Genomic DNA, 56556 nt, shown 5'->3' on the forward strand with positions numbered 1-56556 from the left:
GATGTATGATGCTTATTCAACGACCGATAGGTTAGCAGTGTCCGATATCCTCGGAAATCCACACCGCAACCACGTACTGCACGTCCTCAGGTGTCATGGGACACCGATGACATTGGAGACGCTCGCGATGCACGTCGACCGCTCAAACGCAACTGACCCATTTCCCGGTTCGGCCACCGGTGTGGAACCTGTTTCGATGGTGAAACTTCACCACACACATCTTCCAAAACTGGATGACGTCGGTGTAATTAGGTACGACTCGTACGAACAGACCGTGGTCTCTGTGAACGACGAACGACTCGACTCACTCGTCGAGTTGGGACAGCAGATGCTCGAGTCACTTCGATATGACCGACCAAGAACCGACTAGCACACAGCACCTATTTACCCATCCAGAGTGGGTCACGAAGACAGCACATCGAGGATGGCAGCACAAAATCACCCGAGAGAGTTATCTGGCCAGCGGAACGACACACGGGGACGAATGTCCCGTGTCATCTGTGCCGGCCACGTGAACTGGGACGTCACCCTCCGCGTGGACGCTCTTCCCGAACCAGACGGCGAAGCAACTGTCGAGTCCCGGGTCGGTGCTGGCGGCGGCAGTGCCGCGAACGTCGCCAGCGGGTTGGTCGGCTTGGACCTCCCAACCTCGCTCCTCGGGAGCGTCGGCGACGACGAGTACGGGCACGCCGCCATCGCCGAACTCGCATCGAAGGGTGTCGACTGCAGTCACATCGTCAGCGTCGACCACGGTCCGACGACGGTCAAGTACATCGTCGTCGACGCCGACGGCGAAGTGTTCGTTCTCGGGTCTCCGGGCGTGAACGAGGCGTTCGAGGCGTCCGACCTCTCGACCGATGCGCTCGTCGAGGCAGACCACCTTCACTTGACGAGTCAGTCACCGGGGACCGCGGCCGCACTCGCCAGACGAGCACTCGACGCCGAGACGACGGTGAGTTTCGACCCCGGTCGGCGCATCGGTGACCGAGGCTACACCGAGGCACTCCGACTGGTCGACTACGTCTTTCTCAACGACCGTGAGGCCGCGACGGCGCTCGGAGAGGCGGCAGAGTCGCACCCGAACGGGGGCAAAAGACGGAGACACGACGGTCCCGGTGGCAACGGCGGCGTCGTCGGCGACGCACTCGACGACACGACACTGGTCCTCAAACACGGCCCGAAGGGAGCAGAAGTCCGTGATGAGGACGAACGACACGTCCACCCGGGGTACCCCGTCGACGCGGTGGACACGACTGGCGCGGGCGACGCGTTCGCTGCCGGATTCATCGCGGCGCGACTCGACGGCCGGTCTTACGAACGGTCTCTCGCCGTCGCGAACGCGTGTGGTGCACTCACTGCGGCCGAGCCGGGTGCCCGAACACAACTGAGCTGGCGACGACTCGACGACCTCGTGGAACGGTGACGACGCGACTCGGAGATTCAGGGACGCCGTGTCGATGTCGCTGACGCTCGCCCGAAACGACCAGACCAATTTTATCCTCGCCGGTCATTCCTCGGAACGATGCTGGAGCAGATTTCGGCCGTCGTCGCCGCACTCGGGTCGCTTCCGAGTGTCGGCGGCCTCGCCGGACGAGTGGCACTCGGTGCGCTCGTCGGCGTCGCGGCCGCTGTCGTGATGGACATCCCGATGTGGCGCCAAGAAGAGGGCTTCACGCCCGCGTACATCGCTGCATCGGTCCTCCAACGGACTCGCCCGGACGACGTCGATTTCCTCGACGCGAACCTCGTCCACCACGTCGCAGGCGCCATCTCGGGTGCCTTCTACGCGGTGGTCTACCTCGCAATCGACTCACTCCTCCCCGAGGCCCCACTCCTCGGCGTCGACTTCGCGCCACACGTGGTTTCGACGGGGGTAGTGGTGGCGAGTATCTACTTCCTGTTTTCGTACTTCGTCCTCCCACGGGCAGGCCGGAGCATCTACGAAGAACGAGCGACGGCAGTTCGTGGGCAATGGCTTCGCTCGTCGCTGGTCTTCGGCGTGACGCTCTTCGTTCTCGCCCCGGCGCTCTTCGCGGGTATCGCCTGACGGGCGGGTCTTCGATTCAGCTCGTCGATCTACGTGTCGGTGTCCCCCACGAACCGCGGCGTTTTTGCCCGCGACACGAGTGGGTCGAATATGGCGAAACAGCCCCATCTCCTCGTCGAAGAAGGCGACGTAAACGACATCGCACTCATCCCGGGCGACCCAGGGCGCGTCGACCGCATCGCAAAGCAGTGTGAGAACGTCGAAGAAGTCGCAGAGAACCGCGAGTACAAGGTCGTCAACGCGGAGTACGAGGGCGTCCCGCTGACCATCTCCTCGACGGGTATCGGGTGTCCGTCGGCCGCAATCGCGCTCGAGGAACTCTCCCGTGTCGGTGTGGAGACGTTCATCCGCGTCGGCACCATCGGTGCACTCCAAGAGGACATCGAAATCGGCGACATGATCGTCGCGACCGGTGCCGCCAAAGAGGAAGGCACGTCCAAGCGCTACGAGTCTGAAGTCTACCCGGCCGTTCCGGACTACGAGGTGCTCACCTCGCTCGTCGACGCGGCGGAAGCGAACGACGAAGACGTCCACGTCGGCCCAATCGTCTCCGACGACGCGTTCTACAACGAGTCCGACGAGTACGTCGAAGACTGGAACGCGGCCGGTCTCCTCGCCATCGAGATGGAGGCGGCGACCGTGTTCTCCCTCGCCCGCCGCAAGGGCCTCCGCGCTGGTGCCATCTGTACGGTCGACGGCAACCTCGTCGCCGGCACCCAGAAGGGCGCCGACTCCGACGAAGAACTCCCTGAGAAGGCGAAGAACAACGTCGAGCGCGCTATCAGTATCACGCTCGACGCCGTGGTCGACCTCGCGTAAAGCGGCAGTGGACATTCGCCACCTCGCGGCCCGTGTGGTCGCACGCGTCAGCGAACTCCGCACTCGAATTCGGCGGATAGAGCGGCGCGAGGCGGTGGCGTTCGGCCGCTGGATAGAGAATACGAACAATCTCCTTCATCTCACCGTCTTACTCGTCATTCCGCTCCTCATCGCGAGCGTGACGTTCGTCTCGAACGCGGTGAGCACCCTCTCGTTCCTGCTGTTTCCTCCACTCGCGTCCGGTTCGTACACACTCTTTTCCGACCCCGAAGGGCAGTACGCCTCGCCAGTGAAGTTCATCCTCGCGCTCACGGTTGGCGCACTCTGTGGCCTCGTCGCCTACGGATTCACCACGTGGGTCTACGGGCCGACGGGAACCGCAATCGTCCACCCGTCGTCTGCCGCGCTCGCGATTTTCCTCGCTGGCTCTGCGACGTGGGCGCTCGACATCGAAGCACCCTCTGCGTTCTCGACTGCGCTCTTGACGCTCGTCACGGGAGATGTGAACCCAGAGGAGTACGTGGTGAGCATCTTCTTCGCGAGCGTCGTCATCGCGATCGTGTTCAGCGTCTGGCGCCAGCGATTCTACGAGCGACGCGCTGAGTACCTCTACGGAACGGTCAAAGGTGACGACCACGTCCTCGTCCCGATGCGTGGCGAGACAGCGGAGCGAACTGCCTTCTTCGCTGCGCTCCTCGCGGCGGCGCACGAGGCTGGAAAAGTCGTCCTGCTCGACGTTCTCCCGCCGGAGTCGACGGCGGAGACGCAGGCGTCTACAGTCGATGCCGACACAGAGACGAAGTCAGAGACAGAGACGAAGCCGGAGACGCCGGAAGATTCGACCGGCAACCCTGCCGCCGACGCTGCAGTCGAGCGTCTCGAACGGTGTGCGCACAGGATTCGAACCAGAGTGGGCGTTCCCGTCGAAGTCGTCGTGGCGCGAGGCGACCCACTGACGGCAACGGTCGAGGCCGCTGCAAACACTAACTCAGACCTCGTCGTCACGCCGTACGAGGAAGACCGTGGCCTGCTGTCGGACTACGTCCGCGGGCTGTTCGGTGGTGAGTACGACACGGTCGCCTTCCGGTCGAAAGGAGAGTCAGACCGTTGGAAACGGGTTCTGGTGCTCGTCTCTCGGCCGGGCGATGCCGCACACGCGATGATAGACTTCGCGACCCGACTCGCTGGAAAGACCGGGAGTGTGAGCGTCACGACCTGCATCGGTGCAGAGGTCGAGCGTCGGCCGGCAGAGTCAAAACTGGCGAACCTCGTGGAGACGGCAGACGGAAACATCGAGACGCGTGTCGCCCGAACCGAAGTGACGAAGTTTATCGCTTCGAACGCCGCGACGTACGACCTCGTTGTCCTCGGGTCGAGTGGAGAACGCTCTGCAGCCTCGCGATTCATCGCACCGCCGACGTTCGAACGAATCAGAGAAACCGACTGCGACGTCGCCGTCTTCGACCGCGGAAACTAGTCGTCGGAGTTGGCGTCGGTGTCGGCGGCGTTAGTATCGGCGTCTTCGACCATCTCGTCCGGTTGTTCTTCGAGCAGTCGTTCTTCGACCGTTTCGAGGCCGCCGCCACCGATAGCTGACTCGGCGAGGAAGTGACCACCGAGTGCAGCAGGACTGATGACGGTATCCGCGCCGGCGCGGCGGAGTTTCGGTTCGTTCTCGCGCTGTGTCGCCGCCGCGACGATGTGGATGTCGGGGTTGAGCTGTCGGGCTGTTAGGATGGCGAGCGCGTCTTCGGCGTCGTTGTTGGTGGCGACGATAGCCGAGCGGGCGACTTCGACGCGGGCGCGCTTGAGCGACTCTTCGTCGCTTGGGTCGGCCGTGAAGACGTCGTACCCACGGTCGGAGAGTCGTTGTGCCCGTTCTGCGTTGGGCGTGATGATGAGTACGTCTGCGCGGTCTTCGAGTTCTTCGAGAATCGGTTCGGTCAGTTCCCCGTGTCCGAGGACGAGGATGTGGTTGTCGAGGATTTCGAGTTGTGATTCGGTCATGCGTCCAAGTGCTTTGGTGAGTCGTGCTTCGATGGCAGGCGTGAGCAGGACACCGAGTGCCACTGCGAAACTCGCGACGGTGACGAGCAGTGCCGACATCCCGAACAGTTTCGCAACTGCCGTTCGCGGGGTGATGTCGCCGTATCCGACGGTACTGCCGGTCACGAGTGCGAAGTAGAACGCGTCGAACAGCGAGTCGACGCCGTTGAACTGCTCTCTGAGTGCGTACGCCCCCGCCGTTGCGTACGTCTGTGCGCCGGCGATAGCCAAGAGCGCCGACAACTGCGTGACGTTCCAGTCGAGGTCGCGGTCGAACGCCCGGTAGTTCAGCAAACAGAGGACGAGACTGATAATCGAGAAGCCAATCAGCGGAATCGCGCGAGCGGGAGACTGGATGAGTCCCTGCGCGGCGGACACCGGGAGGAGGATGACTGTCGAGTACCACGCCGGCCGGAGACGCCGTCGGAGGCCGTAGACGCTGGCCAGAAGCAGAAATCCGGTCAGCGTGCCGGTGAACCCCGCCGTGATGCGAATCACTTCGGGGATGACCGAGCTGAAAACGCCACCCGCCACGGGCGAACTGATGTTCAATATCCCTGTCACTGCAGACAGGATTGCGACGATGAAGACGGTCGTCACTGTGGTTCGGGCGCCTACCCAGTCGCGTGCCGACACCATGTCGGCGGAACGTCTGCATGGAAGGGGGAAAACCGTTGGGTATCGAGACGGCGACACGGGAGAACTGCGCAGAGCCCACCTTCGTGAGAGAAACTCAGTCACGCCGCCACGCATTTATCTCGGGAGTGAGTGAACCAGCCTATGGCTTCACTCCCTGTCGAAGTAGTCTATGGACTCTACTTCGGCATCCTCACGGGACTCGTCCCGGCCGCCGTCGCGTGGCTCTTCGGGTTCGGGTTCCGCTACGTGACCGGGGTCACGATTCCCGGTCTCGCAGTCGTCGTCCTCAGCGTCGCCATCGCGGGTGCGAGCGGTGGCCTCATGGCTCTCGCGGACCCGACGATTACGCAGTCCGACAATCAGGCCAGACTGACTGTCGCGCTGTTGGTCGTGCTGATGGGCGCACTCTACGCACACAATCGCGGCGACGCGTTCGCGAACGAAATTCCCCGGAAGATGTCGCTTCGAATGCTCACCGAACGGACGCTCTCGACCGACGTGGTCGAACTCGTCGGCGGCCGCGGACAGGTCACTGTGAGCGTCACGCGAGAAGTCGACGACATAGAAGGCTACCCGCCGGTCCCACTCGACATCCGCACTGCGATTCGTGACGGCGAGTGGACGTTCCCTGCGGACATCCCACTCGTCGAACTCGAATCGCGGTTCGCAGACCGACTCCAGACCGAGTTCGACCTCGTCGCAGTCGAAGTCGAAATCGACGAACAGGCCCGTGCGAGCGTTGCTGCTGCTGCACCCGTCGGTGGCCTCTCGAAACGCCTACCCGCCGGGAAGCGAGCCGTCTCTATCGAGGCACTCGTCCCGACCGGTCTCGCACGAGGAGACGACGTCGTCGTCGCCACCGATGGTGGCACTGTCACGGCGAGCGTCGTCGGCGTCGATTCGGTCGCAGAGGTGACAGAGACCGACGATTCGGAGGACGAAGACGCCCCCAAAGCACCGACTCGGGCACCGACAGCGGTCGGTGGCGAAGGCCGCGTGACGGTCGCAGTCGAGCGACCCGACGTTGAAGCACTCCTCCAAAGCGACACGAAGCAGTTCGTCGTCACCTCTCGTGGCGTCCGCCGTGAGTTCGAACTGGTCTCGCTGCTTCGCCGCGTTGGCAAGCGGTTCTCCAGACTCACCGCGGGCGTCGACGGCCCCCTCGACGGGGTGACACTCAGAGCGGCCAGTGTCCGCGACACGTACGGCGTGGCCATCCTCGCTGTTCGACACGGTGGGACGTGGACGATTGCACCTCGCGGCGATCAGGAAGTCTCGGCCGGTGACACACTGTACGCCGTCGGGTCGCGTTCTGACCTCGCCGCGTTCGAGGAGGCGATTGCATGAGCAGACAACGCCGGCACGTGCGGACACACCAGTACGGAGTTCTGGAGGTGGGTGCGTGATGTCGTTCCTCGCCGCCGAACTCGTCGCAGGCGTCGTCGGGCAGGTCTCACTCCCGCCGGCGAGCGACCCACTGGTCAGGACCATCCTCCGCGTCATCGGCCTCATCGTTGGGGCGTTCCTCGCGTCGGGTGTCGCCGCACTCACGTATCGATGGTACACGCGCGAAGTCATCCCTCGGGCGCTCGCACTCCTCTTTGGTACCTCGGTCGTGGCGCTGTACCTGAACACCGTCGGCCTGTTCGGAAACTTCGTCACGGGGAGTGACACGGCGGTCTTCCAACTCGACACAGTGCTGTTCAACACGACGGCGCTGGCGGGTGGCGCACTCGCCTCGCCGGTCGGCCGTCTCGTCGGTGACAGACTCGCGACCGACGTGTTCGCCGTTGCGGGGGCGAAAGAACTCGACGCCGACGTGAGTCGTCTCGTCCGCACCGTCGGGCGGGTGACGACGGTGACGATTCCAGAAGAGATTGGCGACATCGAAGCCTACGACCCAGTCTCCGAGACTATCAAGACCCAGTTGAGCGGGAAGACGCTGCTGTTCCCGCGGCGACTCACAGAAGACCAACTCCGAGAACGCCTCGTCGAACGGGTCAAAGACGACCACGGCGTCGGCCACGTCGACGTGGAGTTCGAAGACGGTGACGTCTCCTACTTCGCACTCGGGAGTCGCGCTGCCGGCCTCGGCCCGACGCTCGCACCGGGGACTGTCGCCGTCGCAATCCGCGCAGACCCCGGACCGGGGGCAGCCGCCGGCGACCCAGTGCAAGTGTGGGCCGTTCCGAACGCGTCGGACGACACCGAGTCTGACGCGACGACCGCGACCACGAACGGGGAAGAAACCCGTATCGAGAGTGATGGCAGTGGCTCTGTGCCGACCCGCGTTGCGTTCGGCGAACTGCGCGGCGTCGCCGACGACGTCGCCACCGTCGCTCTCGACGAAGAAGACGCGAGCAAACTCACCGGTGCCGACGAATACCGGGTCGTCACCCTTCCAGCAGACCCTCGCGTCGACCGTGAGTTCGCGTCACTGCTTCGGAGCGCCGACGAGACGATGGCAGTCACGACGGTGCAACCCGACGCCGCGCTCGACGGGGGACGCGTCGCCGACGTGGACACGACTGTCGTCGCCATCCGCCCGGCGAACAACCCCATCGACGCCATCCCTGCGCGAACCCGAGAACTGCGTGCTGGGGATACGCTCTACGTCATCGGCCGTCCAGAGGTGCTCCGGAAGGTCGAACGGCGTGCGGCGACGGACGATAATCTGACCGATGGTGGCGAGGACGAGGATGGAGACACAGACACCGATGGCGGCGATTCCGTCGGTGCAGAGTCGGCGACACAGTCGGGGGCGCAATCCTCATGAGCACCGAGAGAAGAGACGATAGCATGGAGTGGAAGTTGTTCGCAGACCTTGCGGAGGTTGCTGGTGCACGCACCGTCCGCGTCGACGTACGAGGGGAGGCGACTGTCGGTGACGCACTCGACGCACTCGTCGGGTCGCATCCGTCACTCGAATCGCGCGTGTTCGCCGACGATGGCGAGTTGTACGACCACATCAACGTCCTGCGAAACGGTGAGAACGCGGCGCTCGACGACGCCGCCGAAGTTGGCGACGAACTCGCGCTCTTCCCACCTGTCAGCGGTGGGTGACTCCCGAATCGAAGCGCTGTTTCACGTCATCGCGTCGGAGCGAATCTCTGGATTTTCACGGACGAACGCGACTAACTCGGAGACGTAGGACTCGAACGCCGGCGGTTCGATACCGGTTCCCGAGAGGTGTTTTCGCGCGTTTCCACCGACGTAGCGAGTCGGGTGCGTGAAGTACGGAAGCGTCTCGGGTTCGATATCGACGACGTCTCTGAGTGTCTCCCACCGGTGTAGTGCTGACTGTGTCACCCCAACTGGTGTCGGTACGGGGACACCGACGCGGTCTGTGGCGTCCAGGAGCATCCGGACGAACTCGCGAATCGTCGGTGGATTCGGGTCGCACAACTGGTAGGTGACGTTCTTCGAACGGTCGAGTTGCGAGAGGTAGTCGATGGCGTCGACGACGTAGTCCCGCGGGACGACGTTCAACTCGCTCGCGTCGGGGTCACCGAGCCGGGGAACGACTGCGACTCGTGGTTGCCGGAGCAATAACTGAATCAAGTAGTAGGGGCCGTCGTACTTCTGGGTCTCTCCGGTTCGACTGTCGCCGACGACGATAGCCGGCCGATAGACGGTCGCCGGAACCTCGTCCATTCGGTCGCGGACGAGGACTTCGGCGTGGAACTTCGTCTCTTCGTAGTGGTTGTTGAACGACTGTCCCACGTCGAGGTCGGATTCGGTGAAGACGCCGTCGTACCGGCCGCTGACGTAACACGTGCTGACGTAATGGAGTCGGTCGACACCCGCGGATTCGGCGAAGTCGAGGACGTGTCGCGTTCCGTCGACGTTGACCGCCTGTCCGACGTCGGGCGAGACGGCGAGGTCGTAGACGGCGGCGAGGTGGAACACCTCCGTCACGCGCGATTCGAGGTCGGTGCGCGTCGTCTCCGAGAGTCCGAGCGCGGGGTCGGTGATGTCGCCTTCGACGAGTGTGAGTGTCTCGTTCCACTCCGGGCCGAGGAGGTCAGCGGCGCGTGACACTGCCGCATCACGATAGCGTGGTTGGACGAGACAGACGAGTTCGTCGGTCCGGTCGGCGAGGCGTTCGACCAGTGCGCTCCCCAGAAACCCGGGAAAACCGGTGAGGAAGACGGTCATGGAAGCGCCTCTGAGATGCGTTTCCAGACGCGGAGGCCGAGTGTCGCGCCCTCGGCCCAGACCTGTTTTCCGCGCTTCGGCGGCGAGAGGAGCCCCAGTCGTTGGGTCGCAACCGTCTGTGACTCCGTGTACTTGAGCAGACCGTGACGGCCGTGGCGACGGCCGATACCGGACGCTTTCATCCCTCCCATCGGCGCGTCGATGGACGCCCACGCTGCGGCGTAGGCTTCGTTGACATTGACGGTCCCCACCTCGAGTCGTGCGGCGACCTGTTCGCCACGTTGGGTTCGTTCCGTCCAGACGCTCGCGTTCAACCCGTACGCGGAGTCGTTCGCGCGCTCGATAGCCTCGGAGACGCTCTCGACCTCGTACAGCGAGACGACCGGGCCGAACGTCTCTTCGTCGGCGAGCGTCATCTCCGGCGTCACGTCGGTCACGATTGTCGGTTCGTAGAAGTACGGGCCGAGGTCTGGCCGGGCGCGCCCCCCTGTGAGGACTGTCGCGCCCTTCTCGACGGCATCTTCGACGTGGGACTCGACTTTCTCCAGCAACTCACGGTCGAGAAGCGAGCCGACGTCGTGGTCGTAATCGTACCCTGCATCGAGCGTCAGTCCGCGCGTCTCTCGAACGAGTGCGTCGCGGAAGTCGTCGGCGACTGCCTCGTGGACGTAGATTCGTTCGAGAGAGATGCACAGTTGCCCTGCGTTGGCGAAACATCCCCGGACTGCTCCGCGAGCGGCTTTCTCTACGTCGGCGTCGTCGAGGACCAACAGAGGGTTCTTTCCGCCCAGTTCGAGCGAGCACGCCGTGAGGTGACGACCTGCGGTTTCGGCGACGATGCGACCAACGTCCGTACTCCCAGTGAAACTCACGTAGTCGACGCCTTCGATGAGCGGGTCACCGAGTGTCGGCCCCTCACCCGTCACGACCTGAAAGACGTCCTCTGGAAGGCCGCACTCGCGGAGGAGTTCGAGCGCCCAGAGTGCCGTAAACGGTGTTCCCTCGTCAGGTTTGAGGACGATTGCGTTCCCTGCGAGTAAGGCCGGAATGGACTCCGAGACAGACAGTGAGAGCGGGTAGTTCCACGGCGAGATGATGCCGACGACGCCGACGGGGTGGTGATGTTCGACGGCCTTCGTCAGCAGTGGTATCGCACCCGTTCGTTGTTTCGACGTGAGTGCTCTGTCGGCGTGGTTCGCGTAGTATCTGGCCGTCGCGGCAGCGTCGAGCACCTCTTCGAGCGCGTCTGCGCGTGCTTTGCCCGTCTCGGTTTGGATCACGTCGAGCAGCGACTCGCGACGGTCGAGGAGGGCGTCGTGAAATCGGCTGAAGACGGCGACTCGGTCTTCGATTGGCCACGTGGCCCACTCGGTGCCCGCCGTCCGCGCATCGGAAACTGCCGCTCGAACGTCGTCGGGCGTACACAGTGGGACTTCGCCGACGACACTGTCGTCGTACGGGGCACGAACGGGAAGATCAGGACGGTCGTCGAGAGGAGAGACGAGTCGGGCGAGTTCGTCCAGTCGGGTTGCGGAGACCGGAGCGGAGGGGGCGTTCGTCATACTACCCATACCAGCGAGGCGACTATAGTAGTGATTACACGTCGGGAGAAACTGAGAAGAACGAAAACGAGCGTTCGAGAGTTACTCTTCGGGGCGCGGGAGTGCCGTAAAGAGCGTCTGGACGATAGAGAACGGGTCGTAGACGGACTGGTGGCACTGACAGTAGACACCGTCTTCTGCGTTGAACTTCGCGGCGTCAGCGGCCTGCTTGTATCCGGGGACACAGCAGAAGTGCGTACACTTGTTGAGCCACGCGATGACACCCTGGTCCGTCGCAGCGGCGAGGAAGTCGTTGTCCTGTGCTGCTTCCTCGATACGGCTCGAGCGGAGCACCTGAATCGGCATGGTATCTTCGGTGTCCTCTGAACGCCACGTCCCGGTTGCGGGCTTGCCGAGGCCGGCGCGTCCGATGCCGTTACCCCACGACTCGTAGTCGTCGAAGTCGTTGACGTTCAGTCTGTCACCGTCACTGTAGACTTCCTGCTGCCACTCGTATCCGCCGGAGTCGGAGCGGAAGTAGTTGTCAGACTCGAAGTCCGGTGCCATGCCCTCGTAGGACTGCACACCGCAGTACTGGAACCATGCCTGAGAGTACGTGACACCGGTTCCCTTGTAGTCGTCCGTCTGTGCAACCTGGGCTTCGACACCGCCCTGGGTAATCGTCTGTATTTCCGGCCAGACGCCTTTGATGAAGCCCTCGCCGTCGATTTCGATTGGAATGACCGGCATTCCGCGCGGCGCGGGACCGCCGGTGTTCTCGATGGCGTACGCCTGTGTTGGACCGCCACCTGCGCCCGGTGAGGTGGTTGCGGAGTTGATTGCGGCCGCGCCAGTCGTTCCCACGCCAGCGAGCGCCGCTCCCCCGACGACGCCCTTGACGAACCGACGACGACCCGAATCGGCGGGGTACTTGTCGCTATCGCTCATACCCTGAAGTTCGACCCGTCCAGTAAAAGCGTGACGAATCCACCGTGTTAGTACACCCCACGAAATCACCGCCCTCAGTAGTGTGGGATACTAATAACGCGGATTTTGGCGTTTGGAGTGAAATTCACCAGTCGTTTACAAACATTCGTTTAGAACGTCATTTCGGGCAATTTTTCGACCGTACTCGTGGACTTTTACAATGAGTACTCATATTCGAGTAGGAGATGCGATTGCACACCAGAGACGTCAGACAGGACGTCCGCGAGCTTGGGGCGTTGCTCGGGGACGTTCTGGAGGCACAGACCTCTACGGCGTCGTTCGAGACGGTCGAGGAGCTTCGACAGGCGGCCATCGCCTATCGAAAAGGTGAGTCGGGGTCCCGCGAGAAACTCTACGACGTCGTGGGTGACCTCGACCCGGAACGTGAGAGTATCGTCGCACGCGCGTTCACGACCTACTTCGAACTCATCAACCTCGCCGAAGAGCGAGAACGGGTTCGAGTCATCCGCGAGGCGTCACAGGAAGGTACCCTCGCCGATGGTATCCTCGCCACACTCGATTCCCTCCACGAGGACGACGTCGACGAAGAACTTCTCGAACAGGTACTCGAAGACATCCTCATCGAACCGACGTTCACGGCGCACCCGACGGAGGCCCGCCGAAAGACGGTCAAGGCCAAACTCCGCTCGATTGCGAACCGGTTGGAGACCCTCGACGAACGCCGTCTCACCGACCTCGAAAACGACCAGGAGTGGCGCCACGTCGTCGCCGAGGTAACGAGTCTCTGGCAGACCTCGCAGGTCCGGAACCGACGCCCGGAACCGACCGACGAGGCTCGAAACGTCCAGTGGTACCTCGAAAACATCCTCTTCGACGTCGTCGGCGAAGTGTACGAAGAACTCGAAGAAGAGTTCCACAACGAGTATCCAGACCTCGACGTCCCGAAACTGTTCGAATTCCGCTCGTGGGCAGGGTCTGACCGCGACGGCAACCCGTTCGTCACGCCCGAGGTCACAGAAGAGACGCTCGCCCGCCAGCGCAGCGTCGCTCTCGAGAAGTACAGTAGCGCGCTCAAACGTCTCTCCGGTGTGCTGAGTCAGGACGCGACACGAATCGACCCCGGGTACGAACTCGAACGGTCGCTGAAAGCCGACCGAGAACTGCTCCCCGTCGTGGCCGAAGAAGCGGACGAACGGTATCCGGACGAGCCGTATCGACAGAAACTGAAACTGATGCGCGAGCGTCTCCGCCGCATCGAAGACGTCCGCCCCAACGGGTACAGCCACGCGGCCGAACTGATGTCCGACCTCGAAGTCATCGACACCAGCCTCCGTGGAGCCGGTGCCGGACAGGTCGCCGACGTGTACGTCGAACCGTTGATGCGACAGGTCGACACCTTCGGCTTCACACTCGCCAGTCTGGACCTCCGCGACCACCAGAAAAACCACACCAAGGCGGTTCACGAGGCACTCGCACACGAGGGCATCGACTACTACAGTCGGTCGGAAGACGAGCGCGTCGAACTCCTCACCGATGCGATTCTCCAGAACGAGCCGATTATCGACCTCGAAGACCCCGGAGAACTCTCTGAGACGGCGGAACGCGTCCTCCAACTGTTCCGCAAACTCGGCGAGTGGCAGCGTGAGTACGGCGTCGCCGCCATCGACACCTACTGTATCTCGATGACCGAAGAGCCGTCGCACGCCCTCGAAGTGCTCTTCCTCGCCGACCAAGCGGGCGTCGTCTCACTCCCAGACCACTGTGGTATCGACGTGGTTCCGTTGTTAGAGACCGAGTCGGCACTGAACGGTGCGCGCCGTATCATGGGCACGCTGTTCGAAAACGAGGCGTACGAACAGGCGCTCGCCGCACGGAACAACGTCCAGGAGATTATGCTGGGCTACTCCGACTCCAACAAAGAAAACGGATTCCTCGCAGCCAACTGGGACCTCTACAAGAACCAACGCCGTCTCGCGGACATTTGCGACGACTTCGACGTGACGATGCGGTTGTTCCACGGCCGCGGTGGGTCTATCTCCCGCGGTGGCGGCCCGATGAACGAGGCGATGCTGGCGCTTCCGAACGAGACCATCACCGGGCAGATCAAGTTCACCGAACAGGGCGAGGCAATCGCCGAGAAGTACGCCAATCCGCGCATCGCCGAGCGCAACCTCGAACAGATGCTCAACGCCCAGATTCGCGCCCGCCTGAACGCAATTCGTGAACCCGAAGAAGACGTGCCCGACCGATGGGTCGACGCCATGGACACGATGGCCGCCGCCGCCCGCGACGAGTACCGCGACCTCCTCGAATCAGAGGGCTTCGTCTCCTACTTCGAGCAGGCGACACCCATCACCGTCATCGAGGAACTCAACCTCGGGTCTCGCCCGGCCTCTCGGAGCGGTGAGCGTACTGTCGAAGACCTCCGCGCCATCCCGTGGGTGTTCTCGTGGACGCAGTCGCGGTGCATCCTTCCCGGATGGTACTCACTCGCCGCCGGTGTCAACGCCTACCTCGACGACGGTGGCACCCTCGAAACGGTTCGCGAGATGTACGACGAGTGGCCGTTCTTCCGCAGCACCCTCGACAACGCGGCGATGTCGCTCGCCCGCACGGACCTCGAAATCGCCACCGAGTACGCGAACCTCGCAGACGCCGAACTCCGTGAAGAGTTCTTCCCGCGACTCGAAACCGAGTACGAGGACGCCGCCAGCCTGATGCTGGAAATCAGCGGACGGAGCGACCTGCTAAAACGTGAGTGGCTACAGGAGAGCCTCGAACGCCGGAACCCGTACGTCGACCCGCTGAACCTGCTGCAAACGCACCTGCTCGCACAGACTCACCGGACCGACGACGAAGAACGAACCCTGCGGCTCACCGTCAAAGGAATCGCCGCTGGGATGAAAAACACGGGCTAATTCGACACCTCGGCCACCAACCGAGGCCGTCGACCCGTCCGCGAACCGTTACGCGCGCCGCAGGTCGTACGCATTCGAACAGACCGGACAGGTCTGCCGCGCGATACGGTATTCGCTCTTGAGGCGTTGCCGAACGCCGTCGAAATCGGCGTTACCTTCGTAGCTCGATTCTACTTGCTGTCCACAGTGTGGGCACACCACCACCACCGACGCCATAATTGACGGTAGGGGAGTATTCGTGATATATGTTTACCCTCGTTGTGAACGACTCGCACACCAAACTAGAGTCTGCCGAAAATAAGAGTGCTGAGGCGTCTAACTCGCAAATGAGGATATCTCAAAATGGCTAGTTTCAGCCATTATTTGTCGGATTAAAGCCGCCTCGACCCTGATATATCAAGCTAAATTCTGTGGAAAACGCGGTTCGACCTTGATATCTCAGACGCGATTCCACGGTGCTTCGTCGAAGTCGACGATGCGGTGGTCGGTTTCGATGTCGTCGATGGCAGCGATGTCCTCGTCGCTCAGTTCGAGTTCGAGTGCAGCGAAGTTGTCACGGATGTGGTCGGGCGTGGCCGCCTTTGGAATCGCCGTCGCGCCCTTCGCCAGAACCCACGCGAGAGAGACCTGTGCAGGTGAGACCTCGTGTTTCTCGGCAATCTCGACGATGGTGTCGTTTTCGGCGACCTCGTTACGTGCAATCGGCGAGTACGCGACGAGGTGGTGGTCGTACTCGTCGGCGAGTGCGAGGAGTTCTTCCTGGGGGAGCAGTGGGTGCATCTCCACCTGATGAGCGAACACGGGGGCATCGAGTTTCTCGATGGCCGATTCGAGTTGGTCGGGACGGAAGTTGCTCAGGCCGATGTTGGCGATGAGACCCTCCTCGTAGAGTTCGTCGAGGGCCGAGAGCGTCTCTTCGTCGTCGTAGGCGTCGAGTGGCCAGTGGACGTACAACAGGTCGATGGTGTCGACGCCGAGTTTGTCGGCCGACTCGCGAGCGGTCTGAATTGCGTCGTCGTAGCCGAGGTTTTCAGGTTTGAGCTTCGTCGCCACGAACACGTCGTCGATGTCCACGTCTGACTCGGCGAGTGCCTCACCGACGTACTCCTCGTTGTTGTACATCTGGGCCGTGTCGATGCTGCGATAGCCGACGTCGAGGGCGGTTGTGACCGCAGAGACACACTCGTCTCGGTCTTCGAGTTTGTACGTGCCAAAGCCGAGTTGCGGGAAGTCTTTCATACACGAGTGGACTCGTTGAAGAGGGTCAAGTTCTGCGGTAGCGGAAGTCCGTGAGTACACTTACACTCTCGCCGCTAGTTGTCGAACTATGCCCTCTGAGAAGGAGAAGATGCTCGCGGGCGAGTTGTACGACGCGAGTGACCCGGAACTCGTCGCAGAGCGCAGGCGCGCGCGACGACTCACGCGCCTGTTCAACGACACCGAGGAGACGGAACTCGACCGGCGCGAAGAACTCGTCCGCGAACTCTTCGGTGACGTTGGCGACTCCCTCGAAATCGAACCGACGTTCCGCTGCGACTACGGCTACAACATTAGCGTCGGCGACAACTTCTTCGCCAACTTCGACTGCGTCTTCCTCGACGTCTGCCCCATCACTATCGGCGACAACGCCGGACTCGGCCCCGGCGTCCACATCTACACGGCGACACACCCACTCGACGCAGCAGAACGAATCAAAGGCCCCGAATCAGGGGAACCGGTCACGATTGGCGACAACGCGTGGATTGGCGGACGCGCAGTCATCAATCCGGGCGTCACCATCGGCGACGACGTGGTGGTCGCCTCGGGGTCGGTCGTGACGAAAGACGTGCCGGATAGTGTGATCGTCGGTGGGAATCCGGCACGAGTCGTCAAAGAACTCGACTGACAACCAAACTGACCGACGGGGAACCAGCTCGCTGTGTCACGATTCCTCAGATATCGCCCATGTGCGGTTCTCTGGCACACGATGATGGCTCCGAAATCGTTTTGAAGTACGCTCGCACACGGTCAGTATGCCGACGGACGAATACGACCCAGAGATGGGGCGCAAGTTCATTTTCGTAACCGGGGGTGTCATGTCCGGCCTCGGGAAGGGTATCACGGCCGCGAGCACTGGCCGACTCCTGAAGAATGCCGGGTTCGACGTCACCGCAGTCAAAATCGACCCGTATCTGAATGTCGACGCCGGGACGATGAATCCCTACGAGCACGGCGAAGTGTACGTGCTGAAAGACGGCGCGGAAGTCGACCTCGACCTCGGGAACTACGAGCGCTTCCTGGGCATCGACATGACCGCCGACCACAACATCACGACGGGGAAGACCTACCAGCACGTCATCCAGAAGGAACGCGCTGGCGACTACCTCGGCAAGACGGTCCAGATTATCCCGCACGTCACCGAAGACATCAAGCGTCGCATCCGCGAGGCGGCCGAAGGGACGGACGTCTGTATCGTCGAAGTCGGCGGCACCGTCGGTGACATCGAGTCCATGCCGTTCCTCGAAGCCCTCCGCCAGTTCGCCTCAGAGGAAGAAGACGGCGACGTGCTCTTCACCCACGTCACGCTCGTCCCCTACTCGAAGAACGGCGAGCAGAAGACCAAGCCAACGCAGCACTCGGTCAAAGAACTCCGGAGCATCGGCCTCCAACCCGACATCCTCGTCGGGCGCGCCGACGACAAACTCGAACCGGAGACGAAGCACAAGATTGCGCAGTTCTGTGACGTGCCGGACGCCGCCGTCTTCTCGAACCCCGACGTTCCGGACATCTACCACGTCCCCCTGATGGTCGAAGAAGAAGGCCTCGACGATTACGTGATGGAGCGACTCGGCATCTCCGACGAAGCGCTTCCGAAAGAAGAACGCGACAGCCGCTGGCGCGAACTCGTCACCGCCGAGCGCACTGGGTCCGTCGATATCGCCCTCGTCGGGAAGTACGCGCTCGAAGACGCGTACATGTCGATTCACGAGGCGCTCAAGCACGCCGGCATCGAGTGCGGTGTCGACGTGAACATCCTCTGGGTCGATGCCGACGAGATGGACGACAAACACGAAGCGCGCCTGAAGGACGCCGACGGAATCGTGGTCCCCGGCGGCTTCGGGTCGCGTGGCACCGACGGCAAGATAGACGCTATCCGGTACGCCCGCGAGAACGACATTCCGTTCCTCGGCCTCTGTCTCGGCTTCCAGATGGCCGTCGTCGAACAGGCTCGCAACGTCCTTGGCCACGAAGGCGCACAGTCGACGGAACTCGACGCCGACACGCCCTACCCGGTCATCGACCTGCTTCCCGAACAGTACGAGGTCAACGACATGGGCGGGACGATGCGTCTCGGCGCACACGACACCGACATCACGCCCGGAACCCTCGCAGAGGCGGTCTACGGTGATACCACCTGTACGGAACGCCACCGCCACCGCTACGAGGTGAACCCAGAACTCATCGACGAACTCGAATCTGAAACCCTCCGATTCTCCGGCCGCGCAGACAACCGCATGGAGATTCTCGAACTGACCGACCACCCATTCTTCTTCGGCACGCAGTTCCACCCCGAATTCCGTTCCCGACCCGACCGCGCAAGCCCGCCGTTCGTTGGCTTCCTGCGCGGCGTTCTCGGCGAACTCGACGCACGTGAACTCGACAACGAAGAGGTGACAGCATAATGGTAAACGTAGACGAATTCATCGACGAAGCAAAAGAATCGATTCGTGACCAAATCGGCGACGAACACGCCATCATCGCTCTCTCGGGCGGTGTGGACTCCTCCGTCGCAGCGACCCTCGCGTACGAGGCCGTCGGCGAGCAACTCACGCCGGTGTACGTCGATACCGGCCTGATGCGCAAGGGCGAGACCGAACAGATTGCAGAGACGTTCTCCTTCATGGAGAGCCTCCGCGTCGTGGACGCCAAAGAACGGTTCTTCGACGCCCTCGAAGGCGTCATCGACCCCGAAGAAAAGCGCGCCGTCATCGGCGAGCAGTTCATCCGCGAGTTCGAGCGTGAGGCGAAAGACACCGACGCCGAGTACCTCGTCCAGGGGACCATCTACCCCGACCGCATCGAGTCCGAAGGGAACATCAAATCCCACCACAACGTCGGCGGCCTGCCGGACGTCGTGGACTTCGAAGGCATCGTCGAGCCCGTCCGCGACCTCTACAAAGACGAAGTTCGCGAGGTCGCTCGCGCACTCGGTCTCGAATCCATCATCGCCGAACGCATGCCGTTCCCGGGTCCGGGGCTGGCAGTCCGCGTCCTCGGCGAAGTCACGCCCGAGAAGGTCGACGTGGCCCGCGAGGCGTGTCACATCGTCGAAGACGAGACGGAAAAGCACGAACCGTGGCAGGCGTTCGCCGCGGTCATCGGCAAAGGAACCGGCGTCAAGGGTGACAACCGCGTCCACGGATGGATCGTCTCGGTTCGCTCCGTGGAGTCGCGTGACGGCATGACCGCCCGCGCACAGGAACTGCCGTGGGACACCCTCCAGCGCATCCAGTCGCGTATCACCGGAACGAACGAGAACGTCGCCCGCGTCGTCTACGACGTGACCCACAAACCACCGGCGACAATCGAGTACGAATGACGACGGCAGTCGTCGCGGGGACGGACCCCGACGGACTCGGTGAAGCGCTCGAAGCGGAAGGCGCGACAGTGGTTCGTGTCGTCGGCATCGCGTCCGCCGACTCGCTCGAAGAGGCCGGCATCGACGAGGCCGACCTGCTCGTCCTCACCGACATGGACGACGCGACGGCCATCTCGGTCGCAAAAGAAGTGAACCCCGACGTTCGCGTCGTGACCTACTCGCGCGACTCCCTTCCGGAGTTCGCTCGCGGGCAGGCCGACCTCGCTGTCGACCCTGACCTCCTCGCGGCCGACGTGGTCGCCGAAGAGATCGTCTAGGCAGTCGGCCCCCTGCGAGGACCCCAGAACCGAGACTTCATTTTCGGACTCGACACGCCAGAAGCGAGTGAGCGACGGCTTTGTGAGTGGCTCGAACGCGTCTGGCACCCGAGAGTCAAATCGGCTGACACCCCCTTCAGCCGAACCCACCGCAATTCGGCGAGGAACGGCCACCGTAGATTCTCAGTTTCCACGAAATTCGGCGAAAGTCGCGTCGAATTGCACCCAATTTCGCACTAACGAGTGCAATCCAGTACAGCGATTTCCACCTTTCAATACCCCAGCGTCCACAGGCAGAACTGCCGCGACACGTCGGCTGCCCTCGCACCCCGGAACGCTCCCTGCCCGGTTGTCACACGCAGGGCCGACACGTCGTGGACCACGGCCTACGCAGGCCGCTTCATGAGCATTCCCCCCCCTTCCCCCTCCCCTCGGTCGTACACGCAGACAACGACCACGAGTGGAACGAAGCACAGACAACCAAGATGAAACGCGGAATACACAGACGAAACCTGATACACCAATGACACAGAATCGACGTACGTTCGTCAAGCGTGCCGCTGGAATCGCCGCTCTGAGTACCGTCGGAACTGCCGGTTGTATGGGCACCGCGTCCGCGAAGACGGGTACCCTGTCGACGCGTGTGAGCGACCGCCCCGGAGACATCGACGACTTCGAGTCGTGTCTGGTGACGCTCTCGACCGTCCGAATCAAACCGACCGACGGTGACGCGAAAGAACTCGACGTCAGCGACACCGAAGTCGACCTCGTCGACCTGCAGGGCGATGCGTCGGCCCTCGTCGCAGACAGCGAAGTCGACGCGGGTGACTACGAGTTCCTCCAGTTGGAAGTGAGCAACACCGACGCGACCCTGACAGATGGCTCCGACGCGACTGTCGAAGTCCCCGGGTCTGCGCCGCTGAAGTTCGAGAAGTCGTTCGAAATCCGTGCCGACGAGACCACGACGTTCACGGCTGACTTCACTCCTGTGAAGACTGGAAACGCCGGAAAATACGTCATCCAACCCGTGGCTGAGGAGGTGTCCGTGGTCTACGAATCCGACGACAGTACGGCCAACGAGACGGAGACGACGGCTTCGAACACCACATCCACCACGAAGGAGACGGCCACTACGAACACCACGTCTGAGTAATCGCCTGTCTCACGGTCAGTGGTACCGCTGACGCCCGGCCCTCCTCTCGCCCCTCTCCCCGCTCCTTCTCCCCACCAAACCACCGGTCTGCGCGACCAAATGGCGGCCCTCGTTGCCATTGTCGCAACTCCCTTTATCAGTGGTCGCTGACCTCCGATGACATGGTACGGGTTTCGGCCGGTGCGCGCATCCACTTCGGCTTCCTCAATCTGAGTCTCGCCCGCGACCGACTCTACGGTGGTCTCGGCGTCGGACTCGACGAGCCGCAGGTCGTGGTGTCGGCCGAACCTGCAGCGGAGGTCGACTGTCGCCACCCCGCAGCACGTCAGTACGCCGAGCAAGCTGTCGACCTCCTCGGCGTCGACGGTGCGAACGTCGTCGTCGAACGAACGCTCCCACGGCACGCTGGCCTCGGAAGCGGGACGCAACTCGCACTCGCCGTCCTCCGGGCAGTGGCCGCCGCGACAGAGACTGACGTGGATGTTCGACAACTCGCACCGGAGATGGGTCGCGGCGGCCGTTCTGGAATCGGTGTCGCATCCTTCGAGCACGGTGGTGCAATCCTCGACGCCGGGCATCCGACCGCGCGGTTCACCACCGACCGGCCGGCAGACGGGTCGTGGACGGTCCCTGCAGTCGCAGCACGGCACACCGTTCCCGACGACTGGCGCTTCCTCCTCGTCGTCCCAGACGTGGACCCCGGGAGAAACGGCGCTGCGGAAGAAGCGAGCATGCGGTCGGTCGTCGAGCGCGCCGACCCGGCAACGAGCGACCGAATCGCGGGCATCGTCACCCGACGACTCCTCCCAGCCCTCGCGGAGGGGTCTGCCGAGCGCTTCGGAGAGGCGGTCGAATCCGTCGGCCGACTCAACGGGACGTGGTACGCCGACGAACAAGGTGGCGTCTACCGGCCGCCAGTCGGCGCGCTCGTCTCGTCGCTCTCGGAGTCGCCAGCAGTGTACGGTTCCGGGCAGTCTTCGTGGGGTCCAACGGTGTACGGCGTGACCGACGCCGCCCACGTCGACGAGGCGATAGCCGCTGGACGAGCGGCGCTGGCTGACGCAGGAATCGAGGGAACGGTGACCATCTCACGCGGGCGCAATCGTGGTGCGCAGGTCGAGTAAGTCGCCCCTGTGACGATGCCGCGACACATCGGCCCCCGAAACGCCTAACCATCGTGCTTGAGTCGGGTTGGACATGCACTCCATCCCCTTCGGAGTCCCTCGACTCGACAGCATCATCGGCGGAGGGGCACCGCCGGGCAACGTCGTTCTCCTCGCGGGAGAGTCCGGCGCAGGCGCTCGTGAGTTCCTCTACACGAGTGTCACCATGAACGCGCTCTCTCGCGCCGACGAAGACCTGTTCGACCTGCATTACGGGTCACTGGACGACTCTGCGAGTCCGCCGCCCGAGATTCACTACGTCTCGTTCACCGCCGGTGAGCCATATCTCCGCCGAGAGATGGAGTATACGATGGACAGCGACGTCGTTGCGGCCGCCATCGACCACATCGAGTTCCACGACTTGTCGCCGGAGTTCTTCCAGTTGAGTCCGATTCCTCGGGAGTGGTACCTCGGCAAACCGACGGAGTTGGAAGACCTCGGACACCGACACAACCGCGAGTCGGTGTTAGGTGCACTCGGGACCACCCTCAGTGAACACGCCCCCGGTAACCTCGTCGTCATCGACTCACTGACCGACCTCGTGGCCAGTCGGTCTGACGATATGACGTGGTCGGACATCGCCATGGTGGTGAAGGGTCTCGAAAAGGCCTCCTACCAGTGGGGTGGCCTCATCTTGGTCCTCGTGAGCACCGAAGCACTCTCCGAGACAGAACTCGGCATCCTCAAGGGGGCGACGGACGGGACACTCCTGTTCAAATGGGAGACCGGTGGCTCGAAACGTGCACGAACCATGGTCGTCCAAGAGTTCCGTGGCGTCCTGTCGCAACTGGAGAGCGAGAACATCGTCCAGTTCGAGACGGAGATAAACGAGAGTGGCCTCGACGTGAGCGACGTTCGGAAGATTCGCTAATGTCCCCGTAGTCGACGGGTACAGCACTGTCGAAGCTCGTACACACTTCACTGACGAGCCTCACACACTGCACTGCGAACGAATGCTTCCTCGGCGATAGTTCTTAAGGGCCTGTGGACAAACTGGAAATGAAGATGGAAGGGGATGTTGGGGGTACGCTACCGGCGGACCTCCGAGAGTGGGTCACCGCCCGTGCCCACGCGCAGGATGTCGACCCAGCGACGGTTCTTGCACGAGCGGTCGGCACGTACCGACTGGCGGTGACCGACTCGGGAGCGTCACTCGACGACGTGGAGTCCGTTCCTGACCGACTGGACACTGTCGAAGGGCGTGTCGATGGGCTCGAAGACTCGCTCGACGAGAAGATAGGCGACGTTCGGAAGCGAGTGGTCCAGGTCAAACGCGAGACCGACGAGAAGGCTCCGCGAGACCACGCTCACCCAGACCTCCAGGAGGGAATCGACCAAGCGACGGCCAGTCTCGACGCGGTCCGCGCCAGCATCGCCGAGGTCGACGAGCGCGTCGACGCCGGGTTCGAAAACTACGAAGAGATTCTCACGTACCTCGACGAGACGACTGCAGACCTCGACGAGAACCTCCGCGTGGTCGCGCAATCGCTCGTAGAACTGCGCTCACGAGCGGCCGACATCGAGGCAGCGGAACTCGAACGCAAGGCACTCGGTGATTTGCTGCGCGTCGCCAACGACGCCGGCGAACACAAGGCGACGTGTGCAGAGTGCGGACAGACCGTCCACCTCGACCTCCTCACCGAACCTCGGTGTCCGGGCTGTCGGTCGTCGTTCGACGAGTTGACTCCGTCTCGGGGCTTTTTCGGGTCGGCGACGCTCCACACCGGGCAACCACCGGCGCTGGAGGCCGCGGAGTCGTCGGAAGACGAGATAGAAACACTGCTGGACGAGCAGGCCGCTGGAGACACAGACACCGATACCGAAACCGTCAACGATACCGACACCGACACGGCCGCTGTCGAGACACACGACGACTCAGTTCGCGGCACGAGAACCAAGGGAGAACAAGCGAATGACTGACGACAGCGAGCCCGCTGAGAACCAACACGCCGACGATATCGACGACGAGTTCGACTTCGGGAACGACAGCCCCGAACGACTCGACCCTGAGCGAACTGACAGCGACCCGGACGACAACGTCCCGCTCTCGGACCTCGCGGGGCGCGTGGCAGAGCGACGGTCCCGCTCGGCGGCCACCAAAACAGATTCCGACGAGTTGTTCGAGTCTGTCCGTGTCGAGGAACTAGACAGCGACGACGTGTGGACCTCGTTGGTCGACAGTGGTGACGACGACGCGAGCGTCGGTGCCGGTGCCGACGCAGAACCAGTCGACGCGACAGACAGCGTCTTGGACCACATCGTCCCCAAAGCAACGTTCTGCCAGCGGTGTGAGCACTTCGCTGGCCCACCAGAACTCGGGTGTTCTCACGACGGAACCGCAATCGTCGAAGTCGTCGACACCGAACACTTCCGCGTCCGAAACTGCCCGATGGTCGACCCCGAAGACGACTGAGCCCCGTCACCACCGGCGTGGAGTGCAGAGAGTGACAGATTCTTAGTACCGGGCCCGCTAACGCCGCGTATGCAATTTTGCGACGAGTGTGGGTCGATGATGGTCACACAGAACGGTGCGATGACCTGCACGAACGACGACTGTGGGGCGACCACCGAGCGCGACGAAGAACTGGCCGAGCAGTTCGTCTCCACCGAAGCACAGTCGGGCGACGAACTCATCGAGACCGAAGAGGGTGCAGAGTTCGAGGGCAAACCGACGGCCAAAGACGTTCACTGCGACGAATGTGGCCACACCGAGGCGTGGTACACCATCAAGCAGACGGCGTCCGCCGACGAACCGCCGACGCGGTTTTTCAAGTGCAAAGAGTGTGGCTACCGCTGGCGCGAGTACAACTAGTTGGCACCGCCTGTGCGTGAGAGGGGAGACAGGCCTCAATAATTAGGTCGTTTCCTGTCGTAGTGCTCACATGGGACGAGACTTGGATGATGTCGACCGGAGCATCATCTATTTGCTTCAGAAAGACGCTCGGAACAAGACAGCAAAAGAGATTGCTGATACGGTTGGCGTTTCAGCTAGCACTGTTCGCAATCGTATCGACCAACTCGAGTCAGACGGCATCATCAAAGGCTACCACCCAGAGATCGATTACGAAGCGGCCAACCTGCCGTTGCAAGTGTCGTTCGTCGTCACCGCGGATCCGACCAAACTCTCCGAATTTTCGGAAAAAATCCGGTCGATTCAGGGAGTTATCGACGTTCGTGAGATGCTCACCGGCCGACGAAATATTCAGGTGGACGTCGTCGGGACGAGCACGTCCGAAATCGCCAGAATAACCGACGCAATTCACGAACTGGGGACCGAAATTGAGAGCTCTGAAATGATGAGAAAACGCCACGTTCAGCCGTTCAATCACTTCTTCTTGCAGGGGACTGAGCAGGTGCGCAGTGACGATGAACACACGCATTCAGAAGAGAGAGAGTGAGCTGGATACTGGCAAGAGTGTGATTTTCGCAGAATACTCTGGATGAGTTGGGGAATCCACCACTGGCACATCGACTATGCGCAGAATTTGACACCAAATAATGCGAAAAGTCAAATTTGGCAATTTGAATACACAGTGAGGTTATCCGTCTAGGAACACTGCTGGTATGGAGGGGATAAAATCGGCGGTCTGGGGAAGGGACGCTCCAATCCGTTGATTCCCCCTCTTCTGAGAATAATGAACGACAATTGCTTTATCGCGCTGGCCAACGAACACCGCCGAAGCCTCTTGATAGGACTGCTCGAGTCGAACCAGCAACGTGCGGCGGGTTGTATTTCAGCCACTGAAGGCGCGCAGCATCTCCAACCGAGCCACTCACAAGCGGTGGCGATGTATCATCAACATCTCCCCACACTTGTCGACTATGGGTTCATCCGCTGGACCCGTGACACTCATGAGGTCACACGAGGTCCTGAGTTCGAGGACATACGTCCGCTGCTCGAATTTATCCGGCGTCACTCCGAGCAGTAATCGTTCTCTAGCGATGCCACGCCGTATTTCGAGCGCTCTGTGAACTGACGGTACTGGCCAGCGTGCTGTCCTTACTGCGTCATCGACTCTTGACTCGCTGCACAGTTGTTCGGGCCGAGTTCGAGTTGGAACGCCACGTAGTTGGGCGTATCGAGCTGTCCGAGGTTGGTCTGGATAATCTGCTCGTGATTCGACGGGCGCGGCGGCACGTCGGCGGTGATGTACTCGACGAACTCGTCTTCGGGCATCGAGAGGGCGGCCATCTTCGCCGTCAGGTCGCCGAGCGTCGCAGTGTAGGACCAGTCGTCCGCTGGGTCTGCACTGTCACTGTAGTGTGCGGGGGCGACGATGGTCTCGTCGGCGAGTGTGAGGATGCGGTTCTGGAGCGAGTCGTAGAGGGTCGCCGCCGCGTCGGCAGCGCCTTCGTCACCGTCTTCGAGGTCCGGTCGGGCGACGCTCTCGGTGAACAGTCCGTCACCACTGAGGAGGACGGCGTCGTCGACGAGGAACGAGGTCATTCCGGAGGTGTGGCCGGGCGTGTGAATCACGTCGATCGTGCTATCGCCGACTGCAATTTCGTCTCCGTGGGCGATGGTCTCGTACGCAACGTCGTAGTCGATACCGCGAGCGACTGCGGGTTCGGGGACGACCACATCGGCTTCCGAGCGAGTCGCAAATGCCCGGACGCCGCTGATGTGGTCGGCGTGGACGTGCGTGTCGACGGCCGCGGTAATCTCTGCCCCGTAGTCGCGGGCGACTTCGATGTACGTGTCGACGAACGCGAGGAGTGGGTCGACGACGACTGCTTCGTCCCCGGAGACGACCATGTAGGCGAGACACCCACTCGACGGGCGACTGAACTGGAGAACCGTTGCATTCGCATTCGTCTCCAGTTCTTGGTGAACGTAGAGATTCGCCCATCCGTTCATCCCGTACTGGAGATTTTTCGCGTCGATACCCGCCTGTTGGAGCATTTGAACCGCCATCTGACTCGTCTGACCGGAGGCACAGACTGCGACGACTTCGCCCTCCGAAGCCCCGTTCAGCAGTGTTGCGGGGTCGACTGCTTGCAGTTGCGTCACCGGGACGTTCACCGCCTCGACGTTGTCGCCGTCGATGTGCCACTCGTCGAAGTCGTGCGGACCGCGTACGTCCACGATTGTGACGTCTGACCCGCTGTCGATGGCTTCTTTCAGTTCCTGCGGTTGGATGCTCGGGATACGCGTCATGTGGTATGGACCGAGATGCGGTCCTGAGGCACATAAGAATTCCCATTATATTGGGGTTGTCGCACAAGACACTAATAGACCCAATCAGCGTTGTTGTGGGGATTTCACTGGGGCGAATAAGCGCGATTATTCGACTGCAGACGGCCTAAAATCTGGCATAGGGTGTCGAACGACTCGAAACACCGAGTGTGAGAGCCACCGACGAACTGACGATATATATTGTAGTAAAAGAACACAACAGCTATCGCCAGCGACGACTGAAACGGTCAGTTCGCTCGATGTCTCGATGCCGTCGAACTGGACGACGTGGGCCGCAGTTCAGTGTTCGGCCACGAGGGTCGGCACGAGAAACTCGGCCACCGCGTCGGCGACTTTTCCGGTCTGGCCGATGAAGAAGTGGTCTGCGGCGAACTCGACGGTCGACTGGTGATATTCGGTGGCACAGTCGACGACGGGTTGCCAGTCGGCGATGTCGTCGCGGGTCCCGTAGACGACCTGAACGGGGACCGGGATTTGGTCGAACTCCTCGGTCACGTCGAGGTCAGCGGCGAGACGTGCTGCGGGACCGAGTGCCGAGACGGCCTCCACGTCCGCTCCGTCTGCGGCAGCGAGGAGTGCCATCGCACCGCCGAAACTGAACCCGAACAGACCAACGCGGTCGTATCGTTCGTTCGCCCACTCGACTGCCCTGAGCGTGTCGGCGCGTTCGCCGTAGCCTTCGTCCCACTCACCGTAGTCGAATCGGAGGCAGTCGATGCCACGACTCCGGACGGCATCGCTCACAGCGACGAGGCGAGCGTCGCCACGGTGGCCACCTTGTTGCGGGTGGGGTGGGCAGGCGACGACGACAGCGTCAGGAGAGTCGCCAGCGACAGCTGCAGAGTCGGCGGCGTCCAACGTCGCCTTCACGTCTCGCCCACCGGGTACGAGAATCGTCTCAGTCATACCAACCTCTTACGCTGGTGAGGTTTTAAGCCGAGCGTCGCGTACTTATTGGGTATGGGAATTCTCTCTCGCGCGTCGTACGTCATCCGCTCGAAAATAAACGCCCTCCTCAACCGTGCGGAGGACCCTACGGAGACACTCGACTACTCCTACGAGAAGATGCGTGACGAGCTTCAGCAGGTCAAACAGGGCATCGCAGACCTAACGACACAGAAGAAACGACTGGAGATTCAGAAGCGACGACTCGAAGAGAACGTCGAGAAGCACAACGACCAGGCACGGCAAGCCGTCCAGCAGGACCGTGAGGACCTCGCGCGCAAGGCCCTAGAGAAGAAGCAGGCCAAGATGAACCAAATCGAGGAACTCGATGGCCAGATTGCGCGCCTCCAAGAGACACAGGATACCCTCGTCCAGAAGAAAGATGAACTCCAGAGCCGTATCGAGGAGTTCCGCACGAAGAAGGAGACGATGAAGGCACGCTACGAGGCGGCCGAAGCATCGAGTCGCGTCTCCGAGGCCATGTCCGGTGTCGGCGACGAGATGGCAGACGTGGGTCGTGCGCTCGAACGTGCCGAAGAACGGACCGACGAGATGGAAGCCCGTTCGGCCGCCATGGACGAACTCATGGAATCCGGCGCGCTCGACGACGTCCTCTCGGACAAAGACTCCATCGAGCGCGAACTGGAAGCGGGTCGGACCAACGCGGAAGTCGATGCCGAACTGGAGACGCTGAAAGCCGAGATGGGCAAATCGTCTGCCCCCGCGGAAGAGGAACCGGCCGAAGAAGCGGAGGTCGACGTCGACGTCGAAGAAGAAGTCGTCGACGAAGAAGTCGAAGCCGAACTGGAAGAGCTGAAGAACGAAGAAGAGTCGTCGTAACGGGTCTAGCCAATACACATCGGGTGCTGTGAGTTGCTGTGCGGACCACGTTCGACCGACTGCGACGACCGATTTTAGTCCGTCAATGAACACTACATCATGTCGAGTAACGAGGGGTCATCTGCTGGCGAACCCAGTGACAGAATGCGAGAGCGAGGGTCAACGAGTCGGTCGAAACTCGCCGTCTACCTTTGTGCCGACCGGTGGGTCGTCGCTGCCGTCCCGCCCGCAGTCATCTTCGTCAGTATCGTCGTTCTCGGAACGCTCGACCCGACCCCACTCCGGAGTGCTGTCGAATCGTCTGACCCGATCGAGACGCTCGCACAGGGTCTCCTCACTGCAATCGTCACCGGTGTCACACTCGTCGTCAGTATCAACCAACTCGTCCTGTCGCGCGAACTCGGCCCGCTCGGAGACCAGCGCGAGCGAATGGAAGGGTCGGTTGCCTTCCGCGAAGACGTCGCCGACCTCATCGGTGTCTCTGTCGCGCCACCCGAACCTGCTGCGTTCATGCGTGCGTTAGCCGAGAGCATCGCGACACGGGCGCAAGCCGTCGGTGAGACAGTACAGAGAGACACCACCACTGACGACACCGACGCCGAGGCTGGCGACGCTGACGTGGCTGGTGAAGATGCACCACCAGAACAGATTGAACACCGTATCAGTGAGTTCGCGACCAACGTCGCGGAGAACGCAGACGACGTTGCGGACCGACTCGATGGACGACAGTTCGGGACGTTCGAGGTGCTCTCGGCCGCGTTGGACCTCAACTATTCGTGGAAAATCTATCAGGCGACGCGACTCCGCCGGATGCACGACGGCCTGTCTTCGGAGACCAAAACGGCGCTCGACGACCTTCGAGACGCCCTCGAACTGTTTGGCCCCGCTCGCGAACACGTCAAGACACTCTACTTCCGTTGGGAACTCGTCGACCTCTCGCGGGCGATGTTCTACACCGCAGTTCCCGCGCTCGTCGCGAGTATCAGCGCGATACTGTTTCTCGACAACCCCGCTAGCCTGCCCGGAGCGACGCTCGGGGTGTCGAACCTACTTCTGGGAGTCGCGTTCGTCACCGCAATCTCGATTGTTCCGTTCTCGGTGCTTGCAGCCTACGTCCTTCGTATCTCTACGGTCGCCAAACGAACGCTCTCTATCGGACCGTTCGTGCTGCGGTCAGAGACGAGCGGCGAGGATATCGATTGGGAGTCCTAACAGACTCTGTTCGAAACGAACACTCAGCGGTGCGCACCGGTCCCCGGCCGGTCGAGTGCGTCGAGGCCGACTGAAAAACAAGTACTGTGGGTCAGGCTTGTGCCGACCGACCCGAGAGAAAGGCTTTCGTCAGGATGGACAGGCCGAACAGAACCACTACCAGTGGCCACGTCAGCGTGAATCCAGCAAAGCCGCCGAGACCAATGAGTAAGAAGATGGCGGTCCAGAAGTAATCGTCAGTCGTTGGGTTTGGGTAGTTCGGAGAAGAGAGACGAACCGCTCCGAGCAAGAGCGCGTACGCCCCGACTCCCACGAACAACCAACTCCAGATATCACCTTGCGCGATTTGTGGGAGCGCCCCCAGACTATCGACTGCAAGGAGTACACCAGCGATGACGACGACACCACCCCAGAAGAAAGCATCAAACTGCTTCTTCACGGATTTTACTTGGGAGTCGTCTTGCTGGTACAGTTCCTCAGTTCCGGCTCGAGTCGCCATTTTCATCACCTCGTTGCTGTGTTGGCCCACGCGTCACGCAGTGGAATCTCCGAGGCGCGCAGACACCACATGATAACATACACCACGGCCCCACATATCGGTATCAGTTCGTTCCTGAGAGGCGAGAAAAATACTGAACAAATTACTGTACGGGGTTCGGACACACGAGCGAGTGATTCGGCCGAGTGAACGATTGTTAGTTCTTCTTCGCGCCAGTTCCCGGACGGTCGAGTGCGTCGAGGTCGATTGCTCCCTGTGGCATCGGGACACCCTTGTACGGGTCGTCCGCGAGGAGGAGCGACCCATCGAGATCGACGTAGTCGAGAAGCGGTGCGAGGTGGCACCCAGCGGCGATTGCGGCGTTCGTCTCTATCATACAGCCGAGCATGACTTCGAGACCGTGTGAGCGGGCAGTGTGAATCGCACGCTTCGCCTCGGTGAGTCCACCCAACTTCATCAGTTTCAGGTTCGCGATGTCGACGCGGTCGGCAATCTTCGGGATGTCGTCGGCCGTGATACACGACTCGTCGGCCGCGATGGGGAGCGCCGAGTGGTCGTAGACGAATTTGAGACCCTCGTAGTCCTCGGCAGGAACCGGTTGCTCGATGAACTCGACGCCGTAGTCTGCGAGGAACTCGCTCATCTCGACGGCCTCACGGGGCGTCCACGCCTCGTTGGCGTCGACACGGATAGTCACGCCAGGTGCCTCGTCGCGGACGGCCTCGATGATGGCTTTGTCGCGGTCGGTTCCGACTTTCACTTTGAGGATGTCGTACCCTGCTTCGTACGCCTCTGCGGTCTTCTCACGAATCGTGTCGAGGTCGTCGAGACCGATGGTGAACGACGATGTCGGAGACCGTTCGGGGTCGAGGCCCCAGAGTCTGTAGAGCGGGACGCCGAGTCGTTTCGCAGCGAGGTCGTGGAGGGCGATGCTCACCGCAGTTCGGGCGGCCGGGTTGCGACGAACCGTCTGCGCCATCTGGCGTTCGATTCGGTCGATTGCGTGGGGGTCACCGACGGCTTCGACGACGTCGAGCAGGGCGGGAAGGACCGCTTCAACGGTGTCTGCAGTCTCCCCGTAATGAGTCGACGGCGCGGCCGCGCCGACGCCCGTCATCCCGCCTTCGTCTTCGATACGGACGACGACGTTCTCGGCTTCCGTCTGCGTCCCACGGGAGATTCCAAACGGGTCGGCGAGTGGCATCGAGATGCGCTCGAACTCGGTCGAGAGCATTCAAAACACCTCGTCGATGAAGGCTGCGGCGTCCTGCCGGACGGGGTCGACAGCGGGGACACCGAGTTCGTCGGCGAACGCTTCGACCGCTGCGGAAGCCTCGTCGTCGTCTTCGACGTTCGAGGTGTTGAGCGCGCCACCGACGATATCGGCTTCGTGGACGGGGGCCGCGAGGTTCTCGTAAAGCGAGACGTACTCCGAGAGGTCAGGAAGCGCGAACGACTCGTAGCCGTGAATCGCCTCGCGGGTGGACTCGTGGCAGAGAATCAGTTTGTCCGCCATCGCGCCGTGGAGGATGCCACAGGTGACTGCGGAGTACGCAGGGTGGACGATACTGCCCTGCCCTTCGACGAAGAGCACGTCGTACTCGTCGCCTTTCTCCAGAATCATCTCTTCGACCGACCCTGCGGTGAAGTCGCTCACGACGCGGTCGACGGGGTTGCCCCACCCGGCAATCATGATTCCTGTCTGGCCCGTCGGGATGAATCCTGCGTCGATACCCTGCTCGCGGGCGGCCTCGACGAGTTCGAGCGTCGCGGTCATCTTTCCGACAGAGCAGTCGGTTCCGACGGTGAGGACGACTTCTGCGTCGACGTCCGCGCTCTTACCCTGTGCGACGCCGATGTCGTCGTGTGGCTTGCGAACGTCGTTGATGTCACAGCCGTGTTCGGCGGCGAGTGCGGCGAACTCCTCGTCGTCGTTGAGGAAGTAGTGAAGGCCAGCGATGATGTCACAGCCGCGTTCGAGGGCCGTCCGAACGTCTTCGCGCCACGTCTCGTCGAACCCGCCACCGATGGGGGCGATGCCGATGAGGAGGGCATCGGCCTCGGGCGCATCGGCCATCGAAGAGACGATTGGGACGTCTGGGAGGTCACGGCGGTGGTCTGCTGTCGAGGTTCCGGGTTTGTCTCGGTCGAGGACGGCAACCACGTCGTAGTCGGCGTACTTGAGGACGCCCGTAGCGGTCTTCGCGCGGTCGGGGAACTTCTCGTGTGCGAGGACGACGACTCGTTGTGGGTCGCTCATACTGGGTGAGACTACGTGCCACCCTAAAAGGTCGGGCGATTCGGCAGCGTCTGTCGGTGAATCGTCACCGAAGAGTCGAATGGTCGCCGAGTCGTCTTTGGCGGGACCGTCGGCGGGAGTTCCGCACTGATGTGGGACTCAGATTCGGAACAGTCGCGTCGTCCAGAACTCACGCGAGGCCTCTCGAAGGGCCGCCTCGGGGTCGCCACTGGCATCGACCGTCGCGGTCAGTGACGCTCGCTCGCGGAACTCGCCGAGGACCGTCCGTTCGCCGAGGACGACGAGGTCTGTCTCGGCGCCGAGGTGGTCGTCGAGGGCGTCGTGACACGCGTCGAGGTGGTCGTCTATCTGGCCCTCACGGATACGTTCGAAGCGTGCCTGTGAGAACCCTCCTTTCGAGTGTGCCGACTTCACGTCGCTCTCGAACCCCGTCTCGTAGACGAGTTCGTCGTCTTCGTAGTAGCCGAGGGCGAACAGGTCGGAGCGAACGAGCGCGACCACGGTCTCCGGGGTAGGAAAGAACCAGTCTGTGTCGAGGAGGAACCCGTCGCCCCACGCGTCGAACTGGTCGGCGGAGCGCGGTGGTGAGAGGGCGACACTCACGAGTCCGGCATCGTCGGTGAGTGCGACACAGGGGGCGGCCCGGCGGACGAGTGACGCACGGTCGCCGAAAGCGGACTCGACGGCGGACGGAATCGACTGTTCGTCGGTGACGACCGCAGTCAGGGCACCTTCGGGCGCGGTCGAGACGGAGTCGAGGCGACTGACGACCTCGCGGAGGCGACCACCACGAAGGTCTTCAGTCCCGCGAAAGTCGAGCGAGTCGTCGTCGCCGGAGAGGCGCGCGACTCGGTCTTCGAGTTCAGTGATACGGTCTTCGAGGCGGTTGACCTCCGCTTCAGCGTTTTGTCGCGCACGGACCGCGTCTTTCCGCCGGTCCGACTCACCTTCGAGGCGGCCTGCTAACGCGTCGCGTTCGTCTTCTAACTCCGCGATGCGCTCTTTGAGTTCGGCCCGGCCCAACAACTCGTCCAGCATGCTCGGAAGCGTGCAGGCCGTCCACTTGAGACTTCGGACGTCGAACGCCTCGGCTACTCGGTGCAGTTGTGCGGGAGGTGTGGCACCGTCAGGTCACGTCAGGTCTTTCGACGCGACTCCGAGAGGTCGTCGAGGTCGTACCCGGCGTATCGGAGCAGTTCTGCCGCACGAGTGGCGTCAGCGAGGAGAACCGGTCTGTCGTCCGGAAGCGTGTTCGGGCCGACTGCATCGCGCGGAAGCACGAGCGTCCCTGCAGGAACGCCATCGTCACCAACGACGGGGAAGTGGGCACTGTCGAGTTTCATGACGAGCGGATAGTCGATTCGCTCGACACCACATCCGGTCGCGTAGACGTGCTCGTTCAACTGCTCGTGTTCGGTACGCTGGATGGCCGCCTCGGTCCCATCGTACGGTTCGACGTACAATCGTCCGAGGTAGTAGCCGCTGGAGAATCGTTCGAACATCGCTACATGTTATCATAACTCACGATTGACGATAAGCGTTGTCGAGACTATTTATATTGGCCCGCAATTCGACCGTTCAAAACGGCCAGACCGCTTCGGTGGTGCGATAGAGAAAAACAGGTGTCGTCAGAGCGACTCGGTCAGTCGTCGCCACGAGTCGCCGCCGTCATCGACCAGACCGCAACAGCGCCGAGGAGGACTGCCGGAAGCATCGGCAGTGCCAACATCGCAGCGATGTACGGCAGTCCGACCATCGCCGGCAGCGACGGGACGAGGTACACCGCGCCGGGGACGACGAGGAAACAGAAGGCGACGACGCCGACGAGGGCCCACCCACGGGTGCCGAAGCCTTTCGGTTCCGGTTCGTCACCTCCGATATCGGACTCGCCCGGGCGGTGAACGTAGGTATCTTCCCGAGACGTGGTGTCAGAGCTCACTATCTGGGATAACGACCACCTTGCCAAAGCCCTGTCGCTCCTCGATGAGTTCGTGCGCACGGTCGATCTCGCTCATCGGGAGCGTCTCGCGGATTCGTGGCTCGAACGTGCCGTCCCAGACGAGTTCGAGTACTTCGTCTGCTTCGCCGGGCGTCGCCATCGTCGACCCGATGACCGACAGCTGGTTCCAGAAGATGTAGTTGAGACCTGCACCTGGGTCCGGTCCGGTCGTCGCACCGCAGGTGACGACGCGGCCACCTTTGACGAGGCTCTTGAGCGACTGTTTGTACGTTGCGTCACCGATGTGGTCGACGACCATGTCGACGCCGCGGCCATCGGTCAGTTTGCGAATCTCTTTCGAGAAGTCCTCTTCTTCGTAGTTGATGACGTGGTCGGCACCACACTCGCGGGCGTACTCCAACTTCTCGTCGGTGGACGCAGTCGCGTACACTTCGGCACCAGCGTAGTCGGCGATTTGGACGGCCGCGTGGCCGACGCCACCGGACGCACCGAGGACGAGCACCTTCTCGCCGGGGCGGAGTTCACCACGGTCGATGAGCATGCGCCACGCCGTCTGGAAGACGAGCGACGCGGACCCAGCAACTTCCCACGCGACGTCCTCGGGGACAGGGACGAGGTTCTCTTCGGGGATGGCGGCGAACTCCGCGTGGACACCACGCAGGTGTTCGCCGATGATGCGGAAGTCCGGGGCGAGCGTCTGGTCGCCCTTCCGCGAGAACTCGTCGCCGCCGCTGGCGATGCCCGCGATGAGTGCGACGTGGTCGCCTTCTTCGAATCGAGACACTCGTTCGCCGACTTCGGTGACGACGCCCGCCATGTCGCTGCCGGGGATGTGCGGCATCTCTAATTCGACGCCCGGGAGACCCCGTCGAGTCCAGATGTCGAGGTGGTTGAGCGAGGCCGCCTTCACGTCGACCAGTACCTCTTCGGGACCGACTTCGGGGTCAGGGAAGTCGCCATATTCGAGAACGTCTCGATCTCCATGCTCGCTGAATTGGACTGCTTTCATCTCGTTCGGACCCATGAAAGCATATGATAAAAACATAAGTTTACGCCAATTGTCTTTCTCATAGTTCGTTATTTGTCGAATATTTGGCCACGATACGAGTGTTCACATGGGACACACTCATTATGGGCACCAGAGTAGAAGGGAAAGCGAAGTCTGACACACACTAATTCAAAATATGATAGGTCACTTTCCGTCGCAGTTGGGACGAGCCGACGAACGCGCCGCACGTCACGATGGGCGGCTATCGAGGGGCGTTCTCTGCCGATGACGCAGAATCGAGCGCAGCGTGGTGAAGAGTTGCTCGACCTCCTCGTACATCGTTCGAGGTTTGTGGAAGCGCTCGCCGAGCGCCCTCGCGACAAGCGAACGTTGGCCGAGGACCTCGATACGTCGCGGTCGACTGTCGACCGTGTTCTTCGTGACCTCCAGCGCGTCGGGTTCGTACGGAAGCAACAGGGCGACTACGAACTGACAGTCGTCGGCCGGTGTGCGCTCGAATCGTTCGAGCGGTACGAACGGGCTATCCACGGCGTCTCGAACGCACAGGACCTCCTTCGGATGCTCCCACGAGACGCACCACTCGACCCGGCACTCTTCGCTGGCGCGAGAGTGTTCACGTCGAGTCCCGACATTCCAGACGGCGTCATTCAGGAGTTGTTCACGAGTGTCGAAGAGGGCGAGAGGCTCTACGGTATCGCGCCCGTTGCAATCACCGGCCAACTCGAACCATTCTACGATGCGGCGACCGCGGGTGGGACGGAAGTCGAGATGATCGTTGCCAACGAACTGCTCAGGAAACTACTCGATGCGCCCCGTTCGCGTGCAGTCATGGTCGAACAACTCCAGAAGGACGCGGTGAACATCTATCGCGCTGAGATTCCGTTCGGATTCGGTCTCTGGGCCGTCGACGACGAGGCCGGCATCGTCGTCTACACAGACACCGGCGTCGGTGGACTCGCCCTCAACGACGACCCCGAGGCAATCTCGTGGGTGACCGACTGCTTCGCGTCGCTTCAGGACGACGCAGAGTTGGTCACACTCTCGTCTATCGGCGAACAGCGTTCCGACGACACCGAGTGACGACCGACGCGGGAATTTTACCGCCCGACGACGAAGCCAGCGCCGTGAGCGACGACGACCACGGGCACGGACACGAGCACAGCGACGACGACCACGGGCATGGAGACAGCCATGGTCACGACCACGGCCACGGTGATAGCCACAGTCACGACCACGAGCACGGGCACGGTCACACCCACGACCATAGCCACAGCCACGACCACCACGAACACGACGTGGTGGAACTCGACTTCGCAGTGCTCACCGTCTCGTCGACTCGCACTGTCGACGACGACCCTGCAGGCGACGCCATCGAGGCGATTCTCCACGACGCCGGCCACTCTATCTCGGTTCGCCGCGTCGTCGACGACGACTTCGACGAAATCCAGACTGAAGTCGCCCGGATGGCGGACCGTGGCGACGTAGACGTAACAATCACGACCGGTGGAACTGGTGTCACGCCCGACGACCAGACGGTCGAAGCCGTCGAGCAACTCTTCGAAAAGTCACTGCCGGGGTTCGGCGAGTTGTTCCGCAGTCTCTCGTTCGACGAGATTGGAACGCGCGTCGTCGGGACACGCGCGACGGCGGGAATCGTCGACGAGATGCCAGCGTTCTGCCTTCCGGGGAGTGAGAACGCCGCCCGCCTCGGAACGAGCGAGATAATCGTCGCCGAGGCACCGCACTTGACGGGCCTCGCACGGCGTGATACCGAGTAGAGCGTCGAGTTTTACCCATCAAAAGTCACGTTCTCACCCATCAGGAGCCATCCCGAAGGGAACACCACGGACGTGACTCTCGACGAGGAGGACGAACGTCGCCTGCGCCCACTGGAGGTTCGAGTTCCACCGAACGTCGCCGTTCCCATCGACGCGTTCGGGGAGGAGTCCAGCGGCCGTCGCCCACGACTCGGCGTGTTCGAAGATGTGGTCTGAGACGGCGTCGTCGTCTACGCCGCCGAGCCATCGGACCATGTCGGCGTAGGCTTCACAGAGGGGCCACCCACCGTCTTCGGCGGTTCCAGTCGGCGTGTAATCGTCGCCGGGATACCGGTCGACGCACGGCGTCTTGTCTGCACGCCACCACTGCTCGTCGGCGAGTCTGACCGTCGATTGCATCGGTGGGTGCGTCGCCGAGACGACGTTCCACGGCCAAACAGCCATGAACGCCGCAGCGTCGGGTCGGCTATCGGGTGCAGGGTGCTCGTTTCCCTCCGGTGCGTCGGCAGTGACGTAGTGGTCGCCGTAGGGCGTGTCCTGCTTGAAGCAGTAGCGGTCGATGTTCTCGGCCCAGACTGCCGCTTGGTCCCGACACTGTCCGGCGAACACGTCGTCACCGCTCGCGTCGGCGAGTTCGGCCATACAGCGCAACCCGGCGATTGCAGCGGCGCTCCCGGCGGTCGCGTGACCCCACACTTCCTCCCACGTATCCTGACTCTTCTTCGGGAACCCCCACCCGTTGTCCCACTGGAGGAGGAATTCGGCCGCTCGGCGAGACATCTCGTAGTGTGCGTCGAGGACCCCGTCGTCACCAGTTTCACGCCACGTGAGCCAGTGCGCGTAGATGGGCCCCCCAACTTGGTCGAGTTGGAGCGCTCGCCAGTGGGCCGTCCCATCGACGAAGTAGTTTTGCCACCACGACCCGCCGCGCTCGATACCGCGAGGCCCGCGGACACCATCGGCAATCTGGACCGAATCCAACCACGCGAGCGCGTCGCGTGCTTCCGCACTCGCTCCGGCCGCGAGGAGCGCTTGAATGAGTATCACCTGGTCTCGGGGCCAGACGAACTTGTATTCGAAGTGAATCGGTTTGAACGCGCCCGCAATCATCGGCCCGCGAGGGTCCTGAACGCACTTCATGCTCGTCATCGAGAGGTCGTACATCCGGTCTGCCGTCGGGTCACCTGTCGGCCCGTCTCTGACGGCTTCGTGCCAGTCGTTCCACGCGGCGTGAAAGGAGTCTCGAATCGGGTCGTACCCGGTGTCGAGAACGTTCGTCGCGGCCGTAATCGCGTCACGGTGGGTCGTCCCGAATCCGATACCGGTGAGCCACGATACCTCCTGCTCGTGGCCGACGTAGAGACCGACACCGGCGTCGACGCGCCCGGTCGCCACGTCGTTGGGGGTGAGCCACCCATCTTCGTCCTCGTAGATGTCGGCCCACGCACTTCGCTGGTCACCGAACGAGTGATTCTGCCTACCCACTCGGTGGCCGTGAAACGTCGAATCACCGGCCGATGGACGCCGTTGTGCGAGTGCGACGAACCGGTCGAAGTCGTACGCGACGATGTAATCGACACCCGCTTCGTGGGCGTAGTAGGCCTCGTCGACGCCGTCGATGCCGAGGACGTCTTCGATGCCGAAGTTGACGAGCGTGTAGATGGTGTGCTCGTTCGGTTGCTCGAAGGAGACGTGGTTTCGGAGGAGCAACGCGCGGTCGTCGACTGCGACGAGGAGGTCCTGTGAGAGTGTGGCTTCGTAACCGCTGACGAACCGAAACTGGTTCTCGATGTGGACTTCCGGGACGCGAGAGGTGTCGTAGGAGACCGAACTTGCGACGGCATCTTCGCGCACGTCGAGAACCTGTTCGAGGTCGGCGTCCCACAGGAGGACGTGCAGGTCGGAGAACTGCTCGATGTCGGAGCGGAACGCCGACGTCTCTTCGACGAGCGCGCCGTGACACCCCCGTTTGTGGACGCTCGGATACTGGTTCACCGTCGCCAGCACTGTCTTCCCGACACCTCGCGGGGCGCTCACGATAGCGTCTTTGTCGCTCGGCGGGGTGTCTCGCTCCCCGTGAATCATCACTCGAACGACACGCCGAGAGGAGTTGTAGATTTCTCTCACGCCCGCAATCCAACTGCAACGTCTGCCCAGTCGCCCCCATTTAAGTTCGCGCACACGTTCCGGACAGGTATGAGCCAGCAGTCCCCACGCGAAGAGGACGCAGACGACGTGTTCTCTAGCGGCAAGGACCCGAACCTCCGAAGTTCGGAAGTCACAGAGGGCCCCGACAAGGCCCCGCATCGAGCGATGTTCCGTGCGATGGGATTCGACGACGAAGACCTCTCGTCACCGATGGTCGGCGTCCCGAACCCCGCCGCAGACATCACGCCGTGTAACGTCCACCTCGACGACGTCGCCGACGCGGCAATCGAGGGTATCGAAGCGGCCGGTGGCATGCCCATCGAGTTCGGTACGGTCACCATCTCCGACGCCATCTCCATGGGGACTGAAGGGATGAAGGCCTCGCTCATCTCCCGCGAGGTCATCGCCGACTCCGTCGAACTCGTCTCGTTCGGCGAACGCATGGACGCGCTCGTCACCGTCGCCGGCTGTGACAAGAACCTCCCCGGCATGATGATGGCCTCCATCCGGACGGACCTCCCCTCGGTCTTCCTCTACGGCGGGTCCATCATGCCCGGCCAGCACGAAGGCCGCGAGGTCACCGTCCAGAACGTCTTCGAAGGCGTCGGAACCTACGCCGAAGGGAAGATGAGCGCCGAGGAACTCGACGACCTCGAACGGCACGCGTGTCCCGGTGCAGGGTCCTGTGGTGGGATGTTCACCGCGAACACGATGGCGTCCATCTCGGAAGCGCTCGGGATGGCACCGCTCGGGTCGGCGTCGGCACCGGCCGAGTCCAAAGAGCGGTACGACGTCGCCCGTCGTGCTGGTGAAGCAGTTCTCCAGTGCGTCGAAAACGACCTTCGACCGTCGGACATCCTCTCGAAGAAGTCCTTCGAGAACGCCATCGCGCTGCAGGTCGCCATCGGTGGGTCGACCAACGCGGTTCTCCACCTGCTCGCACTCGCCGCCGAGGCCGGCATCGACCTCGACATCGAGGAGTTCGACGAAATCTCCCGCCGGACGCCGAAGATTGCGAACCTCCAGCCCGGTGGTACTCGCGTCATGAACGACCTCCACGAAGTCGGTGGCATTCCGGTCGTCATCCGCCGACTCGTCGACGCAGGCTTGTTCCACGGCGATGCGATGACCGTCACGGGCCGTACCATCGAAGAAGAACTCGAACACCTCGACCTGCCCGACGACGACGACATCGACGAGGACTTCCTCTACACCGTCGACGAACCGTACCAGTCCGAAGGAGCAATCAAGATTCTCACCGGCAACCTCGCCCCTGACGGTGCAGTCCTGAAGGTGACTGGTGACGACAAGTTCCACCACACCGGTCCCGCACGCATCTTCGAGAACGAAGAAGACGCGATGCGCTACGTCCAAGAGGGACACGTCGAGTCAGGCGACGTCATCGCCATCCGCAACGAAGGTCCGCGCGGTGGCCCCGGCATGCGTGAGATGCTCGGTGTCACCGCCGCAGTCGTCGGCCAGGGCCACGAAGACGACGTGGCACTGCTCACCGACGGTCGGTTCTCCGGCGCGACGCGCGGCCCGATGGTCGGCCACGTCGCTCCAGAGGCCGCAGACGGCGGCCCCATCGCACTCCTCGAAGACGGTGACGAGGTGACGGTGGACATTCCGAACCGCGAACTCTCGGTGAACCTCTCTGACGACGAACTCGAAGCGCGAAGAGAAAACTGGGAGCCGAAGCCACCGAACTACACCTCCGGTGTGCTCGCGAAGTACGCTCGTGACTTCGGGTCGGCGGCGAACGGTGCCGTGACGAACCCTGCGCTCACGCGCGACGAGTAATCGACTGAACAGGCACGGGACGATTGAACGGGTGCGGTACCGACTGAACGGGTCCGATGCCCGACTTTTCCTCCGTTCTTAGACGACGCGATTTCGCAGGTCGTCGTCGCCCTCGTCTAACTTGGCGACGTTCTCGGCGATGATGTCGGCCAGGCGCTCCCAGTAGTTCGGCGTGTGGCCCGCGTTGTGGGGCGTGATGAGGACGTTGTCGAAGTCCCAGAGTTCGTGGTCCGACGGGAGCGGTTCGGGGTCGGTCACGTCGAGTGCCGCGCCGCGAATGCCGTTGCTCCGGAGTTCGGAGACGAGTGCGTCAGTGTCGACGACCGGACCGCGGCCGACGTTGACGAGGACAGTGTCGGGAGCCATCGACCTGAACGCGTCTTCGTCGACGAGTCCGCGCGTGGTGTCTGTCAGCGGGCACGCGATGACGACGTAGTCGGAGCGTGCGAAGGCGTCGTGGAGGCCTTGCTCGTCGTCGAAGCCGACGACTTCGTCGGTGGGTCCGCCTTTCTCCGGTGTGTAGCGGACGCCGATGGTCTCGACGCCGAAGGAATCGAGACGGTCGACGATTGCCTGCCCGAGTGCGCCGAGGCCAACGACAGTGACCGTCGAGCCCTGTAGTTCGTGGGTTTGGAACGACTGCCAGACGTTGTGCTGTTTCTGTCGCTCGGCGACGTGGAATCGTCGGGTGAAGTAGAGGATGTTGCCGAGGACGTGCTCGGCGATGTTCGGGCCGTGGACGCCCGCCGCGTTGGTCACTGCGATGTCGTGGGCCTCGAACGCCTCGATGGGGAGGTGGCCGGTGCCCGCGAAGACACAGGCAAACAACTCGAGGTTGTCAGCCGAGTCGAGCGTCTCTTCGTCGGTGCTGAACCCAGTCGCGACCCGAGCGCGAGAGAGCAGGTCTCGCTCCTCGGCGGGCGTTCGTGCGAGTGCGACCTCGTGGTCGGGGAGTCGGTCACGAAGCGTTTCTGCGAACTCTTCGGCGGACAGTCCGTGAATCTTCTGCCGAAGAACCGCGATGTCTGGGTCGGTCATGGTGGATGATTCTCGAAGTCGGTGATGAATCTGTCCGAATCAGTGTACGTCGTCTTACTATCGCACCGATGTGACCGGTGCAGTTTGTCGCCGTGGAACAGGTTGATCGGACGGGTCACCCGTCTGGCCGTGAAACAGAGTTGTATATACGATTACTTCGTAGGTGCCTGTGTGACCACTCCCTCCCTTCGGAGCCGAGTCCTCGTCGCCTTCGCGGCGATTACCCGATTCGGCAGCGGTGTCCTGATGGGGACGGGGTTAGCCTACTTCATCGGCGCATCCGGCGGGTCGACGTTCGCCGTCGGAATGGTCCAGACGGCCTACTGGTTCGGTTTGATGCTCTTCGCCCCACTCTGGGGTGCCATCGCAGACGTCACTGGCCGACAGCGAGGCGTCCTCGTCGCAACCGGCGTAGGTGCTACACTCGCTGCGGGCGCACTCGTCGTCTTCGACCCCGGACCGTGGGGCGCAATCGGCCTGCGGGGAATCTACGCCGCATTCGCCGCTGGATTCCCGCCGGTGATGCTCACGATTGCAAGTTCGCTCGGCGGGACCGAGAAACGCGGCCGCGAACTCGGCTTTTACAACAGTGCTCGTGCTGCTGGCTTCACCGGCGGGCAACTGGCCGCAGGATTCGTCGTTGGAATCTTCCTTCCGGCAGACCTCTACATATTCATCGTCGTCACGTCGCTCGCGTCGACGCTGGCAGTGGCCCGACTCGGCGGGACCACCGAACGCAAAAGTGTGAATCCGAACAGCATCCTCACGGAACTCCGTGGCCGCCTCATCCCCGCCCGCGAGGACCGTGCACATCTGCGGACGAACGGTCTCCGCTGGCTCTACGTCGCGCTCGCGTTGCGGAATGTGACGGTTCTCGGTGTCATGGCCTTGATGCCGGTCTACCTCCCGCAACGTCTCGGCGTCACCGAGTTACAGATGGGCGCGTTGCTCGCACTCAACCACGGTTTGCAGGTCGGGTTCAACTATCTGTTCGGTCACGTCGCGGACACGGCCGGCAGGAAAGTACTCATCACGACCGGAATGGCGGGGAGTGCTGCGTTCACGCTGGTCGCTGCAGCGTCGAGTCTTCCGGGGTCACTCGTGGGGCGACTCGCCATCAGTGCGTTCGGGTTCGTCCTCCTCGCCGCCTCGTTCTCGGCGATGACGACTGGGTCGCTCGCGTTCATCGGTGACGTCGCCCCCAAGTCGAGAGCGTCGGAACTCATGGGTCTTCAGTCGACGGCGAAGGGCGTCGGCGGCGTCCTCGGGCCCACGCTCGTCGGTGCACTCGCAGCACTGGTCGGCGTTGCGACAGCGTTCGCTATCGCGAGTGTCCTCGCCGGTGTCGCTGCGGTTCTCGTCACGATGTTGCTCGTCGAGAGTTTCGACGGGAGTGGGACGGTCCGCACTGTTACTAGCGACGACTAGACACTAGCGACGACGAGACGACGGAGTGCTGCGAATCCAAACTCCCGCACTGAGCTACAGTTCTCGGGGATTTCTGCGGTGTCTCGAGATGGTTCTCGTGACGCTGACGACGTCGACAGTCGGGTCGACGACGAATCTGGACCCATCTTCGCCGAGTTTCCACGCGACGGGGGCGTAGCCCTGCGGTGCAGGCCCGCCGTCGACGAAGACGAGGTCTCCCGTTTCGTCGCGGAACACGACCGGTGCTCTGGTTTCGCCCGGCTCGTCAGCGTTCATTGACCCGGAACTCGGCCGGACTGCCTGATAAACCTCCGCACCCAGTTATCACACACGGTAGTGAGACTGCGGACGCGTCCTCGAACGCGCGAAATCTCGTCGTCTACTCGAGCAGGTGGCGAGCCGTGAAGGACCACGTCGGTTCAGGGGGTTTAATAGCCGAGCGAAGTGCTGTAGCGGTATGGAACGCGTAGACGTCGCCATCGTCGGTGGCGGCCCGGCCGGAACGGCGGCAGCACACGCCGCTGCGTCGGCCGGGGCCACCGCTGTGGTCTTTGAGAAAGGCGTCCCCCGAGCGGACCGACAGGGCCTCGGTCCAGATTCGACGGACGCAGCAGGTATCCTCGACTATTGGGTGGACATCATGGGAATCGATCCCGACGAGATGCCAGACGACGTCGTCCTCGACATCCTCGACCGGGCCGAGTTCATCGGGCCGACCGAGTCGCTGACGCTTCGGAGCACCGGTATCGACTCGTCGTACGACGAGTTCGGATACACCTTCCACCGTGCGAAGTTCGACGACTGGATGCGGAGTCGTGCAGAGGACGCAGGTGCAGAGTACCGTGTGAAGGCGTCCGTCCGTGACGTCGAGACCGACCTCGACGCGGCTGACAGTGCGGACGACCCACGACACGTCGTTCGGTTAGCGAACGGTGAGGACATCGGTGCCGACTTCCTCATCCTCGCCGACGGTCCACAGCGGACGGTCACCAACAAGGTTCTCGACAAGTACCTGTCCTTCGACATCACCGACCGCCTCGCCGCACCGAAGGTGAACCACATCGCCTATCAGGAACACCGAGAATTCCCGCCCGAACTGTTCGACGAAGTCGACGGTGCAATCAAGTTCTGGTGGGGGTACATGCCCGGCCACACCGCCTATCCGTGGATTTTCCCGAACGACAACAACGTCTGCCGGGTCGGTCTCACGATGCCAATCGGCCTCGACATCGACGAGGTGAAAGACCGAGACGACTACAAACTCCTCCGCCCTGACGACGAGCGCATCCCACAGGGACGTGAGTACATCCGCCGACTCCTCGAACAGGAGTACGGTGACGAGTACGATATCGACGAGGACTTCCCCATCGTCGAAGACCGAGGGAAGACCAAAGGGACCGAGACGTACGCTATCTCGTCGACGCGACCAATCGACTCGCCCGCGAAAGCAGGCATCGCCGTGACTGGCGGTGCGATGGGGTCGACGTCGGCTTTCCACGAAGGTGGCGACCACGTCGCCGTTCGAACTGGTGCCATCGCCGGCGAACTCGCCGCTGCGGGTGACATGAGCGAGTACAACGAGCGGTGGAAAGACGCCATCGGCGACGAAATCCTCCGGAACGTCGCGATGGCCGAAATCGTCCACGACTACGGGCCGAACGACTGGGACAAGACGTTCAAAGCGGCACGGAAACTGCTCGCAGAAGACGGCGGCTACACGGCGTTCGACACCGCCAAACTCTCTGCGGGCTTCAGCGCGGCGAAACTCGCCACACGATACAAGAAGACGAAACTGAAGTACCGCAACGGGAAGTACGTCCAACTGAAGGAATCCGAGTACACGCTGTAAGCTGCCGCCGAGTGTCGCGACTCAGCCACACCGCTCGGTCGGAACTCGTTTTACCCCCGGTGAACTAGACGCTTGTGCGTACCTCAAGTCCCCGTCCGAGTTGTCCCACTTTGGGAGCGATGACAGAACGGCGAACCCGGGTGCGCGACACCTACTGGCCGGCACACGCCGGCGTACTTCGGAACGTCCGCGCCCGAAAGACGGACCGCCTGGCACGAGGGTTTCCCGGTTGACGCGGCACGCCGCCTCGGGATGATACCGGCCGTTAGTGTTCCGGGCGACAACTTACGACGATACAGAGATACGTCTACACTCATCTCACCGCTACTCCCAGTCTCAGAAGTAATCAGGCACGAGTCCAGTCAGCGTGTTCGATAGAGAAATTCACATTCGCCGATAGAATCTTGTGCAGTGGTAACATATGTCGTCTTTATGTCTCTCCAGAGCCTACATTATCGGTGGTGAAATAGATGGCGTACCTACTGGCAAAATCGACTGTAGAGGATTTTGAGGCGTGGAGAGCGTCGTTCGATAAAAACGATTCCTTCCGCACTGAGCATGGAGAACAGGGCTATCAGACCTTCCAGAGTGTGGACGATCCGAACGAGGTCGTCGTCCTATTCGACTGGGACGACAACGAAGACCCTCGTGCGTTCTTCGGGTCCGAGGAGATGCGTGAGCGGATGGCGCAGGCTGGCGTGAAAGGGATGCCAGATATGTCGGTCGTGAAGATGGTCGACCAGAAATCGGCTATCGAACCGTCTGCATAAACTGCTACTGCAGACTCGTCTCTGGCGAGAAAGTCTCACCCGCTGAGAGACGACTCGTTCGCTGCCTCGGAGCCACGGCGAGACGCTGTTCTGAAGCACTCGTCCGCCGAACCACAGAGGCACGTACTGTTTTCACGGGGTCGGTACTACTATAGGTATCCGAACATGTCCTCTCTCCCCGAGTCGATTCGCCGGTTCGAACCGAGCCGTCGAATCCGACACGTCATCTACTACGTCATCGGGCTCGTGTTACTCATCGCCCTCTACACCGTCGCATACAACTACGCGCTGGGACGGCTCGAAGGCGTCGAACAGTCGATTTTCGCCTCGTTCGAGTTCGTCATCCAGACGATGACCACCACTGGATACGGTCAGGACTCGGGTATCTGGAGCCATCCGCTGATGTTTCTCTTCGTCGCGTTGATTCAGATTTCCGGCATCGCAATCGGGTTTTTTACGCTCCGTCTCATCATCATCCCACTCTTTACCGGCGCCGAGGTCAACCTTGACGACCGGCTCAGTCCAAAAACCGGCCACGTCATCATCTGTGAATACCGCCGGGACTCTGCAATCCTCCTCGACGAACTCCGCGAACTGGGCATCGACTACGTGCTTATCTCCTCCTCACGGGAGGACGCTGAGTCACTCTCGAATCGCGGCTACGCCGCCATCCACGGCTCTCCGCAAGCGACGGAGACGTTCGAGCGAGCCAGCATCGGGACTGCACAGACGGTCATCACCGACGCCGGGGACGCGAACGTCAACACGATACTCACCGTCCGGGGGATGCGGCCGGATATCGACGTCATCGCACTGACCGACGACAGCAGAATGGAGGAAATACTGCGCACCGTCGGTGCAGATACCGTGCTGTCGCCGCACGGCGTCTTGGGACACCGCCTCGCAGAGAAAGCCGTCGCCTCGTTCAGCTCTGAGCTGCGAGACACCATCGAACTCGGGGGAAACACGAGTCTGATGGAGCTCCCAGTCTCCGATTCGAGCGAGCTCGTCGGGCGCAGCATCCGAGAGACCAAGGTCAGAGAGCGAACCGGGGCCAACATCGTCGGTGCGTGGCTCGACGGCGAGCTACAGCTCCCACCCAGTCCGGACGCAGTCGTCCGTCCGAACACCGTCCTGTTGGTGTCTGGTGAGGAGTCCGCACTCAAAGACCTGAGCGAGTTCACCCGGCCCCCCCGGTCGTTCACCGAACACGAGCGCTTCGTGCTCGTGGGGTTGGGCGAAGTCGGTCGCGCCGCCAAGGCAGTCATCGAGGAGTCCGGTGGTGAAGTCGTCACAATCGACGTCGAGGACCGTCCAGGCGTCGATATCGTCGGCGACGGAGGCTCCCGAGACGTCTTGCTCGCCGCGGGGGTCGAGAACGCCGGGGCAATCATCATTGGCGTCCCAGACGACTCGATTGCGCTCTTGACGACCGTGCTCGCCCAGTCGATTCACCCCGAGATAGAGGTTCTCGTCCGTGTTGGAGACGCAGAGGCCACGCAGAAGGCGTTCACCGCCGGGGCCGACTACGTCCTGTCAGTCCCGCAAGTGAGCGCGAGGATGGTTGCAAAGGAGCTTCGAGGTGAGGACGTGCTCGCGCCGGCGAGTCAGATTCGCCTCGTTCGCGTCCCGGCGACGCCGTTTTCGGGGTCGACACTCGGGAAATCCCGCATCTACGAACAAACCGGCTGTCGCGTCATCGCAATCGAGAACGGTGACGGGCAGACGGTTTCGGTCGACCCACAGTGGCGGTTCTCTGGGGACGAACGGATTACGATTGTCGGGGCTGACGAAGCAGTACAGACGTTCCTCAAGCGGTTCGACGTCACCCCAACTGACGTCTCCAGATAGGTGGCCTCAGTCGGCAGAGTGAGTGCCATTTTGGTCATCGGAGACACCGTTATCCAACTGTCGCTCCGTGCGCCCACCCGTCACGCGGACATTCCAAGGGTCACACGACGTCGCTTCCGCCCGTATACGAGAAGTGCGCCGTGAGGTCCATCGTCGAGAGCATTCCGACGACGTGCCCTTCATCGTCGGTGACAGGCAGATGGTGAATGCCGTGTCGAATCATCTTCGCGGCAGCGTCACGGATAGAGTTCCGTGCGTCGATGGTGACGACGTGGTCTGTCATCCACGCTGAAACCGTCACGTCGGCCGGCGACCCACCCTCGGAGACGAACGTGGCGAGGTCACTGTTCGTGAACATCCCAACTGGGGTGGCCGTCTCGTCGACGACGACGAGGGAACTGATTCCTTCCGCGAGGAGCGTCGAAACAGCGTCTTCGACAGTCGCGTCAGTCGCGACGGTGCAAACGCCAGACGTCATGAGCCGTTCGACCGAGGATGTCTCCATCACCATGTCAACATAGATGCAAGATGGTCGTTAATAATTGTTGGTGGACTATCCGAATACGACCGAGTACGGAGTTTCGTGCAAGTCACCTTGCTGGCTGTCGCGTCATCACTATCGAGAGCGCACACATTCGTATGAGGCTCCTCTGGCACAGCCGGTTTTGTGAGGTTCTTTTCGTCTTTGACAACACAGTATGGTAAAAACAGTGATAGTTTATTGCCGCGCCCGGCATTTATATAGTGAGAGTCTACAATGGCAATCAAGCAAGCAGACGAGGGCGTCCGGGCAGTTTCTGACAGATTCTACAACGCACTGACGCAGATGGCAAACGGAGACGCGACCCCGATGATGGAACTCTGGCCACACCGGGACGACGTAACGACGATGCACCCAATCGGAGGGCGCGAAGTGGGATGGGACGAAGTTCGAGGCCCGTGGCAGGCGGTGGCCGACATGGCAGAGGGAGGCGAAGTAAAGCCGACCGACCAGCACTTCCGAGTCTTCGGGGACGTCGCAATCGAACTCGTCACCGAGGACGTCTCGATGTCACTCGGCGGAGAGTCGGTCGAAGGGATGTACCGAGCGACGAACATCTACCACCGCGAAAACGGCGAGTGGCACATCGTCCACCACCACACCGACATCGACATGGAGTTCATCGACATCCTCCAGCGGCTTGGCGACGACGAGTAATCTACGTTGAGGGGGTGAACAACTCCCTCCGTGCAGTTTCTACCGAACGATACAGAAATCCGGACAGTACTGGCAGATTGGTTTACAAAATCTTGTTACTGTTTGCCAATGTCATAGAGCACATGGCTCGAAAATCGTTGCTACGGGTGGTCGTCGTCGGTGTGTTCGTACTGGCATCCGTCGCAGGAGGAACTGGGAGCGTCGTTGCTGTTGGCACCGGGTCGGACGACTGCGACGACACCGACAGAGAGATCAAACCGTCCTGTGCCCGCGACGAGAATCGTGCGACTGCGAAAGACGTACTGAGTCGTGCTGGGAAATCCCTCGGTGAGACACCGAACGGCGACAAAGTCATCCGAATCCTGAAGAAGAAGTTGCCGTCGTAGACCCGTCCTCCCGACGAGCGACGTGTGAGTCTGCCGATTGGACCGACGCGGGGTTTCATATCCACGGTGAGCGAACGAACTGTCAGCAATGGAATCGCAGGGGGACGTGTTGTCGCGAGGGCCGGACGAGCGAGTGCAAGTGTTGGACGCCGACGGGTCCGTCGTGGCACCGGAACTCGTCCCGAATCTCGACGACGAGACGTTCGTCTCGATGTTTCGTGACATGCGCTTCTGTCGGCGATTCGACGAGCGGCTGATTAGCCTCCAGCGACAGGGTCGAATCGGGACCTACGCGTCGCTCGCAGGGCAGGAGGGGTCCCAGATTGGGTCGATGTACGCCCTCTCCGACGAAGACGTCGTCTCCTATCAGTACCGCGAGCACGGCGCAGTCGTTGCGCGTGGATTTCCGTGGGAGTACCTCCTCTACTGGGCGGGGCACGAAGCGGGACACGAAGCGCTCGCAGACCGCAACATCTTCCCCCTCAATATCAGCATCGCTGCCCACCTCCCACACGCTGTCGGCGTGGCGATGGCGATGAAATACCGCGAGGAACCACGCGTGACAGTCGCGCACTTCGGCGACGGCGCGACGAGTGAGGGCGATTTCCACGAGGCACTCAACTTCGCGGGCGTGTTCGACGTGCCGGCGCTGTTCGTCTGTAACAACAACCAGTGGGCAATCTCGACGCCACGAGACGAACAGACTGCGAGTCGAACGTTCGCACAGAAAGCCGACGCGTACGGATTCGAAGGCGTGCAGGTCGACGGGATGGACCCACTCGCGATGTACGTGGTGACACAGGCGGCCCGGGAAAAGGCACTCGACGCGTCGGGCGAGACTCCCCGTCCAACGCTCATCGAGGCGATACAGTACCGGTACGGCGCGCACACGACAGCAGACGACCCGTCGGTCTATCGTGACGACGAGGAAGTCGAACAGTGGCGACAGAAAGACCCACTCGACCGGTTCGAGGCGTTTCTTCGTGAGACTGGCCGACTCGACGACGACTCCATCGAAGCGATGGAAGACGACATAACGGAGACGCTCGCGGATGCAATCGACCGAATGGAGTCGTTCGATGCAGACCCCAATTCGATGTTCGAGTACGCATATGCGGACCAGACGACGGCGGTCCGCGAGCAACACGAGGAGTTCCAGCGGATGCGTGCGGAGTACGGCGACGAGTCGTTCCGCAGAGAGTAGTCGCAATCGCCCTCGACGAGCCAAGAAATCAGTGCCACTTCAAGAGGCAGAAATACGTTTGGTTCAGAAGAAACTGTCGCGACCAGTTGTGAGTCGTCAGTTCAGTTGATGGGTTCCTCACGGAGTTGGGTTGTACACCTCTGGGTCTGGTTCGCCTTGAACGTCGATGACGGCGAGACACCCTTTTCGAGCGACGCGACTGAGGGCGTGGTCAACGAGTTTGATTGGGAGCGGAACCGGTGACGAAAGCGTTGCGATAACCGCGCTCCCGGGGAGGACGGGTGTCGTTTGGACGTACCGATGTGGGTCGGAGAGGATGGCACCCTGTGGATAGACTTCGTCCCAAACCGACCCGATTGGGTGGAAGCTACTGAACAGGTTCGGTCCGCCCACGGCGAAATACACGCGCGCAGTCTCACCCGTATTCATCTGCATGTCGTTGTAGCCCTGTGGTCCGATGGCGTACTTTTCGCCGTTGATGAGGACGTACGTGGGGTCTTCGCGTGCCATTGCTTCGAAGTCGAATTCGTGGTGACCCCCTTCGCCTGTCTGTCCGTTCGTGTACAGTTCGTGCTGACCGAGGTAGAACTCGTGGTCTACTGCCGGAAGGCCTTCTTCTGGTTCGACGAGGATTGCACCAAACATCCCTGCCGAGATGTGGTAATCTAGGTTTGGAACCGCACAGTGGTAGACGAACAAACCGGGGTACGTAACTTTGAACGTGATTCGTTTGGTCTCCCCTGGCATCACTAACGTGTCTTCGGCACCACCACCCGGTCCACGGACGGCGTGGAGGTCGATGTTGTGCGGCATCGTATTCTCTGGGTGGTTCGAGATGGTGAGGTCGACGGTGTCACCAACCCGAGTACGGATGAGTGGTCCGGGGATTTGGCTGTTGAACGTCATGTACGTGAACGTCACGCCGGGTTCTATCTCTGCAACCAACTCTCGGGTCTCAAGTTCGACGACGACTGTGTCGGGAGTCGTCCGTGTAATCGGACCGGGGATGTCCGTGGGGTCTGCCGCAATTCGGTCGATATCGACAGCCATCGCAGGATTGAGCGAGGCTGGGGCGGCGACGGATTTCACCGTCACGTTTCCAATGCGCTCGGTTGTGAGACAGCCAGCAACAGCGAGCGTCCCACCAACGCCAACCGTCTGTAACATTTGTCTTCTGGTTATCGAACGATGAGTCATTAGACAGCGGGAAATAGGTGGTGAGATGTCATATCCTAAAGCGCTCATTCTCTGGGTTTGAGAAGCTGAGAAGCAGATTTTCGTATTCACGTCGTTACTCTTTCATGTATGATTCCATGAGTTCGAATCGCAGTGAGCCGGTGGTCGACCGGCGAACGTTCATGCGAACAACTGCCGCCACGGCCGTCACACTCGGGGCAGTTGGGACACTCCCCACCGCGCGTGCGCAAACAGAGATTGAATTCGAATCGTGGTTCGAAGGCGTAGAAAACTATCGTGGCGTCGTAGACATGACGGGCGAATCGACCGTGACTGTCGCTGTCGGCGCAGAGGGAAACGGCGGTGGGTTTGCGTTCGAGCCGGCCGCAGTCCGTATCGACCCAGGGACCACAGTCGTCTGGGAGTGGACGGGTGACGGTGGTCTGCACAACGTCGTCGCCGAGGATGGCGCCTACGAGAGCGAACTGCTCAGTGTGGTCGGCGAGACGTTCGACCACACCTTCGATGGAGAAGGTGTGAGCTACTATGCTTGTACACCACACGAGACCATCGGAATGCGTGCGGCAATCGTTGTGGGAAACGTCCTCGTTGGGAGTAGCGTCTCATCCTTCCCTGAACCGGACTTCGGAACGTGGTTCGACGACGTAGATAACTACGCAGGGACTGTCGATGCGACCGGACTCACAGAAGTCACAATCAGCGTCGGGTCGGCCGGCAACGGTGGTAACTTCGCCTTCGAACCGGCAGCAGTCCGAATCGACCCCGGAACGACAGTCATCTGGGAGTGGACGGGCCAAGGCGGTACACACAACGTCGTCGCAACAGACGGGACCTTCGAGAGCGAGCTTCTGACAGAGCAAGGAGAGTCCTTTGCGCTCGAATTTGACGGTGATGGTATCAGTCAGTACGTTTGTGAACCGCACGCCGGGTTAGGGATGAAAGGTGCAGTCGTGGTCGGTGCAGGGGGACAATATGAGACGACACTGACGCCACTCGGAATGGCCGTCGTCGGGGGTGCGGCCCTCATATTCGGGATTCCATTCGTCTACGCACTCTACAGTCACTACAAAGAACTCGGCGACCAAGCGACTATCGCGGCAGCAAAACAAGCAGCGAGAACCCCCGAGAACGTCGTGGTAGATACAGAAACGAGTCCGTGAGCGGTTTGCCTCTCCCTCGGGAACATATCGAAGTCGAGTGACCCTGCGTTACAACCCAGCGACGTCTTCGATGGCGTCGGTGAGTTCCTTGATGGACTCGACATCGTGTTCGCCCATGTGGCCGATACGGAACGTCTTCTCGCCGAGTGCCGAGCCGTATCCGTTCGAGAAGGCCATGTCGTACTTCTCGGAGACCTCTTTGATGGTCGCGGGGACGTCGATACCCTGCGTGTTCTCGATGCAGGCCACCGTCTGGGACTCGTATCCTTCCTCGGGGAACATGTCGAAGTGTTCGTACGCCCAGTCGCGCGTGTACTCGGCCATCTCTTCGTGGCGACGACTGCGCTGTTTGTGTCCTTCTTCGAGCATGTACTTCATCTGCTTGCGGTAGGCCAGCATGACTGGAATCGCTGGCGTGGAGTGCGTCTGGCCCTTCCGGTCGTAGTAGTCGAACGCCCGCTGGAACCCGCCGTACCACGAGGCAGAGTCTTTCTCGACTTCACGCTCTCGGGCCTCGTCGCTGACCGCACAGACTGCCAGTCCCGGCGGCATCGCGAATGCCTTCTGCGTCGACGCGAAGATGACGTCGATGTTGTGTTCGTCGATATCGACGTAGTCACCACCAAGTGCGGACACCGCGTCGACGACGAAGTAGGTGTCCGGGTACTCGGCGACGACGTCGCCAATCTCCTCGATGGGGTTCCGAACACCGGTCGAACTCTCGTTCATCACACACGAGACGACGTCGTACTGTGTGTCACTCTGTTCGAGATACTCGCGGACGTCTTCGGGCTTGACCGCCTGTCCCCACTCGTATTCGAGTCTGTCGACGTTCTTCCCCAATCGCTCGGCGACGTTGGCGTGGCGTTCGCTGAAGCTCCCACAGGTCGTACAGAGGATGTTCTCGTCGACGAGGTTGAGCGTCGAAGCTTCCCAGAACTCCGTCCCCGACGCCGTGAGAATCATCAGGTTGTTGTCGGTGCCGAGGAACTCCTTCGTATCCTCGACGATGGTCGTGTAGAGGTCGGTCATTCGGTCCATCCGATGGCCGAACATCGGCTGGCACATCTCCTGGATGACGTCCTCACGCACCTCGGTCGGCCCCGGGATGTACAGTTTTTTCTCCGGATAGTCGTCTTTGTATTCGCGTTTCTTGGTCACGGAAACCACCTACGTACGGGTTACTGTGAAGCGGGATAGCAAGGTACTTTTGATTCCGACACCGGCCACGATTCCGAACGGACAGCGTGGCGTCGCTACTGCTTCGACACCCCGGTCGAGCGAAGTTAGATTCGCTGGACGCCGACGAAGTACGCCGGATTCCTGCTCCACCGCCGCTCGAAGGCGGTTCGGTACGCGAAGACGACTTCCCACCCACCCGTCGCTTCGAACCGTCGGCGCAACTCGCCGGGGGAGATGCCGTATATCCAGCGCTCGTCGTATCGAGCGTCACCGAGCACGCAGTAGAGTCCACCCCGTGGAACGATTCCCCCGAGTTCCGCGATAAAGCGGTCACGCTCTGTGTCACCGAGGAGGTGGAACATCGCCGAATCGACGACCGTTCGGAAGGAGAGATTCGCTGTCGCGAGTCGTGACACGTCGAGTGCGTCCCAGACGAGAAAGTGTGCAGGAATCCGCCGCCCACGAGCCTTCGCTTTGGCCTGTTGGACAGCGAGCGGAGAGATGTCGATGCCGAGAACGTCGTAGCCATGACGAGCGAAGAACAGGGCGAGTTCACCCGTGCCACAGCCAACGTCGAGTACTGGACTCCTGACGAGGTCGGCTTCGAGAAGGTGGACGAACGCGCGCTGCGGACGGCCGATATCCCAGTTTGGGACGCCGGTGTACGCCGCATCGTACACACGTGCGAGTGGTCGTTCTGGAGGCGGTGTCGAACGACTCATCTTCCCGCTCCGTTCACCGACAGAACCATACGCTACTGTTCAGCCTACAGTCACGTATCCGTTCCCCCTCATCTGACGACGAGCAGGTCGAAAAGACCGGGCGAGACACGGGTGGTGTGGCCACCGAGTTGTTTTCTCACTGCCAGTTGATGTCTGCGTATGAACGACCGAGTTTCGGTGACGTCAGTCGGTGGTGACCCCGTCGCTCGCCACCCCACCGAGTTCGTCGAGCGGAAAGGTATCGGCCATCCCGATTCGCTCTGCGATGGCGTCGCCGAGGCCGTCTCGCGCCGACTCTCTCGCTTCTACCGTGACGAATTCGGTCACATCCTCCACCACAACACAGACAAAGTCCACCTCGGAGCGGGACAGTCTCAGCCGGCGTTCGGTGGTGGGTCGGTCGTCGAACCGATATACGTCCTCGTCGGTGGTCGTGCGACCACGACAGTCGGTGGTGAGTCGGTCCCCGTCGACGAACTTGCGACCGCCGCTGCACGGGACTACCTCCTCCAGACGGTGCCGGAGCTTTCCCCCGAACACGTCGTCGTCGAGACGCGAATCGGGCAGACGTCGAGCGACTTAGGGTCTCTCT

55 protein-coding genes (2 of these 55 only partly in view) are annotated in these 56556 nt (G+C 61.7%); 34 read left to right on the forward strand and 21 right to left on the reverse strand.

Annotated elements, in window-relative coordinates:
* The 5 genes from GJR98_RS17470 to GJR98_RS07875 form a co-directional block, all read left to right on the forward strand.
* A protein-coding gene (locus tag GJR98_RS17470; protein WP_195759377.1) for a DUF7344 domain-containing protein crosses the window boundary here: on the forward strand, nucleotides 1-370 show its 3' portion. Its footprint begins 20 nt before the window's first position; 370 of the gene's 390 nt are visible here — the last part of the coding sequence; the start codon falls outside the window, past its left edge; it ends in the stop codon at nucleotides 368-370.
* Between the two features lie 114 nt (nucleotides 371-484).
* Nucleotides 485-1423, forward strand: coding sequence for a carbohydrate kinase family protein (locus GJR98_RS07860; RefSeq protein ID WP_151137098.1), 939 nt, complete (start codon nucleotides 485-487; stop codon nucleotides 1421-1423).
* 99 nt (nucleotides 1424-1522) lie between these two features.
* A complete protein-coding gene (locus tag GJR98_RS07865; protein ID WP_154269717.1) occupies nucleotides 1523-2047 on the forward strand; it encodes a hypothetical protein in 525 nt (174 codons plus the stop codon).
* A gap of 90 nt (nucleotides 2048-2137) precedes the next feature.
* Complete coding sequence (locus GJR98_RS07870) at nucleotides 2138-2866, forward strand: nucleoside phosphorylase (RefSeq protein ID WP_151137100.1); 729 nt, start codon at nucleotides 2138-2140, stop codon at nucleotides 2864-2866.
* Nucleotides 2867-2873: 7 nt separating this feature from the next.
* On the forward strand, nucleotides 2874-4343 hold the full coding sequence (locus tag GJR98_RS07875; protein WP_151137102.1) for a universal stress protein: 1470 nt from the start codon (nucleotides 2874-2876) through the stop codon (nucleotides 4341-4343).
* On the opposite strand, the gene GJR98_RS07880 is transcribed toward GJR98_RS07875, so the two are convergent.
* Nucleotides 4340-5551 (reverse strand): NAD-binding protein, encoded by a 1212-nt coding sequence (locus GJR98_RS07880; protein WP_151137104.1) that lies wholly within the window; start codon nucleotides 5549-5551, stop codon nucleotides 4340-4342. The genes GJR98_RS07875 and GJR98_RS07880 overlap by 4 nt on opposite strands.
* A 141-nt stretch (nucleotides 5552-5692) precedes the next feature.
* On the opposite strand from GJR98_RS07880, the gene GJR98_RS07885 reads away from it, so the two are divergent.
* From GJR98_RS07885 to GJR98_RS07895, 3 genes are read left to right on the forward strand one after another with little or no spacing between them, the layout of a single operon-like run.
* Entirely contained in the window at nucleotides 5693-6898 is a 1206-nt protein-coding gene (locus GJR98_RS07885) for a potassium channel family protein (protein ID WP_151137106.1), read from the forward strand.
* A gap of 58 nt (nucleotides 6899-6956) precedes the next feature.
* Entirely contained in the window at nucleotides 6957-8327 is a 1371-nt protein-coding gene (locus GJR98_RS07890; RefSeq protein WP_151137108.1) for a potassium transporter TrkA, read from the forward strand.
* Nucleotides 8328-8350: 23 nt separating this feature from the next.
* Complete coding sequence (locus GJR98_RS07895) at nucleotides 8351-8614, forward strand: ubiquitin-like small modifier protein 1 (RefSeq protein ID WP_151139405.1); 264 nt, start codon at nucleotides 8351-8353, stop codon at nucleotides 8612-8614.
* Between the two features lie 21 nt (nucleotides 8615-8635).
* On the opposite strand, the gene GJR98_RS07900 is transcribed toward GJR98_RS07895, so the two are convergent.
* From GJR98_RS07900 to GJR98_RS07910, 3 genes are all read right to left on the reverse strand, one after another.
* Nucleotides 8636-9709 carry an SDR family oxidoreductase gene (locus GJR98_RS07900; RefSeq protein ID WP_151137109.1) on the reverse strand — a complete coding sequence of 358 codons (1074 nt, stop codon included), beginning with the start codon at nucleotides 9707-9709 and terminating at the stop codon, nucleotides 8636-8638.
* A complete protein-coding gene (locus GJR98_RS07905; protein WP_151137111.1) occupies nucleotides 9706-11271 on the reverse strand; it encodes a succinic semialdehyde dehydrogenase in 1566 nt (521 codons plus the stop codon). The genes GJR98_RS07900 and GJR98_RS07905 overlap by 4 nt, the downstream gene beginning before the upstream one ends.
* Before the next feature lie 81 nt (nucleotides 11272-11352).
* Nucleotides 11353-12198, reverse strand: a complete 846-nt coding sequence (locus GJR98_RS07910) for a ubiquinol-cytochrome c reductase iron-sulfur subunit (protein ID WP_151137113.1) — start codon at nucleotides 12196-12198, stop codon at nucleotides 11353-11355.
* A 224-nt stretch (nucleotides 12199-12422) separates the two neighbouring features.
* Here GJR98_RS07910 and ppc point away from each other — a divergent pair, with 224 nt between their 5' ends.
* Nucleotides 12423-15116, forward strand: coding sequence for a phosphoenolpyruvate carboxylase (ppc, locus tag GJR98_RS07915; protein ID WP_151137115.1), 2694 nt, complete (start codon nucleotides 12423-12425; stop codon nucleotides 15114-15116).
* A 438-nt stretch (nucleotides 15117-15554) separates the two neighbouring features.
* Here the strand turns inward: ppc and GJR98_RS07920 are convergent, their stop codons facing one another.
* Nucleotides 15555-16355 carry an aldo/keto reductase gene (locus GJR98_RS07920; protein ID WP_151137117.1) on the reverse strand — a complete coding sequence of 267 codons (801 nt, stop codon included), beginning with the start codon at nucleotides 16353-16355 and terminating at the stop codon, nucleotides 15555-15557.
* Between the two features lie 88 nt (nucleotides 16356-16443).
* Here GJR98_RS07920 and GJR98_RS07925 point away from each other — a divergent pair, with 88 nt between their 5' ends.
* From GJR98_RS07925 to GJR98_RS07975, 11 genes are all read left to right on the forward strand, one after another.
* A complete protein-coding gene (locus GJR98_RS07925; protein WP_151137119.1) occupies nucleotides 16444-17001 on the forward strand; it encodes a maltose acetyltransferase domain-containing protein in 558 nt (185 codons plus the stop codon).
* A 127-nt stretch (nucleotides 17002-17128) separates the two neighbouring features.
* On the forward strand, nucleotides 17129-18778 hold the full coding sequence (pyrG, locus tag GJR98_RS07930) for a glutamine hydrolyzing CTP synthase (RefSeq protein ID WP_151137121.1): 1650 nt from the start codon (nucleotides 17129-17131) through the stop codon (nucleotides 18776-18778).
* Nucleotides 18778-19695, forward strand: a complete 918-nt coding sequence (gene guaA / locus GJR98_RS07935) for a glutamine-hydrolyzing GMP synthase (protein ID WP_151137123.1) — start codon at nucleotides 18778-18780, stop codon at nucleotides 19693-19695. Before pyrG ends, guaA begins: the two co-directional genes overlap by 1 nt.
* Entirely contained in the window at nucleotides 19692-20012 is a 321-nt protein-coding gene (locus GJR98_RS07940) for a DUF7126 family protein (protein WP_151137125.1), read from the forward strand. The genes guaA and GJR98_RS07940 overlap by 4 nt, the downstream gene beginning before the upstream one ends.
* Before the next feature lie 523 nt (nucleotides 20013-20535).
* Nucleotides 20536-21165: a DUF4382 domain-containing protein gene (locus GJR98_RS07945; protein ID WP_151137127.1), complete on the forward strand. Its 630-nt coding sequence runs from the start codon at nucleotides 20536-20538 to the stop codon at nucleotides 21163-21165.
* A 161-nt stretch (nucleotides 21166-21326) separates the two neighbouring features.
* On the forward strand, nucleotides 21327-22289 hold the full coding sequence (locus GJR98_RS07950; protein WP_151137129.1) for a beta-ribofuranosylaminobenzene 5'-phosphate synthase family protein: 963 nt from the start codon (nucleotides 21327-21329) through the stop codon (nucleotides 22287-22289).
* Nucleotides 22290-22362: 73 nt separating this feature from the next.
* Nucleotides 22363-23199: an RAD55 family ATPase gene (locus GJR98_RS07955; RefSeq protein WP_151137131.1), complete on the forward strand. Its 837-nt coding sequence runs from the start codon at nucleotides 22363-22365 to the stop codon at nucleotides 23197-23199.
* A 134-nt stretch (nucleotides 23200-23333) separates the two neighbouring features.
* Nucleotides 23334-24248, forward strand: a complete 915-nt coding sequence (locus tag GJR98_RS07960) for a hypothetical protein (protein WP_225316415.1) — start codon at nucleotides 23334-23336, stop codon at nucleotides 24246-24248.
* Nucleotides 24241-24741, forward strand: coding sequence for a hypothetical protein (locus GJR98_RS07965; protein WP_151137133.1), 501 nt, complete (start codon nucleotides 24241-24243; stop codon nucleotides 24739-24741). Before GJR98_RS07960 ends, GJR98_RS07965 begins: the two co-directional genes overlap by 8 nt.
* Nucleotides 24742-24810: 69 nt before the next feature.
* On the forward strand, nucleotides 24811-25140 hold the full coding sequence (locus GJR98_RS07970; RefSeq protein ID WP_151137135.1) for a transcription factor S: 330 nt from the start codon (nucleotides 24811-24813) through the stop codon (nucleotides 25138-25140).
* A 70-nt stretch (nucleotides 25141-25210) separates the two neighbouring features.
* Nucleotides 25211-25726 (forward strand): Lrp/AsnC family transcriptional regulator, encoded by a 516-nt coding sequence (locus GJR98_RS07975; RefSeq protein ID WP_151137137.1) that lies wholly within the window; start codon nucleotides 25211-25213, stop codon nucleotides 25724-25726.
* A 602-nt stretch (nucleotides 25727-26328) separates the two neighbouring features.
* Here the strand turns inward: GJR98_RS07975 and GJR98_RS07980 are convergent.
* Together GJR98_RS07980 and GJR98_RS07985 are read right to left on the reverse strand one after the other, a co-directional pair.
* Nucleotides 26329-27486 (reverse strand): MBL fold metallo-hydrolase, encoded by a 1158-nt coding sequence (locus tag GJR98_RS07980; RefSeq protein WP_151137139.1) that lies wholly within the window; start codon nucleotides 27484-27486, stop codon nucleotides 26329-26331.
* A gap of 318 nt (nucleotides 27487-27804) precedes the next feature.
* On the reverse strand, nucleotides 27805-28431 hold the full coding sequence (locus GJR98_RS07985; RefSeq protein WP_151137141.1) for a dienelactone hydrolase family protein: 627 nt from the start codon (nucleotides 28429-28431) through the stop codon (nucleotides 27805-27807).
* A 54-nt stretch (nucleotides 28432-28485) separates the two neighbouring features.
* Between GJR98_RS07985 and GJR98_RS07990 the strand changes: the two genes are divergently transcribed.
* Together GJR98_RS07990 and GJR98_RS07995 are read left to right on the forward strand one after the other, a co-directional pair.
* A complete protein-coding gene (locus tag GJR98_RS07990) occupies nucleotides 28486-29310 on the forward strand; it encodes a PspA/IM30 family protein (protein WP_151137143.1) in 825 nt (274 codons plus the stop codon).
* 99 nt (nucleotides 29311-29409) lie between these two features.
* Nucleotides 29410-30522, forward strand: coding sequence for a hypothetical protein (locus GJR98_RS07995; protein ID WP_151137145.1), 1113 nt, complete (start codon nucleotides 29410-29412; stop codon nucleotides 30520-30522).
* A 91-nt stretch (nucleotides 30523-30613) separates the two neighbouring features.
* Here the strand turns inward: GJR98_RS07995 and GJR98_RS08000 are convergent, their stop codons facing one another.
* The 7 genes from GJR98_RS08000 to GJR98_RS08030 all read right to left on the reverse strand — a co-directional run bounded on the left by GJR98_RS08000 (nucleotide 30614) and on the right by GJR98_RS08030 (nucleotide 36250).
* Nucleotides 30614-31021 carry a hypothetical protein gene (locus GJR98_RS08000; protein WP_151137147.1) on the reverse strand — a complete coding sequence of 136 codons (408 nt, stop codon included), beginning with the start codon at nucleotides 31019-31021 and terminating at the stop codon, nucleotides 30614-30616.
* A 196-nt stretch (nucleotides 31022-31217) separates the two neighbouring features.
* Nucleotides 31218-32255, reverse strand: a complete 1038-nt coding sequence (locus GJR98_RS08005) for a dipeptide epimerase (RefSeq protein WP_151137149.1) — start codon at nucleotides 32253-32255, stop codon at nucleotides 31218-31220.
* A complete protein-coding gene (locus tag GJR98_RS08010; RefSeq protein WP_151137151.1) occupies nucleotides 32256-33281 on the reverse strand; it encodes a DUF1611 domain-containing protein in 1026 nt (341 codons plus the stop codon).
* A 138-nt stretch (nucleotides 33282-33419) separates the two neighbouring features.
* The gene (locus GJR98_RS08015; RefSeq protein ID WP_151137153.1) at nucleotides 33420-34319 is read right to left on the reverse strand and encodes a Vms1/Ankzf1 family peptidyl-tRNA hydrolase; all 900 of its coding nucleotides are present in this window, start codon (nucleotides 34317-34319) and stop codon (nucleotides 33420-33422) included.
* Between the two features lie 98 nt (nucleotides 34320-34417).
* Nucleotides 34418-34783 carry a DUF5802 family protein gene (locus GJR98_RS08020; RefSeq protein ID WP_151137155.1) on the reverse strand — a complete coding sequence of 122 codons (366 nt, stop codon included), beginning with the start codon at nucleotides 34781-34783 and terminating at the stop codon, nucleotides 34418-34420.
* A 140-nt stretch (nucleotides 34784-34923) separates the two neighbouring features.
* Entirely contained in the window at nucleotides 34924-35220 is a 297-nt protein-coding gene (locus GJR98_RS08025) for a hypothetical protein (protein WP_151137157.1), read from the reverse strand.
* The gene (locus tag GJR98_RS08030) at nucleotides 35210-36250 is read right to left on the reverse strand and encodes a zinc-binding dehydrogenase (RefSeq protein ID WP_151137158.1); all 1041 of its coding nucleotides are present in this window, start codon (nucleotides 36248-36250) and stop codon (nucleotides 35210-35212) included. Before GJR98_RS08030 ends, GJR98_RS08025 begins: the two co-directional genes overlap by 11 nt.
* Nucleotides 36251-36514: 264 nt before the next feature.
* Between GJR98_RS08030 and GJR98_RS08035 the strand changes: the two genes are divergently transcribed.
* Together GJR98_RS08035 and GJR98_RS08040 are read left to right on the forward strand one after the other, a co-directional pair.
* Nucleotides 36515-37330 (forward strand): helix-turn-helix transcriptional regulator, encoded by an 816-nt coding sequence (locus tag GJR98_RS08035; protein ID WP_151137160.1) that lies wholly within the window; start codon nucleotides 36515-36517, stop codon nucleotides 37328-37330.
* Nucleotides 37331-37374: 44 nt separating this feature from the next.
* Complete coding sequence (locus GJR98_RS08040) at nucleotides 37375-38028, forward strand: MogA/MoaB family molybdenum cofactor biosynthesis protein (RefSeq protein WP_151137162.1); 654 nt, start codon at nucleotides 37375-37377, stop codon at nucleotides 38026-38028.
* A 33-nt stretch (nucleotides 38029-38061) separates the two neighbouring features.
* On the opposite strand, the gene GJR98_RS08045 is transcribed toward GJR98_RS08040, so the two are convergent.
* Complete coding sequence (locus GJR98_RS08045) at nucleotides 38062-40113, reverse strand: glycoside hydrolase family 15 protein (protein WP_151137164.1); 2052 nt, start codon at nucleotides 40111-40113, stop codon at nucleotides 38062-38064.
* Nucleotides 40114-40224: 111 nt separating this feature from the next.
* On the opposite strand from GJR98_RS08045, the gene ilvD reads away from it, so the two are divergent.
* Nucleotides 40225-41979, forward strand: a complete 1755-nt coding sequence (ilvD, locus tag GJR98_RS08050; RefSeq protein WP_151137166.1) for a dihydroxy-acid dehydratase — start codon at nucleotides 40225-40227, stop codon at nucleotides 41977-41979.
* A gap of 78 nt (nucleotides 41980-42057) precedes the next feature.
* Here the strand turns inward: ilvD and GJR98_RS08055 are convergent, their stop codons facing one another.
* Complete coding sequence (locus tag GJR98_RS08055) at nucleotides 42058-43017, reverse strand: D-2-hydroxyacid dehydrogenase (protein ID WP_151137168.1); 960 nt, start codon at nucleotides 43015-43017, stop codon at nucleotides 42058-42060.
* 171 nt (nucleotides 43018-43188) lie between these two features.
* Here GJR98_RS08055 and GJR98_RS08060 point away from each other — a divergent pair, with 171 nt between their 5' ends.
* The gene (locus GJR98_RS08060; RefSeq protein WP_191965437.1) at nucleotides 43189-44445 is read left to right on the forward strand and encodes an MFS transporter; all 1257 of its coding nucleotides are present in this window, start codon (nucleotides 43189-43191) and stop codon (nucleotides 44443-44445) included.
* 54 nt (nucleotides 44446-44499) lie between these two features.
* Here the strand turns inward: GJR98_RS08060 and GJR98_RS08065 are convergent, their stop codons facing one another.
* Nucleotides 44500-44721: a hypothetical protein gene (locus tag GJR98_RS08065; protein ID WP_151137172.1), complete on the reverse strand. Its 222-nt coding sequence runs from the start codon at nucleotides 44719-44721 to the stop codon at nucleotides 44500-44502.
* Between the two features lie 181 nt (nucleotides 44722-44902).
* On the opposite strand from GJR98_RS08065, the gene GJR98_RS08070 reads away from it, so the two are divergent.
* The 3 genes from GJR98_RS08070 (at nucleotide 44903) to GJR98_RS08080 (ending at nucleotide 48915) form a co-directional block, all read left to right on the forward strand.
* Nucleotides 44903-46294, forward strand: coding sequence for an NAD(P)/FAD-dependent oxidoreductase (locus tag GJR98_RS08070; RefSeq protein ID WP_151137174.1), 1392 nt, complete (start codon nucleotides 44903-44905; stop codon nucleotides 46292-46294).
* A gap of 470 nt (nucleotides 46295-46764) precedes the next feature.
* Nucleotides 46765-47064: an antibiotic biosynthesis monooxygenase gene (locus GJR98_RS08075; RefSeq protein WP_151137176.1), complete on the forward strand. Its 300-nt coding sequence runs from the start codon at nucleotides 46765-46767 to the stop codon at nucleotides 47062-47064.
* A gap of 165 nt (nucleotides 47065-47229) precedes the next feature.
* Nucleotides 47230-48915: a potassium channel family protein gene (locus GJR98_RS08080; RefSeq protein ID WP_151137178.1), complete on the forward strand. Its 1686-nt coding sequence runs from the start codon at nucleotides 47230-47232 to the stop codon at nucleotides 48913-48915.
* Between the two features lie 100 nt (nucleotides 48916-49015).
* Here GJR98_RS08080 and GJR98_RS08085 read toward each other — a convergent pair whose 3' ends face one another.
* The gene (locus tag GJR98_RS08085; RefSeq protein WP_195759378.1) at nucleotides 49016-49393 is read right to left on the reverse strand and encodes a CBS domain-containing protein; all 378 of its coding nucleotides are present in this window, start codon (nucleotides 49391-49393) and stop codon (nucleotides 49016-49018) included.
* A gap of 279 nt (nucleotides 49394-49672) precedes the next feature.
* Here GJR98_RS08085 and GJR98_RS08090 point away from each other — a divergent pair, with 279 nt between their 5' ends.
* The 3 genes from GJR98_RS08090 to pdhA all read left to right on the forward strand — a co-directional run bounded on the left by GJR98_RS08090 (nucleotide 49673) and on the right by pdhA (nucleotide 51703).
* Entirely contained in the window at nucleotides 49673-50113 is a 441-nt protein-coding gene (locus GJR98_RS08090) for a YybH family protein (RefSeq protein WP_151137182.1), read from the forward strand.
* Between the two features lie 122 nt (nucleotides 50114-50235).
* Nucleotides 50236-50499 (forward strand): hypothetical protein, encoded by a 264-nt coding sequence (locus GJR98_RS08095; protein WP_151137184.1) that lies wholly within the window; start codon nucleotides 50236-50238, stop codon nucleotides 50497-50499.
* An 88-nt stretch (nucleotides 50500-50587) separates the two neighbouring features.
* Nucleotides 50588-51703 carry a pyruvate dehydrogenase (acetyl-transferring) E1 component subunit alpha gene (gene pdhA / locus GJR98_RS08100; RefSeq protein WP_151137186.1) on the forward strand — a complete coding sequence of 372 codons (1116 nt, stop codon included), beginning with the start codon at nucleotides 50588-50590 and terminating at the stop codon, nucleotides 51701-51703.
* A gap of 117 nt (nucleotides 51704-51820) precedes the next feature.
* On the opposite strand, the gene nirK is transcribed toward pdhA, so the two are convergent.
* The gene (gene nirK, locus GJR98_RS08105; RefSeq protein WP_225316384.1) at nucleotides 51821-52870 is read right to left on the reverse strand and encodes a copper-containing nitrite reductase; all 1050 of its coding nucleotides are present in this window, start codon (nucleotides 52868-52870) and stop codon (nucleotides 51821-51823) included.
* A gap of 146 nt (nucleotides 52871-53016) precedes the next feature.
* Here nirK and GJR98_RS08110 point away from each other — a divergent pair, with 146 nt between their 5' ends.
* Complete coding sequence (locus tag GJR98_RS08110) at nucleotides 53017-54060, forward strand: halocyanin domain-containing protein (protein ID WP_225316385.1); 1044 nt, start codon at nucleotides 53017-53019, stop codon at nucleotides 54058-54060.
* 48 nt (nucleotides 54061-54108) lie between these two features.
* On the opposite strand, the gene GJR98_RS08115 is transcribed toward GJR98_RS08110, so the two are convergent.
* Nucleotides 54109-55221: a pyridoxal-phosphate-dependent aminotransferase family protein gene (locus tag GJR98_RS08115; protein WP_151137191.1), complete on the reverse strand. Its 1113-nt coding sequence runs from the start codon at nucleotides 55219-55221 to the stop codon at nucleotides 54109-54111.
* Between the two features lie 125 nt (nucleotides 55222-55346).
* Nucleotides 55347-55964, reverse strand: coding sequence for a class I SAM-dependent methyltransferase (locus GJR98_RS08120; RefSeq protein ID WP_154269719.1), 618 nt, complete (start codon nucleotides 55962-55964; stop codon nucleotides 55347-55349).
* A gap of 159 nt (nucleotides 55965-56123) precedes the next feature.
* On the opposite strand from GJR98_RS08120, the gene GJR98_RS08125 reads away from it, so the two are divergent.
* Nucleotides 56124-56556, forward strand: the beginning of a protein-coding gene (locus GJR98_RS08125; protein ID WP_151137193.1) for a methionine adenosyltransferase. 725 nt of this gene lie beyond the right edge of the window; the window shows 433 of its 1158 coding nt (coding positions 1-433); its start codon is at nucleotides 56124-56126; its stop codon lies off the right edge, out of view.

It is taken from the genome of Haloferax marinisediminis, from assembly GCF_009674585.1.
GTDB classification, from domain to species: domain Archaea; phylum Halobacteriota; class Halobacteria; order Halobacteriales; family Haloferacaceae; genus Haloferax; species Haloferax marinisediminis.

Bases quoted from the DNA above. Each gene is read 5' to 3' on its own strand.
- GJR98_RS07860 (WP_151137098.1), top strand. From the start codon at position 485: ATGTCCCGTGTCATCTGTGCCGGCCACGTGAACTGGGACGTCACCCTC.
- GJR98_RS07865 (WP_154269717.1), top strand. From the start codon at position 1,523: ATGCTGGAGCAGATTTCGGCCGTCGTCGCCGCACTCGGGTCGCTTCCG.
- GJR98_RS07870 (WP_151137100.1), top strand. From the start codon at position 2,138: ATGGCGAAACAGCCCCATCTCCTCGTCGAAGAAGGCGACGTAAACGAC.
- GJR98_RS07880 (WP_151137104.1), bottom strand. From the start codon at position 5,551: ATGGTGTCGGCACGCGACTGGGTAGGCGCCCGAACCACAGTGACGACC.
- GJR98_RS07885 (WP_151137106.1), top strand. From the start codon at position 5,693: ATGGCTTCACTCCCTGTCGAAGTAGTCTATGGACTCTACTTCGGCATC.
- GJR98_RS07890 (WP_151137108.1), top strand. From the start codon at position 6,957: ATGTCGTTCCTCGCCGCCGAACTCGTCGCAGGCGTCGTCGGGCAGGTC.
- GJR98_RS07895 (WP_151139405.1), top strand. From the start codon at position 8,351: ATGGAGTGGAAGTTGTTCGCAGACCTTGCGGAGGTTGCTGGTGCACGC.
- GJR98_RS07900 (WP_151137109.1), bottom strand. From the start codon at position 9,709: ATGACCGTCTTCCTCACCGGTTTTCCCGGGTTTCTGGGGAGCGCACTG.
- GJR98_RS07905 (WP_151137111.1), bottom strand. From the start codon at position 11,271: ATGACGAACGCCCCCTCCGCTCCGGTCTCCGCAACCCGACTGGACGAA.
- GJR98_RS07910 (WP_151137113.1), bottom strand. From the start codon at position 12,198: ATGAGCGATAGCGACAAGTACCCCGCCGATTCGGGTCGTCGTCGGTTC.
- ppc (WP_151137115.1), top strand. From the start codon at position 12,423: ATGCGATTGCACACCAGAGACGTCAGACAGGACGTCCGCGAGCTTGGG.
- GJR98_RS07920 (WP_151137117.1), bottom strand. From the start codon at position 16,355: ATGAAAGACTTCCCGCAACTCGGCTTTGGCACGTACAAACTCGAAGAC.
- GJR98_RS07925 (WP_151137119.1), top strand. From the start codon at position 16,444: ATGCCCTCTGAGAAGGAGAAGATGCTCGCGGGCGAGTTGTACGACGCG.
- pyrG (WP_151137121.1), top strand. From the start codon at position 17,129: ATGCCGACGGACGAATACGACCCAGAGATGGGGCGCAAGTTCATTTTC.
- guaA (WP_151137123.1), top strand. From the start codon at position 18,778: ATGGTAAACGTAGACGAATTCATCGACGAAGCAAAAGAATCGATTCGT.
- GJR98_RS07940 (WP_151137125.1), top strand. From the start codon at position 19,692: ATGACGACGGCAGTCGTCGCGGGGACGGACCCCGACGGACTCGGTGAA.
- GJR98_RS07945 (WP_151137127.1), top strand. From the start codon at position 20,536: ATGACACAGAATCGACGTACGTTCGTCAAGCGTGCCGCTGGAATCGCC.
- GJR98_RS07950 (WP_151137129.1), top strand. From the start codon at position 21,327: ATGGTACGGGTTTCGGCCGGTGCGCGCATCCACTTCGGCTTCCTCAAT.
- GJR98_RS07955 (WP_151137131.1), top strand. From the start codon at position 22,363: ATGCACTCCATCCCCTTCGGAGTCCCTCGACTCGACAGCATCATCGGC.
- GJR98_RS07960 (WP_225316415.1), top strand. From the start codon at position 23,334: ATGGAAGGGGATGTTGGGGGTACGCTACCGGCGGACCTCCGAGAGTGG.
- GJR98_RS07965 (WP_151137133.1), top strand. From the start codon at position 24,241: ATGACTGACGACAGCGAGCCCGCTGAGAACCAACACGCCGACGATATC.
- GJR98_RS07970 (WP_151137135.1), top strand. From the start codon at position 24,811: ATGCAATTTTGCGACGAGTGTGGGTCGATGATGGTCACACAGAACGGT.
- GJR98_RS07975 (WP_151137137.1), top strand. From the start codon at position 25,211: ATGGGACGAGACTTGGATGATGTCGACCGGAGCATCATCTATTTGCTT.
- GJR98_RS07980 (WP_151137139.1), bottom strand. From the start codon at position 27,486: ATGACGCGTATCCCGAGCATCCAACCGCAGGAACTGAAAGAAGCCATC.
- GJR98_RS07985 (WP_151137141.1), bottom strand. From the start codon at position 28,431: ATGACTGAGACGATTCTCGTACCCGGTGGGCGAGACGTGAAGGCGACG.
- GJR98_RS07990 (WP_151137143.1), top strand. From the start codon at position 28,486: ATGGGAATTCTCTCTCGCGCGTCGTACGTCATCCGCTCGAAAATAAAC.
- GJR98_RS07995 (WP_151137145.1), top strand. From the start codon at position 29,410: ATGTCGAGTAACGAGGGGTCATCTGCTGGCGAACCCAGTGACAGAATG.
- GJR98_RS08000 (WP_151137147.1), bottom strand. From the start codon at position 31,021: ATGGCGACTCGAGCCGGAACTGAGGAACTGTACCAGCAAGACGACTCC.
- GJR98_RS08005 (WP_151137149.1), bottom strand. From the start codon at position 32,255: ATGCTCTCGACCGAGTTCGAGCGCATCTCGATGCCACTCGCCGACCCG.
- GJR98_RS08010 (WP_151137151.1), bottom strand. From the start codon at position 33,281: ATGAGCGACCCACAACGAGTCGTCGTCCTCGCACACGAGAAGTTCCCC.
- GJR98_RS08015 (WP_151137153.1), bottom strand. From the start codon at position 34,319: ATGCTGGACGAGTTGTTGGGCCGGGCCGAACTCAAAGAGCGCATCGCG.
- GJR98_RS08020 (WP_151137155.1), bottom strand. From the start codon at position 34,783: ATGTTCGAACGATTCTCCAGCGGCTACTACCTCGGACGATTGTACGTC.
- GJR98_RS08030 (WP_151137158.1), bottom strand. From the start codon at position 36,250: ATGAAAGCAGTCCAATTCAGCGAGCATGGAGATCGAGACGTTCTCGAA.
- GJR98_RS08035 (WP_151137160.1), top strand. From the start codon at position 36,515: ATGACGCAGAATCGAGCGCAGCGTGGTGAAGAGTTGCTCGACCTCCTC.
- GJR98_RS08045 (WP_151137164.1), bottom strand. From the start codon at position 40,113: ATGATTCACGGGGAGCGAGACACCCCGCCGAGCGACAAAGACGCTATC.
- ilvD (WP_151137166.1), top strand. From the start codon at position 40,225: ATGAGCCAGCAGTCCCCACGCGAAGAGGACGCAGACGACGTGTTCTCT.
- GJR98_RS08055 (WP_151137168.1), bottom strand. From the start codon at position 43,017: ATGACCGACCCAGACATCGCGGTTCTTCGGCAGAAGATTCACGGACTG.
- GJR98_RS08065 (WP_151137172.1), bottom strand. From the start codon at position 44,721: ATGAACGCTGACGAGCCGGGCGAAACCAGAGCACCGGTCGTGTTCCGC.
- GJR98_RS08070 (WP_151137174.1), top strand. From the start codon at position 44,903: ATGGAACGCGTAGACGTCGCCATCGTCGGTGGCGGCCCGGCCGGAACG.
- GJR98_RS08075 (WP_151137176.1), top strand. From the start codon at position 46,765: ATGGCGTACCTACTGGCAAAATCGACTGTAGAGGATTTTGAGGCGTGG.
- GJR98_RS08080 (WP_151137178.1), top strand. From the start codon at position 47,230: ATGTCCTCTCTCCCCGAGTCGATTCGCCGGTTCGAACCGAGCCGTCGA.
- GJR98_RS08085 (WP_195759378.1), bottom strand. From the start codon at position 49,393: ATGACGTCTGGCGTTTGCACCGTCGCGACTGACGCGACTGTCGAAGAC.
- GJR98_RS08090 (WP_151137182.1), top strand. From the start codon at position 49,673: ATGGCAATCAAGCAAGCAGACGAGGGCGTCCGGGCAGTTTCTGACAGA.
- GJR98_RS08095 (WP_151137184.1), top strand. From the start codon at position 50,236: ATGGCTCGAAAATCGTTGCTACGGGTGGTCGTCGTCGGTGTGTTCGTA.
- pdhA (WP_151137186.1), top strand. From the start codon at position 50,588: ATGGAATCGCAGGGGGACGTGTTGTCGCGAGGGCCGGACGAGCGAGTG.
- nirK (WP_225316384.1), bottom strand. From the start codon at position 52,870: ATGTTACAGACGGTTGGCGTTGGTGGGACGCTCGCTGTTGCTGGCTGT.
- GJR98_RS08110 (WP_225316385.1), top strand. From the start codon at position 53,017: ATGAGTTCGAATCGCAGTGAGCCGGTGGTCGACCGGCGAACGTTCATG.
- GJR98_RS08120 (WP_154269719.1), bottom strand. From the start codon at position 55,964: ATGAGTCGTTCGACACCGCCTCCAGAACGACCACTCGCACGTGTGTAC.